Below are 57,671 nucleotides of genomic sequence, written 5' to 3'. Positions count from 1 at the left end.
GCACGGACGAGACGCCGTGTCCCGCTCACCCGGTCTGGAAGAGGGCGCGGGCGCTTCTCGATCGCCAGCTCGAACGGCGCACGCTGGCCGATCTCGCCGTCTCCGTCGCGGGCAAGCGCGCCCGCGCCCGCCGGCTGGCCCGCGCCCTCACGCCACCGAGCTGATCTCGCGAAGCGCCGCCGGCCGGAGAAGAAGGAAGCCGTTCTTCTCCGTCTCGACGAGCCCGTCCTTCTGCCACCGGCTCATCACGCGGATGGCCGTTTCGATCGTGGTCCCGATCAGGTCGGCGAGCTCCTGGCGCGAGAGCGCGACCGGAATGAAGACCGCGCCGTCGCGCTTCTGGCCCATCTTCGCGGCGAGCGTCAGGAAGAGCCGCGCGGCGCGATACTCGACCGAGCCCAGCATGTCGGCGAGATGGCGGTTGAGGTTCATGAGCCGCATCGTCAGCCCGGCGAAGAGCCGGCGGGTGATCTCCGGGCGCTTCTCCAGGAGCTCGAAGAACTGTCGCTCCGGGATCGAGAGGACCCCGCAGGCTTCGAGCGCGACGGCCGTCGCCGGAAAGGCCTTGCGCTCGAACGCCGCGACCGCGCCGACCGGCTCCCCCGGGCCGAGGATCTCCAGGATCAGGTCTCGCCCGGGGCCGGCCTTGACGATCTTGACGCGGCCGATGAACACGAAGTGGATGCGCTCGCCGGGATCCCCCTCCCGGAAGATCGTCTCCCCCTTCTCGTAGCCGCGCATCTCGCACAGCGGCGCGAGAGCGTCGCGGTCCTCGGGCCGGAGCGACGCGAGGATCGGGATCGCCTCGAAAGGAATCGGAGGCCGTGGGGGCACGACCCGCGATTATAGTTTCGGGCGCCCTCCTCCGGCCGCCGCCGGCACCGACGCTCCCGGGGATGCGGCGGCGCCGCGTCCCGGAGGTTCCGTGAGGAGGTAGATGTAGGCCGCGGTGACCTCCTCGGGCGTGAGATAGTCGAAGATCGGCATGCGTCCGTGCCGGGCGGAAACGCTCGGTTCCGCGAGCCCCTCCCGGACCTTCCGGACGAGCTGGGCGGGCGTTCGCTGCTCCGTGAAGAACGAGAGAGGGGGCGGCTCTCCGTAGCCGACGCGGTATTCGAACGCCGTGGTCGGCGTCGCCGAGGCGTCGTGGCACACGTGGCACGTTCCCTTGACGAGGAGCTCGCCGACGCGGTTGACGGGCTCCTCGAGGGGCGCGGGAGGGGGCCCCGGCTCCGGCACTCCGGAGAGTTGCTTGACGTACGCGATCACGCTCTCGGTCTCGGCGTGGTCGAGCTGCGGGAACGGCGGCATCTTCTCGCCGCCGCTCCGGATCCTCTTGCGGAGGGACGCTTCCGCCTCCGCCGCGTTCTTGGCGAGCTGGGCCTCGTCGACCGGCAGCCCCCGTTCCTTCATCTTGTCCCGGAAGTATTGCCGGGACGTCGCGCGCGCGAGGCTCGTCACGGGGAGGACCTCGGGAGGCGCTCCGCTTCCGTCTTCGCGATGGCATGCCTGGCAGTTCAGCCGGTAGAGGTCCTTCCCGCTCAGGACGAACGGGGAACCGAGCGACTCCCGGGGAGCCGAAACGGACCCGGTAGGCTGCGGGCTCGACGGTCCCCAGCGGCCGATCCCCCCGAGCGTCGTGTTCTCGAGAGAGATCCGGAGATGGCGCACCCAGCTCTCGCCGACCGTTGAGGTCGGCTTTTCCGGAACGTGGCTCGCGGGACGGTTTCCTCCTCGGTCGCCTCCCCGCTCGCCGGCCGCCCACCCGAGGGCGGCCAGCAGAGGGAGAAGGGCGGCGATGCGGAAGAGAAGGCGCGGCCGACCCACCCGGTTTCTCACGGCGTCAGCGGGCGATCTCGAAGTCCGCTTCCGTCGCTCCCGCGACCTTCACCGGCTTTTCCTTGCCCTTGAGCCGCGGATGCCAGACTTTCAGCGTGTAGCTCCCGTCGGGCACGTCGGCGATCTGGTAGCTGCCGTCGGCCTTGGCCTGCGCATAGTACGGCGTCGGAACGGCGACGACATACGCCTCCATCTCCGGGTGCACTTTGCAGAGCAGGGCCGCTGCGCATTCCTTCTTGAACGTGTAGGTCTTCGTCTCTCCCTTCGGCCAGGTGCCGAGGTTGAACTTGTCCGCGCAAGCGTCCGGGGTGAAGACGTTGTGCAGCACGGCGTCGGAGTTCAGGAAGTCGACGGTGGTGCCTTCGAGAACGGGGAGAATTCGCGGGACGAACTTCATGTTGAGCTGGTTCATCTTCGCGTGCGCCGCCGGCGCGGGGAAGGTCTTGCCGGGGATCGCGGCGACGTAGACGACCGTGTCGGCGCACGTCGAGGAGCCCTTGCAGGTCACTTTGCCGTGGATGTCTCCGGCGGCCGCGGGGAGCGCCGACGAAGCGGCGACGATCAGGGCGATCAGGATCTTCTTCATGGTTCCTTTCTCCTTCAATAAGCGAATCGGAGGACCGTCGCGAGCGTGTAATTCTCGGAATCGCGGAGGTCCCGGTTGTATTCGATCATGGCCTTGATGTTGGCCCGGATCAGGAAGCTCGCGTTCGCGTTCAGGGTCTTGATCGTCGGCGTGACGGGATCGGCGACCCGGAGGTTCTCGTAGCGGAGCGAGAGCTGGAACGGCGGCACGATGACGTAGTCCGCCTGGGCGAACCACGCGTCGTACGTCCGCGTGGTCGTGCTGATCTCGGTCAGCGTGTCGGGGTCGCTGAGCTGGAGCTTGTCGGTCCCGTGGAGCGCGACGCCGAAGAGGTTCAGGTCGCCGACGTAGAGGGACGCGTAGGCGCCGATCCTCCCGTAATGGGTGTCGCGCATCTTGAACGCGTTCCCCTCCTCGTCCGTGATGTCGAAGGGGTCGGCCTGAGAGCCGTCGCCGTAGTAGCCGAGGACGCCGATGCGGAGGGAATGCTCGCGCCAGTTCTCCGGGGGCAGCGTGACCCCCGTCGTGTCGCCGTCGAGCCCCATCCCGCCGAACTTGTAGTCCATCCGGGCGTAGACGTCCTTCCGGCTGCTGCTCCCGAACGTGTCGTTCGGGCCGCCCGGCCCGATCGGACTCCCGTAGCCGATCGTGTAGAAGAACCGATGCGCGGCCACGCCGTACATCTCGATCGCGCGCATCCGGTCCGGCAGGCTGACGCCGGGCCCTTCCTCGGAGAGTCCGGTCCCGCCGTGGATCCCGATCGGGCTGAAGGCGAAGAGCGAGTCGACGCCGTTGTCGGTCATCAGCCACATTTCCTGGAAGCCGTCGTAGAGGTCGGGCGCGAACTTGCCGATCTTGAAGTTGAAGAGATGCTCCGGCCCGAACGCCGAATCCAGGTCGAGCCGCGCGTGCTCGATCTCGACGTCCGTGCCGCCGTCGGGTCTCTCCGCGTACGTCACCTCGCCGAAGAAGCTGAAATGCGATCCGAGAGTGCCGGCCGAGAAGAGGTTTGCTTCCTGCGGGAACTGGAAGTCGTTGTGCGTGATCGTTTTGCCGCTGTCGTCGTGGCTCGAAGCGTAGATGTCGGCCATCTTGACGTTGATCGCGAGCGGCACGAACGACGGCAGGTCGCTCGGATAGACCATCGCCGGCCAGATCCGCTCATACGCCTCGGAGCCGAGCGACACCGGGGGCTGCTTGACCAGCTCCGGCGTTTCCATCGGCATCCGGTATCCGTTCAAGCGGAAGGCTTCGCCGAAGGGGTTCAGTTTCGGAAAGATCGCATGGCAGGTCTGGCACGAAGTCTGGTATTTCCGGGAGAAGACGGGGACCGCGCCCGCCTGCCGCGGGGCCCCCAGGGCGAGGAATATCGCCATTCCCAGGGGAAGAGCCACGAGGATTCGCCGGTGGTTTCTCTCCATTTCACCTCTCCTGTTCTTGGGCCCATCCTCCTGCCGGATCGGGGCGCAGGGAATAGCTCAAATGCATCATAAGAGTCATTGGTCCCGGGAGGACCACGACTACGCCAGCGGGCCGTCCGTTCTGCCAGACGGCTCCGCTCGTCGGGACCACAGGGGGTAGTCGATGCCGGCGAGGCGGTTGATCGCGATGGCCTGGATCGTCAGAAGGGCCACCGCGATCTCGATGACCAGAAGATAGGACGGCCTCGTCACGATTCCGAGCGAGATGATGAGCGTCGTGGCGCCTGCCGGCGGATGCGCCGCCTTGAAGAGGATCATGAGCGCGCCCGTCGCGGCGAGCGAGAGGGCCGCCGCCAGCACGCGCCGAAAGTCCACCCCGGCGACCATCGCCGGAGGCGCGTGCTGGAGCCCGGTCGCGAGCAGAGCCCCGTATCCGCAGGCGATCCCGATCGCGTGCCCGTAGATCGAATGCCGCGGGCTCGCCGTCGGAAGCGTCGGCGTGAAGAAGAAGAGGAACGCCGTCGGTCCGAGCGACGGGAAGACGAACGGCGTCCGCGAAACCATCGCGAGGGCGGCGAGCAGCGCGATCGTGATGAATCCGTTGACGAACATGAATGCCGCCCAGACGTTCCGCTCGGGAAAGCGCCGGAGGAGCCGGGCGATCCGCAGCCGTTCCGCGAGCCCCCGTACGACCTGCGGCTCGAGAAGCGAGAGCGGCGGCCGCCGCTCAGTCACGCGGAGGCGCCTCGAGGCGCCGGATCCGCTCGTCGAACCGGACGATGTAGAGGAGGAGCCCGGCGTTGACGAGTAGGAGGACGACGGAGGCGATCGCCGCGGGCAGCAGCGCGCCGCGATTCCCCGAGAGGAGCGCCTCGAGGGCCGCCGCGACCAGCCAGAGCTGGATCACGACGAGCATGCCGATGAGCACCGCGATCGCGGTGAAGAGGGTCGTTCCCTGTTTGCGCGTCTCCACGGCGATCTCCCTACAGCTCCACTCCGGTCGCGAAAACGTCGTCGCCGCGGACGTCGAGGACGATCCGCGGGAGCCGGCGCGTCGGCGGTCCTGCGATCGGCCGCCCTTCGCTGCACGTGAATACCCCCTTGTGACAGGGGCAGGCGAGCGTCCGATCCTCGGGCCGGTAGACGACGGCGCAGGAAAGATGCGTGCAGACCTGCGAGTAGGCCTCGAAGGAGCCGTCCGGCGCGCGGAGGAGGATGCAGGGGTCTTCGTCGGTCGGGAACCGGAAAAGGAGCGAGCCGCCGCGCGGAACCGCGGCCGCGCTCGCGATCCGCGTGCGCCGGCGGCGGGCCGGTTTCCACAGCCGTCCCGCCAGCGCGATCACGGCGCTGGCGCCCGCCAGCAGAGCCGAGCCGAGCGTCAGGAACTTCGCGAGCTCGCGGCGCGTGACGTAGTGGTCCCGCTCCCACGCGATCGGGAAGTCCTCGCGCCAGCGCGGGCCGGCTCCCTCGCGCTCCTCCACGTCAGATCTCTCCCAGCAGCACGGCCACGTCCTCGGTCGCGCCGGCGGGGCCTCCCGCACGGGAAAGTGCCGATTCGCCGATCCGGATCTCGGACACTCCCGAGGGAACGATCACCGAGATCTTCGTTCGGACGACCTCGCCGCCGAACTTCCAGAGGTTGATCGCGGTTCCCTGGCGCTTCCTCTCGATCTCCTCGCGCGTCGTGAACGCGAGCGCCTGGGAAGGACAGACGGTCGCGCACATCGGGCGCTTTCCCGCGCTCGTCCGGTCGTAGCAGTAGTCGCACTTCATCATCTGGTCGATCGCGCCGAAGTACTTCGGCACGCCGAAGGGGCACGCCAGGACGCAGTTGCTGCATCCGATGCAGCGGGGCTTCAGCGCCGACTGGGTCACGCCGTCGGGGGTCTGCTTGATCGCGTCGGCCGGGCAGACGCGCGCGCAGATCGGATCTTCGCAGTGCATGCAGACCTGCGGAGCGGTCTGAACGGTATCGGCGCGGCGGATCGTCTCGAGATGGATCATCGAGACTCCGCGATGGGTGTCGCATTCCTCGCACGCCTGCACGCACGCCCGGCATCCGATGCACCGCGAATAGTCGATGAAGAAGGCGAGCTCGCTCACGCGATTCCCCCGGCTTCCGGCGGGAGCCGGGCGATCGCATCGTCCGGGCGCGGCGCCGCCGAGATGCGGACGGCGCAGATCTTGAATTCCGGGATGTTCGACACGGGATCGATCGCCCGAATCGTGCAGTTGTTCGCGGCGCGCGCGAGGGGCCAGTGGTACGGCACGAAGACCGTGTCGGGCCGGATCGTCCGGACGATCCGCGCGCGGACGACCGTCGATCCGCGGCGGCTCTCGACGCTGACGAACCCGTCCGGTTCGATCCCGTACCGGGCGGCGAGGTTGGGGTGGATCTCGCAGAAGGGTTCCGGCTCCTGGGCCATGAGCCCGGCGATCCGCCGCGTCTGGGTCCCCGAGAGATACTGGGACACCACGCGGCCGGTCGTGAGGATCACGGGATATTCGGCGTCCGGCTCTTCGGCCGCCGGCCGCCACTCGACGGCCTGGAAATGCGCCCGGCCGTCGGGATGGCCGAATCGCGCCCCTTCGTAGAGTCGCGGGGTCCCGGGGTGATCGAGCGACGGGCAGGGCCAGAAGACCCCTTTCTGCGCGTCGATCTTCTCCCACGTGATGCCGAAATAGTCGGAGACGCCCCCCTTCGACGCGGTGCGGAGCTCCTCGAAGATCTCCCGCGGCGAGCCGTACGGGAACTTCACCCCGGCCCCGAGCCGCGCGGCGAGATCGCAGACGATCCGCCAGTCTTCCCGCGCGCCGGCCGGCGGCTCGACCGCCTTCCGGTGATGGATCACCCTTCCCTCGACGCTGGTCGTCGTCCCCTCGTCCTCCTCCATGAGCGAGCCGGGGAGGACGACGTCCGCGAACCGCGCCGTCTCGGAGAGGAAGAAGTCGATGACGGCGAAGTACTCGAGCTTCTCGAGCGCTTCCCGGATGAAATTCTGGTCGGGGAGCGAAACCATGGGATTGAAGCAGATGAGGAGCAGCCCCTTGATCTTGCCGGCGTGGACCGCCTCCAGGAGGGGAACCGCCGACAGACCCTTGTGCGGGATCGACTCCTCCGGGACCCCCCAGACTTCCGCGATGAAGCGGCGATGGTCGGGGTTCTCGATGTCGCGCCCGCCGGGGAGCTGGTCGCACTTCTGCCCCTGCTCCCGCGCCCCCTGGCCGTTCCCCTGCCCCGTGATCATGGCGTAGCCGCACCCTTCGCGGCCGATCCGCCCGGTCGCGACGACGAGGTTGATCGCCGCCATGCAGTTCTCGACGCCCTTCGAGTGGTGTTCGATGCCGCGCGCATGGAGGAGGAAACTCGTCTCCGCGGGTCCCCAGATCTCCGCGGCCTTCACGATCATCGCGGGAGGCACCCCCGCGATCCTGCCCGCGTATTCCGGCGTGTACTTGCGGACGGACTCCTCGACCTTCTCGAATCCGGTCGTGTGCTCCGAGATGAATTCGCGGTCGACCCACCCTCGCTCGATCATCACGTGGAGCATCCCGTTGAAGATCCCGATGTCGCCGCCCGGGCGAACCGGGATGAAGAGATCCACCGTGCGCGCGATCGGGGTCATCCGGGGATCGAGGACGATGATCTTCGCCCCGTTCTCGCGCGCCTGCCAGAGGTAGTCGGTCGTGATCGGCGCACAGTCGGCGACGTTGGCGCCGGCGACGAGGATCGCCTTCGCCTTCGGGATGTCGCTCCACGGATTCGCGCTCCGGTCGATCCCGAAGACCTTCTTCGACGCCGCGGCGGCCGACACCATGCAGAGCCGTCCGTTGTAGTCGATGTTCGCGGTGCGGACCGCGACGCGCGCGAACTTCCCCATCAGGTAGGCCTTCTCGTTGGTCAGCGACGCTCCCGTGAGCACCGCGAAGGCGTCGTCGCCGTACCGCTCCTGGATGCGGCGGATCTCCTTCGCGGTGCGATCGAGGGCGAGGTCCCAGGAGACCGGCCGAAAGCCCTCCCCTTCGACGCGCTCGAGCGGCGACCGGAGCCGGTCCGGGTGCTCGTCCTGCATGTATCGCTTGACGCCTTTCGGGCAGAGCTTGCCGGCGTTGAACGGAAAGTCCTCCCACGGCTCGAATCCGACGACCCTGTTGTCCTTGACCTTCAGCTGGATCCCGCACTGCTGGCCGCAGAAGCAGCAGTGGGTCTTGACGAATCGGTCCGGCTCTCCGATCGGCGCCCATCCACCCGCCGGAACTCCCTTGGTGTGCGGGCCGAAACGATCCACGATCTGCGAAAGGGGGGCCGGAAGCTTCGCCATCAGACCTCCCGCGTCCCGGCGCGCCACAGCCCGTCCTGAACGACGGCGAGCGTTTTCCGCCGGCAGGACGGGCAGACGTCCTGGTAATGGCCGCCCGACTCGAGCGCATACCGGATCCCCAGCGCGCTCTCGACCGTCTTGAGGTCCTCGCGGTGCATCACGGACGCGAACGCCTCGCCGCACACGGCGCACCGCGCCGCCGCCTCCTCCGCCCCGATCTTCTTGTAATACGCCACGCCGAGCTGCGCCGGACGCTGGAAGATGTGGAAGAACTTGCCGAACGGGAGATAGAGGAGCGTGAAGATCACCGTCACGGCGTGGATCTGCGACAGGAAGACGTAATGGAAGCCGTTCATGAAGTGCGTCGAGGCGGTGAGGAAGAGGCCGGTCGCCGAAACCGCGAAGAGCAGGAGAAGCGGGAGGAGGTCGTTGGCGAACTGCTGCACCGCGAAGGCGCCCCGATCCCGGCCGCGGCGCCAGAGAGCGAAGAAGATGCCCCCGAGAACGAGGAAGGCCGAGATGTCGAGCACGTTGAAAACGAGCGGCGCGACGATGCTCGCGAGCGGGAACGAAAAGACGTGGATGCCGAAGACGTATGCCTGGTACACGCTCTGGGAATCGCGCGGGGTCTCGAAGCGGATCCACCCGAAGGAGAGAGGGAACGTGACCGCCGCCGCGAGAATGCACCCCCAGAAGATCAGCCAGTGCGCCGCCCATCGGACGCGCGATCGCCGGCGGATGAAGGTCTGGGCGAGGATGTTGTTCCAGAAGAGCGAGACGAGACGGGCGGCGTTCCTCGGCAGCCGCCGGGGATCGAGGAAGAGCCGCCAGCCGCGGAACCAGAAGAGGCGGGTCGGCGGGCGGCGGAGCCACATCGAGTAACGGTAGCCGAGCCCGAACGCGCAAAAGACGGTCGCTCCCGCGTAGGACACGAGCGCCGGATCGAAGTCCTTGAGACGTCGGCTTCCGACATAGATCCCGGCGAGGACCAGGATCGCCGCGAGAAGACCCCAGGCCGCCGCGTGCCGGACGTCCGAGCCCTGGGTGGTCGCTTCGCCTGCCGTCGTCCCTCCTCCCGATCCCGCCGTCCCCCGGAACCGGACGTCGCCACTCTACCGAATCGGCCGGCGGCGTTCCAACGGCTCAGCCGCGCGTGAACGTCACCCGGAATCCGCCGCCGTCCAGCTCCTCGACGTCGCGGGAAAAGCCCATCTGTCGCATCAGACCGTAGAGCGGCATCGGCTCGAACGGCGCGATCACGACGAGGGCTTCCCCCGGCGCGACGGTTTCGGCCGCCGCGAGAATCGCATCGAGCGGTTCGCCGCCCGACTGGAGGATCGGACGCACGTCGATCACGCGCGGCTCGCCGCTCATCGGACCGGCAGCCGGGAAACGAACCGCGACGGCGCCGGGGAGGCGGCCGGGGTCGCCGGGGGCGCGACCGGAAGCGTCGAGCGCGCCGGAGGCCGGGCGCGCATCGTCCGGACGAGGTTGACCGCGAACAGGACGAGACCGCCCACGACGAAGACGCCCATCCAGGACCCGACTTCGTAGAGCTTCGCGTGGAACGCGGCCGGGTACTGGAGGAGCCGCAGCGCCACCCCCGCCAGGATCAGCGCGTACGTGGCGTACGCCATCTTCGGCGACCAGAGCGTCTTTCCGGAGAACACCGGGAGGATCCGGAGGCTCATCCCCACGATGATCAGCGTCAGAAACCCGATCGTGAAGACGTGGCGCGCCGCATCCGCCCACCAGAGGTTCTGGGCCGGGAACACGGTGGTCCGGGCGACGACGATCGCGCCGAGCTCCAGGACCGCCCAGAGCATCAGGCAGACGAACGCCGCCCGGATGGCGAACAGCGGATTGCCGGGAGGAGCGAGCGCGGGAAGCTTCGGGCGGCCGAGGAGTTTCGCTCCGGCGACGAAGACGATGGCGGCGAGGGCCACGCCCGCCATTCCCGCGTCCCGCAGGAGCGCGGCGGCCGGATTCGAAAGGCCGGGGATCCCGGCGGCGAGGAACGTCGCGACGCCGAGCGTCTGGAGAACGAGCGCGGCGCGGGCCGGGTTCGGTCCCGGCGCCTCGAGGCCCAGGAAGAGAGCGACGACGCGGTGCGCGAAGGCGAACACCCACCCCAGCAGGAATCCGTACAGCGCGACGAAGTAGAACGGGTCGACCAGCGCCGCCGGCAGCGCGGTCTCGAGGTGTCCGGCGAGCCAGACGCTCTGGGCGGCATTCACGACGAGGGCCGCCAGGAAGAACGTCGTCCCGAATCCGAGCAGGACGAGGAAAGGATCCTTCTTCCCGTATTTGCCGGCCGGAGCGCGACGAATCAGGTCCGCGACGAAGATCGCGAAGAGGCAGCCCGCCGCCAGCTCCGCCACGCCCGACAGCAGCGATGCGATTCGCCCGATCGGCGCGAGGTTGAACGGCTGCCCGAAGTTCCGAAGGATCACGCCGCCCGCCATCAGCCAGAACGTCGCCTTCGAGGAGCGGGGCGGACCGCCGCCGACTCCCGAGATGCGCGGGAGCGCGTGAAACGCGATCCCCATGAGGAAAAGTGCCGCGAATCCGAGGATCTGCGTGTGCGCGTGCATCTGGCGATGGGAGAACGGCACGTCTCCCCCCGCCGCGATCCGGAGGAGGTTGATCATCCCGGTGGTGGCGCCCAGAGTCAGCGTCAGGACGAGCGAACCGACGATGAACTCGGGTGAGAACGGACGGGGCGGAGCCTTCGGCGTGGAAGCCGCCGGAGCTTTGCGGCCGTCGCGCGCCGCGGCGGCGTTGACGTCGGCCATCAGCGGGCCGAGGGCGATGCGGTGGACCGTGGCGAACCACCCGAGCGGCTCGTCGGGCCCGTCCTCTCCCCCGCAGTCGCCGAGCCCGTGCTTCTCGAGCACGGCCGCGGTCGACGGGAACCGCCGGACGATCTCCCGGATCGACATCGCGGGGATGACGAGATCGCCCCCCGGCGCGGGGACGGCCCGGAGCGTTCTGCCGCCGGCGGGCTCCGGAAGGATGTGGCCGATCTCTCGGAGGACCTCCTCGAGCGGGACGCCCCGGGCGATGCACGCCTCTTTCAGCGGATGCTGTCCCCCGCAGCAGGTATCGATGTCGAAGGCCGCGAGCACCGGCCGGATTTCCGGCAATCGCTCGAGGAGGTCCTTGACGGGGAGATCCGGATCGATCGTGGCCATGAGTGCCTCCGAGAGGGAAGTTACCCGGCGACCTCCGGCCGGCATATGACCCGGATCATCCGGACCGGCGATAAATTCGGGTCTCGGAGTCTGCGAGTTCCGGGATCGACCGGGGGCCGAGAAAGCCGTCCTCGAGCACCGGCTCTGGAACCGGCTGCCGCCTCTTCGACCGGGCGCCCTCCCGCGGCCGCGGCGCGGGGCCTTTCCCCTATTGCCGGAACGGCTCCGGGCTGAGATCGGGCATCCGGGGCGGCGGGGGTCCCTGGCGAAGCTCCCAGATGAACGTCGAGATGACTTCCCAGCGACCCGCGTGCTTCCGGAAGAAGAGGATCTCCTGGATCCGACGCGGCGGGCCGCCGGGCTCGACGGACGACGAGGCGTCCGCCGCCTGTTCGGCGACGGCGAGATCTCCTCCGAGCATTCTCACGCGTTCCCCGACGGGACGGAAGGTCGGCCGCGCTCCCTCCTTCCAGAGATACTGCCCGAGGAACCGCTCGACTCCGTCGCGGCCGCGAATGCGCCAACCCGCGGCGTTCTCCCAGTCGGTGTCGGCGGAGAGCCCGCTCGCGTAGTTCCGGGCGTCGCCGCGTTCCCAGAACGAATTCATCGAGTCCACCATCTGCCGGATGTCGTGCTCGTCCCCCGACCCGGACCGCCCGTGACGCGGCTGGGCGGACGCGAGCCCCCCGAAGAGGAAAAACACAGCCGCCGGAATCGCCAGTCGTCGCATCGTGCTTCCTTCCCGCCCGCGATTTTTCCGGGCGGAGGGAAGCCGTGCAACGGATGTGCCCGGAAAGGAGCGGCCGAATCGCGGAACCTGAACCCGCGAGCGGGAATCGGGGGCGGCCGGGAATCCCCGGCCGCTCCCGCTCACGCCGCTTCGATCAGTCGATTCCCTGGAAGAGATCCGTCGAGACGTACCGCTCCGAGGTCGACGGGAAGATGCAGACGATCAGCTTTCCCCGGTTGTCGGGCTGCTTCGCGATCTCGACCGCCGCGTGCGCCGCCGCGCCCGACGAGATGCCGCCGAGGATCCCCTCCTCGCGGGCGAGGCGCCGCGCCATCACGAGCGCCTGGTCCGACGACACCGAGAACGTGCCGTCCACGAAGCGCATGTCGAGGTTCTTCGGAATCATCCCCGTTCCGATCCCCTGGATCTTGTGCTTCGAGTGCGTGCCGCCCGCGATGACGGGCGACTCGGCCGGCTCGACGGCGATCAGCTTCACCTGCGGCTTCCAGGCCTTCCAGACGCGGCCGACGCCCGTGAACGTCCCGCCGGTGCCGACTCCCGCCACGAAGATGTCCATGTCGCCGTCCGTGTCGTTCCAGATCTCCATCGCGGTCGTCCGCTCGTGGATCTCGGGGTTCGCCGGATTCTCGAACTGCTGGGGAATGACACCGCCCCGGTCCTTCGCGATCTCCTCGGCCTTCGCGAGCGCCGCCTTGATGCCCTCGGCCCCGGGCGTCAGGACGACCTCGGCGCCGAGGAACTTCAGGACCTTGACGCGCTCCTTCGACATCGTGTCCGGCATCACGAGCACGCAGGAGTAGCCGCGCTGCGCCGCGACCATGGCGAGCGCGATACCGGTGTTGCCGCTCGTCGGCTCGACGATCGTCGACTTCGACGCGTTCCGGGGATCGAGCTTCCCCGCGCGCTCGAGGGCGGCGATCATCGCGACCCCGATGCGGTCCTTGACCGAGTGCGCGGGATTGAAGAACTCGAGTTTGGCCGCCACGGTCGCGACCGCGCCCTCCGTGACGCGGTTCAGACGCACGAGCGGGGTATTTCCGATCAACCGGGTGACGTCGCTGGCGATTCTCACGGGCACCTCTCCCCAAATAAAAGAGCCCGGTCAATCCGGGCTCGTCGACACGTGGTCAGCCGCCCGGGCGCTACGGGGTGGAGCGACAGCGGGGACAGGCGCGGCGGGCAGGCACGCCGGAAGCATAGAAAAGATTGCGGTATTGTCAAGCGAGGCGCGCCCCGCGAGGCTGCTCGCGCGCCCCGGAGGTGGGTTGGGCAGGAGCACGGCGATGTGGAAGAGCCTCGGGCGGCAGGAGCCGATCCGGGCGGACATCTACGGACCCGAACGCCTCGAGCACGAAGCCGAACGCCTGGCCGCCAGCCACGAGACCGTATCGCGTCTGTCGCGGCGGCATCTCCTCCGCCGGCGCCTCGAGGAGAGTGATCGCGAGCTCCGGGCGATCCACGAGTCGATCGTCACCGGCGCGCGCCGCGGCGAGCCGATCTCCCCCGCCGCCGAGTGGTTCCTCGACAACTTCCACCTCGTGCTCGACCAGATCCGCGAGGTCCGGCAGGACTTTCCCGCGACCTACGAGAAGCAGCTCCCCCAGCTCGCGGAAGGGGAATGGCGGGGGTATCCGCGGGTGTACGCGATCGCGATCGACGTGATCGCCCACACCGACAGCAACCCGGACATGGAGACGCTGCGGCGGTTCCTGACGGCGTACCAGCGGGTGACGACGCTCTCGATCGGCGAGCTGTGGGCGGTCCCGATCGCGTTCCGCATGGCCCTGATCGAGAACCTTCGCCGGCTCGCGGGCCGGATGGAAGTCGCCCGCCGGGAACGCGCGAAGGCGGACGCGCTCTGCGACCGGATCCTCGCGGCGATCGACGGGGCCGCTCCCGGCGAAAGGGAGAAGACCGCGGAGACGGTCCTCCGCACCCCGGAGCGCCGGGAGATCGTCCTGAACCCGACGTTCGCGGTCCGCGTCATGCAGCGCCTCCGCGACATCGACCCCGCGCTCTCGGCGGCGCAGCGCTGGATCGAGGAGGGGCTCGCGCGGGAGGGGATGACGACCGACGCCGCGGTCCACGCGGAGCACCACCGGCAGACGACCGCGCAGGCGACGATCGCCAACATCATCGCGAGCATGCGGCTCTTCGCGCAGACGGACTGGTCCGACTTCTTCGAGTCGGTCAGCCTCGTCGAGAAGATCCTTTCCGAGGATCCCGCCGGCGCGTACCTTCAGCAGGACTTCGCGACCCGGGACCGCTACCGCCACGTCGTCGAAACGCTGGGACGCCGGGACGGCGAGCGCGAGAAGGGCATCGCCCGGCGGGCGATCGATCTGGCGTCCGCCGCGCGCAGCGAACCCGAGCGCCACGTCGGCTGGTACCTGATCGACCGGGGGCGGGAGGGACTCGAGCGCTCCGTCGGGTGGCGGCCGCCGCTCCCCGACGCGATTCGCCGCGTCGTCCTCGGTCGTCCGACGCTCTTCTACGTCGGATCGATCGCCGCGATCGCGGCCCTCGTCGAGGCTCTCGTCGTCCGCTATGCGGCCCGCTGGGGAGCCCCGCCGGGTCTCGTCGCGGCGACCGCGACCCTGGCGCTCGTCCCGGTCTCGGAGCTCGCGATGACCCTCGTGAACTTCGCGGCGACCCTCCTCTTTCCGCCGCGCCTCCTCCCGAAGCTCGAATGGCGCGAGGGGATCCCGGACGAGTTCGAGACGCTCGTCGCCATTCCCGCGCTCCTCGACGACGAAGAAGGCATCCGGGACCTCCTGACCGGCCTCCAGATCCGTTCGTACGCGAATCCCGATCCCCGCCTCCGCTTCGCCCTCCTGACCGACTTCGCCGACGCCCCGGAAGAAACGGTATCCGGAGAGGAAGCCCTTCTCCCGCTCCTCGTCGAAGGGATCCGGCTGCTCAACGAAGCCGCCGGGACGCGGTCCGCCGACGGAGGCGACCGCTTCTGGCTCTTCCATCGCCGCCGCGTATGGAACCCGGCCGAGCGGAAATGGATGGGGTGGGAGAGGAAGCGAGGGAAGCTCACGGAGCTCAATCGCGCGCTCCGCGGGAAGGAGCCGACGACCTTCGAGATCCTCCCGGACGATCCGGCCGCTCTCCGCCGGATCCGTTTCGTCCTCACGCTCGACGCCGACACGCGGCTGCCGCGCGACTCGGCGCGCGCCCTCGCGGGGACGCTCGCCCATCCGCTCAACCGTCCGCGACTCGATTCCGGAAGCGGCGTCGTCCGCGAGGGCCATGCGATCGTCCAGCCGCGCGTCTCCATTTCTCCGGAGAGCGCGAACCGCTCCGCCTTCGCGCAGATCTCCTCCGGGCACGCGGGGATCGACCCCTACACGACGGCGGTCTCCAACGTGTACCAGGACCTCTTCGACGAGGGGAGCTTCACCGGGAAGGCGATCTACGACGTGGACGCCTTCGAGGCGGCGCTCGCGGGCCGCATCCCGGAGAACGCGCTCCTCTCGCACGACCTCTTCGAGGGGAGCTTCGCCCGTTCCGCGCTCGCGACGGACATCGAGGTCTTCGAGGATCACCCCTCCTCCTACGACGTCTACACGCGCCGACAGCACCGGTGGATCCGCGGCGACTGGCAGCTCCTCCGGTGGCTCTGGCCGCGCGTCCCGGGGGAACGGGGACCCCGGCGGAACGATCTCTCGGCGCTCTCGCTCTGGAAGATCTTCGACAACCTCCGGAGGAGCCTCGTCCCGCCGGCTCTCCTCCTGTGGCTCGCCGCCGCGTGGCTCGTCCTCCCCGGATCGCCGTTCGTCTGGTCGGCCCTCGCCGTGCTGACGATCGCGTTCCCGATCGTCTTCCACCTCGCGGAAGGCCTCTCGATCCACCCCCGCGGCATTCCCTGGACGAGCCATTTCTGGAGCGTCTGGGGAGACGCGATGGACAACTGCGCGCAGTTCGCGCTCCGCGTCGCCTTCCTCCCGCATCTGGCGATCGTGTCGCTCGACGCGGCTCTCCGCGCCACCTGGCGGCAGTTCGTGTCGCACCGGGGCCTCCTCGACTGGACCACCGCCGCCGCCGCCGAGAAGAACCGGGCCGACTCGGTGCCCGCCTACTTCCGGCGCATGGGGGCGGGTTGGACGCTCACGATCGTCCTCGCCGCGGCGACCGCGGCGTTCGCTCCGGGAAGCCTCGTCGCCGCCTCTCCCTTCCTCCTGCTCTGGGTCGTCGCCCCGGCGCTCGCGGCCCAGCTCTCCCGCCCGATCCCCGAAGCGCGGCCGGAGATCTCCGACGCCGAGCGGCGGGAATTCCGCGAGATCGCCCGGCAGACGTGGCGATACTTCGACCGGTTCTGCGGCGCCGCCGAGAACGGCCTCCCGCCGGACAACTACCAGGAAGACCGCGATCCGCCCGTCGCGCACCGGACGTCCCCGACGAACGTCGGACTCTCGCTCCTGGCCGTGCTCGCCGCTCACGATTTCGGCTACGTCGGGACGGACGACGCGATCGGCCGCCTCGAGCGCACCCTCGGCTCGCTCGAGCGGCTCCCCCGCCACCGCGGCCACTTCTACAACTGGTACGACACGCTGACGCTGACGCCCCTCCACCCGCTCTACGTCTCGTCGGTGGACAGCGGGAATCTCGCGGCATGCCTCGTCGCTCTCGAAGAAGGGGCGAAGGCGCTCGCGGCATCCGGCGGCGAGAGCGACGCCTGGCGCGACGGCCTCGCGGACGTCGCGCGGATCGTCGCCCGCGAGTTCGAAAAGGTCCCGCCGTCGGGCGTCCGGACCGAGGCGGTCCCGGTGCACCAGCTCCGCGAGCAGATTCGGATGCTCTCGGAGACGGCCCTGGCCGAGCGGGACGAGGAAAAGTGTCTCCGCGAAATGGCGCGCCTCGCCGCCGAGATCGCCGACGGGCTCTCCGCCCTCGCGGCGGAGCACCGCGAGCTCGAGATCGCCGACCTGAGGGGCTGGCTCGCCGATCTCCTCGCGCAGGTCGATTCGCTCGGGCGCGGCCTCCCGGGCGATCCGCCCGCGGCGGCCGTCCCGGCATCGGCGGCGGGAGCCGTCGCGCCCGCGGCAGATCCGCCCCCGTCCCGGGCGGAACGGCTCCTGGCGATCGCGCAGCGCGCCGAATCGCTCGTCCGCGAAATGGATTTCGGGTTCCTCTTCGATCCGGACCGCAAGGTCTTCTCGATCGGCTTCAATCCGGCGCTCGGCCGCCTCGACCGTTCGTACTACGACCTCCTCGTGTCGGAGGCCCGCCTGACGAGCTTCCTCGCGATCGCGAAGGGAGACGCGCCGACGGAGCACTGGTTCCGCCTCCAGCGGCCTTTCACGGTCGCCGCCGGAAAGCCGCTCCTCCTCTCCTGGTCGGGGAGCATGTTCGAGTACCTCATGCCCCTCCTCCTGCTCCGTTCTTATCCGGGGACGCTCCTGGCGTCGACCTGCCGGAACGCCGTCGCCGCGCAGATGCAGTACGGGCGCGCGCGGGGCGTTCCGTGGGGGGTCTCCGAATCGGCGTACAACGCCCGCGATCTGCACCTGAACTACCAGTACGGACCGTTCGGCGTGCCGGAGCTCGGCCTGCGGCGCACCTCTCCCGACGAGCTCGTCGTCTCCCCCTACTCGACCTTCCTCGCCCTCCTCGCCGACCCTTCGGGCGCCGCGGAGAATCTGCGGCGGCTCGCGGCCGAGGGCGCGCGCGGTCCGTTCGGCTTCTGGGAGTCCGTGGACTACACCGAGAGGCGCCTGCCGCCGGACGCGGGCCGAGCGGTGATCAAGGCGTCGATGGCGCACCACCAGGGGATGATCCTTCTCGCGCTCGACAACTACCTCAACCGCGACGTGATGCGGGAGCGGTTCCACGCCGACCCCTCCGTCCAGGCGACCGAGCTCCTGCTGCAGGAACGGATCCCGCGCAACACCGCCGCGCTGGCCGGTGCGATCGTGGCCCAGGTCGCGGCGGGCCGCGTCGTCCGGGAAGAGGCGACCATCCCGTTCCGGCGGTTCGAGACGCCCGACACTCCGACGCCGCGCACCCAGATCCTCTCGAACGGCAGCTATTCCGTCCTGATGACCGCGGCCGGAGCCGGAGAGAGCCGGCGCGGAAACCTCGCCGTGACCCGCTGGCGGGACGACGCGACGACCGATTCGTGGGGATCGTGGATCTATCTGCGGGACGTCCGGAGCGGCGTCAACTGGTCGGCCGGCTACCAGCCGACCGTGCGGCCGCCGAAGCGTTTCGAGGCGCGATTCTCGGAACACAAGGTCGAGATCTCCCGATCCGACGAGGGAATCGACACGACGATGGAGGTCATCGTCTCGTCGCAGGACGACGCCGAGATCCGCCGCGTCACGCTCGCCAACACGTCCCCGCGCGCCCGCGATGCGCGCGACATCGAGGTGACGAGCTACGCCGAGATCGTCCTCGGCGCGAGGGCGGCGGACGTCTCGCATCCGGCCTTCTCGAAGCTCTTCGTCGAAACCGAATGGATCGGCAACGCCCTTCTCGCCCGCCGTCGTCCGCGCTCGGCGGAGGAGGCGCCGGTCTGGGCGGTCCACGTCCTCGCCGTCCGCGGCGCCACGCTCGGCGCGGTGCAGTACGAGACCGACCGGGCCCGGTTCCTGGGCCGAGGACGGTCGCCGCGCGCGCCGGCCGTGCTCGTGGAAGACCGGCCGCTCTCCAACACGACCGGCGCGGTGCTCGATCCGATCTTCTCGCTGCGGCAGCGCGTGCGGATCGCGCCCGGCGAGACCGCGCGCCTCCTCTTTTCGACGGGCGTCGCCGACAGCCGCGAAGCGGCCGTCGCGCTCGCGGAGCGCTTCCAGGACCCGCGGCTCTTCGACCGGGAGGCGTCCCTCGCCTGGATGCGGTCGCAGGTCCTTCTCCGCCACCTCGACGTCACGGCCGACGAGGCGCAGCTCTTCCAGCGGCTCGCGACCCGCATCGTCTACGACGACCCGAGCCTGCGCCCGCCGCCGGAGGTCCTGTCGCGAAACGCCGGATCGCAGCGGAACCTGTGGGGCCACGGGATCTCCGGAGACCTGCCGATCGTCCTCCTCCGGATCGGAAGCGCGGACGAGACGGAACTCGCGCGTCAGCTGATCCGCGCGCACGAGTACTGGCGCCTGAAGGGTCTCTCGGTCGACCTCGTGATCGTCAACGACGACCCGTCCGGGTACTTCCAGCCCGTCCAGGAACAGATCCAGCGGCTGATCGGCGCGTCGCCCTCGCAGGCCCTCGTCGACAAGCCGGGAGGGGTCTTCGTCCGGAGGGGGGACCAGATCTCCGAGGAGGACGCGACTCTCCTGCAGACGGCGGCGCGCGCGGTCCTCGTCGGTGAGCGCGGGACGCTCGCCGAACAGATCGAGCGTCCCCCCGCTCTCGAATCCTGGCCGGCGCCGCTCACGGCCTCGACCGCGGCCGCGGCGCGACCCGCGGGACCTCCTCCCGAGCCGCGCCGTCTCCTCTTCGGGAACGGAATCGGCGGGTTCACGCCGGACGGGCGGGAATACGTCGTCAGCCTCGCCGAGCGGCAGTACACGCCGGCGCCGTGGGTCAACGTCGTCGCCAACGACGAGTTCGGCTTCTTCGTGAGCGAATCGGGCTCCGCCTGCACGTGGTCGGAGAACAGCCAGGAGAACCGGCTCACGCCGTGGTCGAACGATCCGGTCTCCGACCCTTCGGGGGAGGCGATCTATCTCCGGGACGACGAAACGGCGGATCTCTGGTCGCCGACCGCCCTCCCGATCCGCGGACCCGAACCGTGCGTGTGCCGCCACGGGCAGGGATACACCGTCTTCGAACATCGCCGGGGCGCCATCGCCGCGGAGGTCACGACGTTCGTTCCCGAAGAGGGCGCCGTCAAGATCACGCGCCTGCGGCTGACGAACCACGGCACGGCGGCCCGGCGACTGTCGGCCGCGCACTACGCCGAATGGGTCCTCGGCGTCGACCGGTCCACCGCGCGGTTCGTGATCACGCAGAGCGACCCGGCCGGAGGAGCGATCTTCGCGCGCAATCCCTACAACGCCGAGTTCGGATCGCGCGTCGCGTTCTCGGCGGTCCACGCTCCCGGCGCGCGCCTCGCCGCGACGGCGGACCGGCGCGAGTTCCTCGGCCGGAACGGACACGTTTCCGACCCGGCGGCGCTTCGACGGACGACGCTCCTCGGACGCGCGGGAGCGGGGCTCGATCCGTGCGCCGCGCACCTGGCCTCGTTCCCGCTCCTTCCCGGCGAGACGCGCGAGATCGTGTTCCTCCTCGGCCAGGCCGGCGATCGCGAGCGGGCATCCGCCCTGATCGAACGTTTCCGGGACCCGGCGTCCGTCGAAGGCGCGCTGGAGCAGGCCCGCCGCTCCTGGGATCGCCTCCTCGGCGGAATCGTCGTCCGGACCCCGGATCCCGCTCTCGACCTCCTCGTCAATCGCTGGCTCCCCTACCAGGCGATTTCGTGCCGGATTCGCGGGCGGACGGCGTTCTATCAATCGAGCGGCGCCTTCGGATTCCGCGACCAGATCCAGGACGCGCTCGGCGTGGCCTCGCTCGCGCCGGAAATCGCGCGGCGGCTGATTCCCCGGTTCGCCTCTCATCAGTTCCTCGAAGGCGACGTCCAGCACTGGTGGCATCCGCCGAGCGGCCGCGGTGTCCGGACGCGATGTTCCGACGACTATCTCTGGCTCCCCTATGCGGTCGCGAGCTACGTCGACGCGACCGGAGACGAGGGGCTCCTGGACGAATCCGTTCCCTACATCGAGGGGCCGGTGCTGGCGGAGGGCGAGGTCGAGTCGTACCAGGAGCCGAAGGAATCGGACCTCCGGGAGAGCGTCTATGCGCACTGCGTGCGCGCTCTCGACCGCTCGGCGGCCGTCGGCTCCCACGGCCTTCCGCTGATCGGCTCGGGAGACTGGAACGACGGGTTCAATCGCGTCGGATTCGAGGGGAAGGGAGAGAGCGTCTGGCTCGGCTGGTTCCTCCACGCCACGCTCAGCCGGTTCGCGGCCGTCGCCGAGCGGCGCGGCGACGGAGAGCGCACGACGCGTTATCGCGGGCAGGCCGGCGCGCTGAAGTCCGCGATCGAAGAGCACGCGTGGGACGGGGACTGGTACGTCCGCGCCTTCTACGACGACGGGACGCCGCTCGGCTCCGCGCGCGACGCCGAATGCCGGATCGATTCGCTCGCCCAGACGTGGGCGGCGCTCTCCGGCGCGGGCGACCGCGTCCGCGTCGAGCGCGCGATGGTCGCCGTGGAGCAGTATCTCGTCCGCCGCGAGGACGGGCTGATCCTCCTCTTCACCCCTCCGTTCAATACGACGCCGAGGGACCCGGGCTACATCAAGGGGTATCTCCCCGGGATCCGCGAGAACGGCGGCCAGTACACGCACGCGGCGGCCTGGACGATCATGGCGTTCGCCGAGCTCGGTCAGGGTGACCTCGCCGGCGAGCTCCTCGCGCTCGTCAACCCGATCGCGCCGACCAGCACCCGCGCGGGCCTTCACCGCTACAAGGTCGAGCCGTACGTGACCGCCGGCGACGTCTATTCGGTCGAGCCGCTCACGGGGCGCGGCGGCTGGACCTGGTACACGGGTTCGGCCGGGTGGCTCTATCGCGCGGCGACCGAGTCGATCCTCGGCCTGCGGCTCGAAGGCTCCCGTTTCCGCGTGGATCCGTGCATTCCGCGGCGCTGGCCGCGCTTCGAGATCCAGCTCCGCGACGGCAACGAGACGCTCTACGCGATCACGGTCGAGAACCCGCGCGGTGCGTGCCGCGGCGTGCGGGAAGTCGTCGTGGACGGCGCGCCCTCGGCCGACCGGTCGATTCCGCGCCACGGCGACGGAAAGCGCCACGACGTGAGGGTCGTCCTGGGGGACTGACCGAGCGCCGCGAAAACGGATTCGATACGATCCGACCCGAGAAGAGGGAGGAACCATGTCCGACGACCGCGCCCCGAACCACCACGACGCGGAGCTCGTGCTCCGGCTGTTCGACCTGCGCCGCGAAGCGAAGCTCCGCGAGGCCCGCGGCTGGATGGGGAGCTTCTACCCCGACTCCGCGAAGGAGCTGTACGACGCCTACATGTCTTCCGACAACTACCTGCGGATGGTCGCGGGATACTGGGACATCGCGACGTCGATGGTCAACCTGGGCGTGATCCACCGCGGCCTGTTCGTCGAGGCGGGCGGCGAGGCGTTCTTCCTCTGGGCGAAGGTCGGGGAATGGGTGCCGGGCTTCCGCGACATGACCGGCAACCACGGCTTCCTCGCCAACGTCGAGCGCTTCGTCCGCGAAACGCCGGGCGGACAGGAGCGCGCCGCGGGAATGCGGGACTACCAGAGGAAGATCCGCGCCGAGCGCCAGGCGCGCAAGGCCTGATGGTATCCTCCGCGCGCCCATGAGGAATTTCCGGCTCGCGATCGTCCCCGGCGACGGGATCGGAGTCGACGTCACCCGCGAGGCGGTGAAGGTGCTCGACGCGCTTCCCCCCGGGACGGCGTCGTTCGAGAAGGTTTTCTTCCCGTGGAGCGCGGACCACTATCTCGAGACGGGAGAATCGCTGCCCAAGGGCGCGTTCGACGACCTCCGTGAGAACTACGACGCGATCTTCATGGGGGCCTTCGGCGACCCGCGCGTCCCCGACATGGCGCACGCCCGCGACATCCTCCTCGGCGCCCGTTTCGTGCTCGACCTCTACGTGAACTACCGCCCCGTGCGCTGCCTCGCCGAGCGCCTGAACCCGCTCAAGAACGTCCCCGCCACCGCGATCGACTTCGTGATCTTCCGCGAGAACACCGAAGGCTCGTACGCGGGAACCGGAGGCAATTTCAAGAAGGGCACGCCCGACGAGGTCGCACTCCAGGAAGACGTCTCGACGCGCAAGGGGGTCGAGCGCATCGTCCGCCACGCGTTCGAATACGCGAAGGCGCACGGCCGGACGAAGGTCTGCATGTCGGACAAATCGAACGCGATGCGCTTCGTCGGCGACCTCTGGCAGCGGACGTTCCGCGAGGTCGCCGCGGAATTTCCGGGAATCGCGCCGTCGCATCTCTACGTCGACGCTCTCGTGATGCAGATGGTCAAGGACCCGGGGCAGTTCGAGGTGATCGTCACGAACAACATGTTCGGGGACATCACGACCGACCTCGGCGCCGCGCTGCAGGGCGGCCTCGGAATGGCGGCGTCCGGGAACATCCACCCCGGACGGATTTCGATGTTCGAGCCGGTTCACGGCTCCGCACCGAAGTACGCGGGAACCGGCAAGGCGAATCCCTTCGGCGCGATCCTGACGGCCGCCCTGATGCTCGAGCACCTCGGGCTCGCGGAGGCGGCGCGGTCGGTCGAGAGCGCGGTCGTCGCCTGCCTCGAATCCCGCGAGTGCACGAGCGACGTCGGCGGGACGCTCACGACCTCGGCCGCCGGCGACGCCGTCGCGCGCAACGTCGCGCGCGCCTAGAGCCCGGTCCCGACCCGCGACTCGAGACTCTCCGGCTCGCGACTCGCCTACAGGAAGACGATCGTCACGACCGCGAAGAGCGGCAGGAGGATCACGGCGGCGACGGCCGTGAATCCGAAGAACCCCGGCATCTTCACCCCTCGCGCCGAAGCGATCGAGCGGACGAGGAGATTCGGGCCGTTGCCGATGTAGGTGAGCGCGCCAAACGCCACCGCGCCGAGCGAGATCGCGCGCAGGAAATCCTCCCGAAGGCCGGCGACCATCGCGATTCCCGGCACGGGCGCGAGCCGCCGTGCCGACTCGACCGCCGAGAGGTACGTCGGAGCGTTGTCGAGGATCGCCGAGAATCCGCCCGTCGCCCAGAAGAATGCGCGCGGCGTCGACAGCGGCAGGGGATGGCGGGCGAGGAACGCGAGCGCCGGAGCGATCGTCCCGAAGATCGCGAAGAAGATCACCGCGATCTCCTCGACCGGCTCGAACGTGAACCGGTTCCGCTGCCGCACCTCCTTCGGCGTCGCCCACCAGGAGAGCGCGGCGCACGCCGCGAGCGCGACGGGGCGAAGGGCGCCGCGGAGGAGCGCGGCCGACGCGAGCGCGGCGACGAGGATCGGCACGTTCACGAGCCCGTGGATCCTGATCCTCGCCAGCGTGCGCGTCTCGTCTTCGCCGACGAAACCTTCCCGCCGAAAGAGCCGGAGATCCCAGAAGAAGAACACGAGCAGGAGGGCCGACGTCAGGAAGAGCCATTCCCGCCAGAGCGTGAGCGTCCAGAAGAACGGCACGCCGGAGAGATAGCCGAGATAGAGGGGAGGATCCCCGATCGGCAGGAGCAGGCCGCCGATGTTCCCGGCGAGCACGATCAGGAAGATGACGCCGTGCGCGACACCGACCCGCCGGCGGTTCGCGTGGAGATAGGGCCGAATCATCAGCGTCGCGGCGCCGGGCGTTCCGAGGAATGACGCGAGGACCGCTCCGATCGCCAGCAGCCCCGTGTTGACGAGGGGCGTGCCCTCGAGGCGGCCCGCGAGCGCGATCCCGCCGGAAATCATGAAAAGAGCGCCGAGCAGCGCCACGAGGTCGACGTATTCCCCGCCGGCGTGGACGATCGAGCTCCACGCCCCCCGCGCCGCGGCCATCGCGACCGCCGGCACGGCGAGAGCGAGCGCCCAGGCGAGACGGAAGATCCGCGTTTCCCAGAGATGCGGGAGAGCGGCGGGCAGAACTGCCAGCGAAACGAGGGCCGCGCCGAAGGGCACGAGATCGATCGCCGAAGCGGGATGCATCGCGGAAATCTATTCCGTTTTCATTAAACCGCCTTGAGAAACCGCCCGCGAGGCATTCCCGTTGCACGCCCCGGCCGCCGGAAATCGTCAACCGGGAATCTCCCCGGAAGGAGGAAAAATGACGAAAACCCGAGTCGTCTCTTTCATGACCCGCGGCGCCGCCGCCGCGCTGCTCGCGCTCGCGGCGATCCCCGCGTCGGCGCAGCGCTACATTCCCCACAACCTCGTCTCCGACGAGCCGGGCCTGGCGGCCTTCACGGATCCGAATCTCGTGAACGCCTGGGGCATCGCCTCGAGCGGAAGCGGACCGATCTGGATCGCCAACAACGGTTCGGGAACGTCGACCATCTATCACGGAAACGGGACTCCCCTTCCGCTCGTCGTGACGATCCCCGCCGGGGCGGCCAACACCGAAGGCGCCGTTCCGACGGGACTCGTCTTCAACGCGACCGGCCAGTTCATGGTGACGGAGAACTCCGTGAGCGGTTCCGCGGTGTTCATCTTCGCCGGAGAGGACGGGACGATTTCCGGCTGGAACCCGAGCGTCGATGCGACCCACGCGATCCTTCCGGCCTCCGCCGATCTCTCGGCGAGCGGAGCCGTGTTCAAAGGCCTCGCGCTCGGCAGCACCGGCTCGGGGAACTTCCTCTACGCGACCGACTTCCACGACGGCTTCGTCCAGGTGTTCGATTCGACGTTCACGCCCACGACGACGTTCACCGATTCGAGTCTCACCGCCCTCGGCTTCGCCCCGTTCGGAATCGCGAACATCGGCGGGAATCTCTACGTCTCCTTCGCCAAACAGGACGCCGACGCGCACGACGACGTCGCGGGGGCGGGCAACGGCTACGTCGACGAATTCGACACGAGCGGCACCCTGATCCGGCAGTTCGCCGCCCAGGGCGCGCTCAACTCTCCCTGGGGAATGGTGCTCGCGCCCGGAAACTTCGGGGCGTTCGCGGGAGCCATCCTCGTCGGCAACTTCGGCGACGGCCGGATCAACGCCTTCGACCCGTCGACGGGCGACTTCCTCGGACAGATGCTCCTCCCGAGCGGCCAGCCTCTCGTGATCGACGGGCTGTGGGGACTGCGGTTCGGCAACGGGGGCTCCGGCGGAAGCACCAACCTCCTTTTCTTCACGTCGGGCCCGGATGGCGAGAGCCACGGGCTCTTCGGCTCGATCCGGGCGATCCCCGCCGTCGCCGGGGTGCCGGCGCCCGCCCGCGCCGCCATCGTCCACGGCCGGCGCTGAATCTCCGACCCGGCGGGGAGGGGATGCGGAGCTCCTCCTCGCCGGGCTCTCGTTCATCCTGCATTCATCTTCCGTCCCGCGAATCTACCTGCCCGAACCGATCGAAACGATCGAATCGACCGTGCTCCAAGGGGTCCACGCGGCCCCGCTGCGTCGTTTGATTCGCGGAACGTTTTTCGCTTTTCCGGAAATTCTCTCCCGGGTAACTTCCGAGTCAGGCGGGTTTTCTCCATCGATGCCGCCTCGGCAGCGACGAAGTAAGTCCGCTTTCGATTTCCGGGAGGAAAACGGATGCCGATGGCGGGCGGTGACATCGGGGTGTACCGGGAGATCCTCGTCTCTCCCGCCTCCTCGTCCGCTCTCGCGTTCGTCACGACCCTCCACCTCGCTCTCGCGCTCCTGCGCCGCGAAAGAAGCAGATCGAAGCCGCTTCTCTTCGCGTCATTTCTCTTCGTCGCCGCTCCCTGGCTCCTGCCGAGCCCCGCCGGGCTCGCTCTCGGACTCCTTCTCCACGTCGCGTGGTTCGCTGCGTGCGAGAAGCTCGGCACGCCGAAGACCACGGGCGAACCCGGGGCCCCGGCGAACGCCGTGATTCCCGGGAGGCCCGCGCCGGGCTTCCTGCCGACGCCGGTCCTCTCGGCTTTCGACGAGACGCCCGATATCCGCACGTTCCGCATCGCCCGCCCGCCCGGGTTCGAGTTCGCGGCCGGCCAGTTCCTCTCCATCCGGGTCCGGGTGGGGGGGAAGCCTCTCGTCCGCTGCTACACGATCAGCTCGGCGCCGGAATCTCGCGGCCATCTCGAGATCACGGTGAAACGGCAGGGGGTGGTTTCGACCGCTCTCCACGAGACGCTGCGAACCGGATCGACCCTCGAGATCCGCGGCCCGGGCGGGCATTTCCGGTATCCCTCGAAGGACCGCCGCCCGATTCTCCTGATCGGAGGGGGCGTCGGCGCGACGCCGCTCATGAGCATGATTCGGCATGCCGTGGCAGCCGATCCGGAGCGGCCCGTCACCCTCCTCCTCTCCGCGCGAACCGAAGCCGACGTCCCGTTCCGCCGCGAGCTCGACCGGATCGAGAGTCTCCATCCGCGAACGCGGATCGTCGTCGCGCTCACCCGGGGGGAGGGCGATCCGCGGAGATTTCCCGGCCGCATCGACGAGAACTTCGTGCGCAGCGTCGCGCCGGAAGCGGCGGAGTCCGTCGCGTGCCTTTGCGGGCCCCTTCCGATGATCGCCTCGATGACGGAGCTCCTCGGAGCGATCGGCGTCCCCGCCGAACGCATCCACGCGGAAGCGTTCGAAGCGGCCGTCGCGTGGGCGTCGCGCGAGCCGGTGATGCCCGGAGGCTCCCGGGGCTTCGCGCCCTCCTCGAGAGAAGCATCCGAGGTGGTGTTCGCGCGGTCGGGCCGCCGCGCGTCGGCCTCCGCCTCGGAGACCCTCCTCGATGCCGCCGAGCGGGCCGGCGTCGCGATCGAGTTCTCGTGCCGCTCGGGAATCTGCGGAACGTGCCGGACCCGCCTGGTCGAAGGAGACGTCGAGGCGGAGGCGGACCTGGACGATGCCGACCGGCGGGAGGGGTGGATCCTTCCGTGCGTTTCCTTCGCGCGGGGAAAGTGCGTGATCGATGCCTGAGCGGCCCGAGGCCGGAGGAGCGCGTCCGGAGGCGCCCGCCGGAGCGCCGGCTCGTCCGGGCTGGGCCCCCATGCCCGGCCTCACGAACGTTCTCCTCCTCGCGGGGATCGTCAGCGGCGTCTTCATCATCGCGACCCTCGCGGGCTTCGGCGGCTGGAGCTATTACCGTACGCCGCTCCGCGCTCGAGGGTTCGATCCGGCGCACCGTCTCCTCCGCCCGGCGGGGACGGGGGGGCAGCTCTTCGCCGTCGGCGGCTCGATCCTTCTCCTGGCGACGCTGCTCTACGTCGTCCGGAAGAAATCCCGCCGCCTCTCGAAAGTGGGATCGGCGAAGAACTGGCTCGAAGCCCACATCTTCTGCGGCATCGTCGGCCCCGTTCTCATCACGCTCCACACCTCCTTCAAATTCAACGGCGTGATCTCGGTCGCGTACTGGTGCATGGCGCTCGTCGTCCTCTCCGGGTTCGTCGGGCGGTATCTCTACGTCCGGGTCCCGAAGAGCATTCGCGGAAACGAACTGACGTACGGGGAGCTCGCCGCCCGGACCGCGGAGCTCACGGCGGAGCTCGCCGGCGAAGGTCTTCCCCCGGCGGTGGTCTCGAAGATCGACGCTTTCGAGCGGCATGTCGCTCGGGGCGCGGAGAGCAGCGGCCGGGCGTTCCTCGTCGGCGACCTGCTCCTTCGGCGGGCGCTCCGGGAGCTCAAGCGCGAGATCCGTCGCACCGGCCTCGAGGAGGAGCGGCTCGCCGAGGTTTTCGCCCTGATCCGCGATCGCGCGGTGCTCCGCCGGCGGATCGCGTATCTGGGCCGGACGAAGAAGCTCTTCTCCCTCTGGCACGTGTTCCACAAGCCGCTCGTCTACGTGATGCTCGTGATCGCGGCGCTGCACGTCGCGGTCGCGATCTACCTCGGCTACGGAATGGTGCGGTGGTGAGGGCCGGGACGGCGCGCACCGCCTCGTCGCCCGCGCCCGCCGGGAGAGACGACCGCGGTCGGACCCGCTCGCGGCGCCGGGCGCTCCCCGTCGGCCACGCCCTTCTCCCATGCTTCCTCCTGGCGGCATTCACCGCGGGGCTCGCGCCCATCGCCCGCGCCCAGCAGCTCGGTGGCCTGGTCTCGCCCGGGCCGCTTTCGCGGTTTCACGCGAAGCTCGAAGGGATCGACAACTGTCAGAAGTGCCACGAACCGGGTCGACAGGTCACGCCCGCGAAGTGCCTCGCCTGCCATCGGCCGATCGCCGAACGGATCGCGGCCGGAAAGGGAGTTCACCGAACCGCCGGCGAAAGCTGCGTTTCCTGCCACGTCGAGCACGCCGGCGCCGACGCCGCGATCACGCGCTTCGACCCGAAGACCTTCGACCACGCGAAGGACGCCGGCTTTCCGCTCGAGGGAAAGCACGCCGGGCTTTCGTGCGCGAGCTGCCACAAGGCGCGGTCGTACCTCGCCGCCTCGCCCGGTTGCGCGTCGTGCCACGCCGACCCGCACCGCGGCGCGCTGGGCGCCGATTGCGCGCGCTGCCATTCCGCGTCGGTCGCGTTCAAGGAGACGCGCCGCGGATTCGACCACGCGAAGACCGCTTTTCCGCTCACGGGCGCTCACGCCGCCCTCAAGTGCGAGAGCTGTCACCGGGCCGGCGCCTGGAAGATCGAGAAGTTCGCCGCGTGCGCCGACTGCCACCGCGACCCGCACCGCAAGCCGCTCGGCGCCTGCGAGTCGTGCCACACGACCGCGACCTTCCGGACGGAAAAGATCGATCACGGGAAGACGGGGTATCCGCTGCTCGGGGCGCACGCGACCGTGCCCTGCGCGAAATGCCATGTCCAGAGCGCGGTGAAAGTCCGGATCCCGGCCGCCCGCTGCGCGGATTGCCACCGGGATCCCCATCGCGGCGTGTTCAAGGAGGACTGCGCTTCCTGCCACCGGGAGGACGGCTTCCGGAAGGCCGCGTTCGACCACGCCGCGCGCACGAAGTTCCCGCTCGACGGAAGGCACGCGGAGATCCCCTGCGCGTCGTGCCACAAGAACGCCCCGGCGCAGGGCGCCGGAAGCCCGGCCGCGGTCGATTTCCGCGGAGCCCGGTCCGATTGCGCGTCGTGCCACACGGACGTCCACCGGGGCGAGCTCGGGACCGCCTGCCAGAAGTGCCACACGACGCGGACTTTCCGCGTGACCGACTACACGCATCCCCGTCGGCCCGAATTCTTCGCGGCGGGGCACGCGGCGGTCGCCTGCGAGAAATGCCACGGCGCCCCGAAAGCCGGCGCCGAGCGGCGATTCACACAGGTCCCGTTCGCGTGCGCCTCCTGCCACAAAGACCCCCATCTCGGCCAGCTCGGGACGTCATGCGAGAGCTGTCACTCGGTCGCGGGCTCGAAGTTCGCGCCCGATCTCTTTTCCCACGCGCGCTCGAAATTCGCGCTGACCGGAAAGCACGCTGCGCTCGCCTGCGAGAAGTGCCACAGGCGCGAAACCGCCTCCTTCCCCTCCGGAACGGGGTCCGCGGTGCGGCTCCGCGGCCTGCCGCTCGACTGCGCGGGATGCCACAAGGACCCGCATCTCGGACAGATGAAGGCGGCGACCTGCGCGTCCTGCCACTCGACCGACACGTTCGCGATTCCGCGATACGTCCACGCCGACAGGGCGGCCGGGTCCTTCTTCTCCGCGCGCCATGCCGCGGTCGCGTGCGCCGGCTGTCACCGGAAGGTCGAGGCCGACTTCCCGGCGGGACGCGGCACGGCCGTCCGGTACGCGGGAACGCCGACGACCTGCGGCTCCTGCCACGGAGACCCCCATCGCGGCGTTCTCGGCGCCCGCTGCGAGAGCTGCCATTCGGTCGCGTCGTCGTGGAAGAACGCGTCGCGGGCGTTCCACAAGGTCGGGGTCTTCCCGCTCGAGGGGAGGCATCTCCTCGTCCCGTGCGAGTCGTGTCACCTGAAAGGCGTGATCAAAGGAACGCCGACGCGCTGCTTCGACTGCCACTGGATCCGCCGCCAGGACGACCCGTACCGCACGCGTCTCGGCAACCAGTGCGAGGACTGCCATCGCGCGACCTCGTGGGCCGCCGTCGTCTGGAACCACGCCGCCCAGACGGGCTTCGCGCTCAACGGGGCGCACGGGACGCTCGCGTGCGAGTCCTGCCACGGGAATCAGGTGTTCACGGCGGCGACGTCCGCGTGCGCCTCCTGCCACCAGCGCGACTACGACCGCTCGGTGAACCCGAACCACGCGGCGGCGGGCTTCCCGACGACGTGCGAAAGCTGCCACAAGGCGTCCGACACGACCTGGCACCAGGCGACGTTCAACCATACCGCCGTCTACCCGCTCGTCGGCGTCCACGCGGCCCAGCCGTGCTCCGCCTGCCACGTCAACAACGTCTACAAAGGAACGCCGACCGACTGTTACTCCTGCCACCAGAACGCCTACCACCAGGCGACGAATCCCAGCCACCTGGCCGCCGGATTCGGAACGACGTGCCAGAGCTGCCACAAGGCGAGCGATCCCACCTGGCAGCTCGGAACGTTCAACCACGGTGCGGTCTATCCGCTCGTCGGCGTCCACGCGGCCCAACCCTGCTCGGCGTGCCACGTCAACAACGTCTTCAAGGGAACGTCGACGGACTGCTACTCGTGCCACCAGAACGCGTACCATCAGACGACGAATCCGAGCCATGTCGCGGCCGGATTCGCGACGACGTGTCAGAGCTGCCACAAGGCGAGCGATCCCACCTGGCAGCTCGGAACCTTCGATCACACGCCGGTCTACCCGCTGCTCGGCGTCCACTCCGCCCAACCGTGCTCGGCCTGCCACGTCAACAACGTCTTCGCCGGCACTCCGACCGACTGCTATTCCTGCCACAAGACCCAATACGCCGCGGCCGCCAATCCGAACCACGTCTCCGCCGGATTCCCCACGACCTGCCAGAACTGCCACAAGGCCTCCGATGCGACCTGGCAGCAGGGCGCCTTCGACCATTCGACGGTCTTTCCGCTCGTGGGCGTCCATGCCACCCAGCCGTGCGCCGCGTGCCACGTCAACAACGTCTTCGCCGGCACTCCGACCGACTGCTATTCGTGCCATCAGGCCCAATACGCCGCGGCCGCCAATCCGAACCACGTCTCGGCCGGGTTCCCGACGACCTGCCAGAACTGCCACAAGGCGTCCGACGCGAACTGGCAACAGGGAGTCTTCAACCATTCGACCTTCTATGCGCTCGTCGGCGTCCACGCCACGCAGCCGTGCTCGGCCTGCCACGTCAACAACGTCTACAAGGGGACGCCGACCGACTGCTATTCCTGCCACAAGACCGCCTACCAGAACGCGACCGACCCGAACCACGTGGCGGCGGGCTTCCCGACGACGTGCCAGAACTGCCACAAGGCCTCCGACACGAGCTGGTCGCAGGGCACGTTCAACCATTCGACGTTCTACACGCTCCTCGGCGTCCACGCGACGCAGCCGTGCACCGCCTGCCACGTCAACAACGTCTACAAGGGGACGCCGACCGACTGCTATTCCTGCCACAAGACCGCCTACCAGAACACGACGAACCCGAACCACGTGGCGGCGGGCTTCCCGACGACGTGCCAGAACTGCCACAGGGCCTCCGACACGAGCTGGCTCCAGGGAACGTTCAACCACACGTGGTTCGTGATCACGTCGGGCGCGCACGCCGGCCGCCTCTGCTCCGACTGTCACACGAACCCGCTGAACTTCGCCGTATTCACGTGCCTCACCTGTCACGACAAGGCCACGACGGACTCGCATCACACGGGCGTGGCGGGCTACCTGTACAGCTCCCCCGCCTGCTATTCGTGTCATCCCACGGGACTCGGAGACTAGGCCATGGCGCCGCGTTCCCGCCTGCCTCACGCGCTCGCCTTCGTCGCCGCCGTTCTCCTCGCCGCGGCGCTCGACGCTCAAACGCCCGAATCCCCCGAGACGCCGGGCTGGGGACGGATCTCGCTGTTCGGGATGGAAAGCCGAACGACGGGAGACGGTTATTCGACCGATTTCAGCGACGTGTCGCTTTCGGCGACCGTGCGGAGCCCGTCGAACCTCAACGGGGGCTTCGAGTACGGATTCGATCTCCGGGGCGAAACTTTTCCCTCGACCTCCGAACGCCGCAACCGCTACTCGATCTACGACGCGTACGTCGGAGCGCGGACCGCGGGAGGGCGGTTCGGGTTCCGCGCCGGGCAGATGTGGCTGAACGAGCTCGGTGCACTCGGTTCCGTGGGCGGCCTCCTCCTCGACTACCGCCAGCACGACCCCTGGCGGGCGGGACGCCTGCGCCTGGGCATCTTCGGCGGGCTCGAGCCGAAGATCCTCGAAGCCGGGTACGCGAAGGACGTCCGGAAATTCGGCGGATACGTCGCGCTCGACGGCGACGGCGCGCGGAGCCACGTCCTCGGCTTCGTCCAGATCCGGGACGCGGGAATGACCGAGCGATCGGTCCTGACGCTGACGAACTTCATCCCGGGAGGAAACACGTTCTTCCTCTACCAGGGAGCCGAGTACGACGTCGAAAAGCCCGGCGGCCTGGCGAAAGCGGGACTGAACTATCTCTTCGCGAACGTGCGCTGGGCCCCCGCCCCGTGGATCGAGCTGCAGGGGCTCTACCACCACGGCCGTTCCGTCGATGCGCGCACGATCACGCAGGACCAGCTCGACGGGATCCCGGTCGACGCGAGGACGATCGAGGGATTCCTCTTCGACTCGGCGGGTGGGCGGGTCACGTTCCGGATCACGCCCAGCCTCAACGTTTATGCCGGATATTCGCGGGAGCGGGACAATCGCGACGACCGCTCCTACGGCCGGACGAACCTCGGCCTCTTCGCCGGAAACGTCTTCGGATCGGGCTTCGACGTCGTCGTCTCCGACTATCGGTCCGACCGGACGGGCGGCGCATTCGACTCGTGGTACGCGTCGCTGGGACGGAACCTCGGCACGAAGTTCTACCTCTCGGCGGACTATTCGACCTCGCTCTCCCGGCTCACGTTCGTCTCCGGCGACGTCACCATCCAGTCGCGGCCCAAGACGAAACGCTACAGCCTCTACGGCCTCTGGAACGTGGATCGCCATTTCTCGCTGATGCTCACGGGCGAGCAGCTGCGCGACGACACGTCGCGAAGCAACCGCATTCTTCTCGGATTGATGTACCGGTTCGGAATCGGCCGATCCCGGGTCGCGAGTACCGAGTCGAAGGTCGGGACTCCTTCCCCCTGATCCGACTCGGGACTCGCGACTCGTTTTCGCCGCGAGGCACCCGACTTTCGACCCGAAGACTCGGAACTCCCGACTGCCGCGCTCCGCGCGGAACCTAGTTCACGTCTTCCGGGACTTCCTGGTTCTCGTCCTCCGGCTCGAACGAGGACGGCCGCTCGGGGCGCTCCTCCGGCTCGAGCTCGACGATCCACTTTTCGTAGACCTCGCCCGGGAGCTCCGAGACGAAGCGGGACGCTTCGAGGATCACGTCGGTCGAATACCGGTCGCGCGCGAGCATCGGATAGGTCAGGAGGAGCTCGTCTTTCGCGCGCGTGCACGCGACGTAGAAGAGCCGGCGCTCCTCTTCCAGCCCTTCGGCCGTCGCCGAAGCGCGGTAGTTCGGGAACCTCCCCTCGGAGAGACCGATCACCGCGACGCGCCGCCACTCGAGGCCTTTCGCCTGGTGGATCGAGGAAAGAACGACGCGCTCGTCCTCGGGAAGTCCCGCCACCGTGTCTTCTCCCGACAGCTCGTTGTAGAGCGAGACCTCGTCCAGGAAGTCCGGGAGGCTCGCGTAACCGGCCGCGAACTGCGCGAACTGCTCCAGATCGTCCAGGCGCGCGTCGCCGTTGGCGAACTTCGCGCGCGCGAAGTCGCGATACACGGAGTCGACGATCTCCCGGATCGCCTCGGCCGGGGCGTTGCGCATCGAGGGCGCGTCGAGCCGGCCGAGGAGCTTCCGGAAGGGGGCGAGGGCCGTCTCCGCGCCCCGGCCCGCGCCGGAGAAATCGCCGCGGCGGAACGTTTCGAGCGGCTCGCGCGCCTGCCCGATCGCGTCCCAGATCGACGCGGCCGTGCGCTCACCGATCCGGGGAAAGATCTTGAGCGCCCGTTTCCAGGAGATCTCGTCGTGCGGATTGACGAGGATCCGGAGGAACGCGAGGACGTCCTTGACGTGTCTCTGCTCGAAGAACCGGATCCCGGAGCGGATCTCGTACGGGATGGAACGCCGGGTGAGCTCCATCTGGAGCTCCATCGCCTGGTAGTGCGAACGGTAGAGCACGGCGCAGTCGGAGAGCTTCTCTCCTTCGTCCCGCCATTCGAGGATCCGCTGCGCCACGAACCGCGCCTGGTCGAACGCGTCGGGAAGGGGAACGACCCCGGGAATCTGGCCGGCGGGCCGGACGGCGGTCAGCTCCTTCCGGAACTGACGCTCGTTCTTATCGATGGACGCGTTCGCGAGCGCGAGGATCTCGGGAACGGAACGGTAATTCGTGGTCAGCCGGAAGACCTGCGCCTTCGGCCACCGCTCGGGAAAACCGATGATGTTGTCGAACGAGGCGCCGCGGAAGGCGTAGATCGACTGGGCGTCGTCGCCCACCACCGTGACGTTTCCGTGGCCCCGCGCCATTCCGTCGACGATCTCCCCCTGGAGACGGTTCGTGTCCTGGTATTCGTCGACGAGGACGTGGGAGAACCGGCGCGACAGCTCCCCCCCGGTCTCGGTGTCGAGGAGGGTCTTCCAGTGGAGCAGCAGGTCGTCGTAATCGCACGCGCGCGCCGCCTTCTTCCGTTCGAGATAGCGCCCGAACACCCGGACGATCTCCTCGTGGAGCGTCAGGAAATGCGGCGCGCGCTCGGCGAGGACCTCGGAGAGCTTCCGCTCGGTGTTGATCGTGAAGGAGTAGAGATCGAGGAGGACGTCCCCCTTCGGGAAGCGGCGGTCGAGCGTCTTGATCTGGAGGTCGGACGTCGACGCCTCGAGGATCTCGCGCGCGTCCTCGGGGTCGAGGATCGTGAAGTGCGGAGAGAGACCGATCCGCTCGCCGTACTGGCGGAGCAGCCGGTTTCCGAGCGAATGAAAGGTCCCGCCCGCCATCTTCCGGGCGTCGATCGTCAGGAGCGCCTCGACGCGCCGCATCATCTCGCGCGCCGCCTTGTTGGTGAACGTCAGGAGCAGGATCTTCGAGGGATCGACGCCCGATTCGATGAGCCGCGAGACGCGATACACGAGCGTCCGCGTCTTCCCGGAGCCGGCCCCGGCGATCACGAGGACCGGCCCGCTGCCGGCGAAGACGACGTCCTTCTGCTCGGCGTTCAGCTCCCCGTCGTAGTCGACGCGGTACGTCTTCGGAGCCGACGGGGTCTTGAGGACGTATCTGCGCTCCGCCACGAAACGATTATGGCAGGTCCACCCGGCTCAGCGATCGGATCGCTCCGCCGCGAACCGGGCGACCCATTTCCCGATCTCCCCCAACGGCCCGGCATGCAGGGAGTAGAAGCATCGGCGCCCGGCCCTCCGGCGCCGGACCAGCCCGGCCTCGGCCAGGATTCGCAGGTGCCTCGAGATCGCGGGCCGGCTGACGGGAAAGGAGCGCGCGATCCTCCCGGTCTCGAGCGGCGCTCCCCGGAGCCGGGCGAGGATCCTCCGGCGGGTCGGATCGGCGATGGCGCGAAATACCATATCGGTAACCATAAGGTTACCCATTATAGCGAAGGCAGCACCGGCCGCGGGCCCCCGCTCTACCGGCGGAGCAGCAAGAGGCCGGCGAAGGCCACGGCGGCAGCCAGGCCGGCGAGCGCGGCCCCCGTGAGCGTCGGCACGGCCGGCACGACCGGCGCATTCACCTCGGTGGAAACGGTCGAGCTGTTGTTCGTCGTGTCGGGATCCGGCGTGTCGGAGGAAACGGCCGCCGTGTTGTCGACCTCGACGACCTTCGATCCGACGTCGACGTCCGCCTCGAGATAGAAATCTGCGGAGGCGCCCGAGGCGAACGAGGCGATCGTGCACGTCATCGTTCCGGTCCCTCCGACGGGGGGAAGCGTGCAGTTCCAGCCTGGGGCCGTCACGATTCCTCCCTCGTCGAACGTCGTGTTGGCCGGCACGACGTCGGTGACCACGACGTTCGTCGCCGCGTCGATGCCGTTGTTCGTCACCGCGATGTCGTAGCCGATCACGTCGCCGGGATGCGCCGGCGCGGGAGTCGTTCGGGTCTTGACGACCGAGAGATCGGCGCTGATCGCGGCCGCGCGGAGGAGCGCGGACGAGAAGACCGCCGCGACGGCGGCGACGACGAGAACGGGACGGGCCAGGCGGGCGAGGCGTTCCTTCATGATGCTCCTCTCGATGCGGGTCTGGCGTCGATTCTGAACCGGATTTTTCGAGGGCGGATTCTACGCGAGGAGCGGGAACCCGCGCAAGAGAACGGGTTTGGTAGACTGACCGGATGCCGGCAAGCCGCCGCCGAACGGTCGGAGTGAAGGTCGGGAACGTCCTCGTGGGCGGAGGCGCGCCCGTCGTCGTCCAGTCGATGACGAACACCGACACGGCCGACGCCGCCGGCACGGCAAGGCAGTGCATCGAGCTCGCGCAGGCGGGCTCGGAGATGGTCCGGGTGACCGTCAACGTCCCGGAGGCCGCCGCCGCGGTCCCCGAGATCAAGCGACGGATGCTCGATGCCGGGTGCGAAGCTCCCCTGATCGGCGACTTCCACTACAACGGCCACGTTCTTCTGACGAAATACCCGGAGATGGCGCGGGCCCTCGACAAGTACCGGATCAACCCGGGGAACGTCGGCAAGGGCGAGCGACGCGACGAGCAGTTCGCGACGATCTGCCGCATCGCCGCCGACAACGGCAAGCCCGTGCGGATCGGCGTCAACGGCGGCTCCCTGAACCAGGAGCTCGTCATGGCGAAGATGCAGGAGAACACCGACCGCGATCTCGGCAGGACCTCGGAGGAGATCGTCAACGAGTGCATGGTGCTGTCGGCGCTCCAGTCGACCGAGCTCGCTCAGGCTTCGGGCCTCGGCGCCGACCGCATCATCGTCTCCTGCAAGGTTTCGCGCCCTCTCGATCTGATCGCGGTCTACCGGGAGCTCTCGCGCCGTACCGACCAGCCGCTGCATCTCGGGTTGACGGAAGCCGGGATGGGGACGAAGGGGCTGGTCTGGTCCGCCTCCGCGATGGGCGTTCTCCTGGCGGAGGGGATCGGCGACACGATCCGCGTCTCGCTCACGCCGCGCCCGGGAGGCGACCGCCGCGAAGAGGTCTACGCCGCCTGCGAGCTGCTGCAGGCGCTCGGAATCCGATCCTTCTCCCCGTCGGTGACGGCGTGCCCCGGCTGCGGGCGCACCACGTCGACCACGTTCCAGGAGCTCGCCGAGCGGATCCAGGGCTACGTCCGCGATCGGATGCCGGAATGGAAGCGCGAGTTCGAGGGAGTGGAGGCGATGACGCTCGCGGTGATGGGGTGCATCGTCAACGGTCCCGGCGAGTCGAAGGCCGCCAACATCGGCATCTCCCTTCCGGGAACGGGCGAAGAGCCCCACTGCCCCGTCTACATCGACGGGAAGCACTTCACGACGCTGAAGGGAAACTACGACGAGCTCTCCGAGGGCTTCCGGCGCCTCGTCGAGGAATACGTCGAGACGAAGTACCCGCGGAAGGCCGCGCCTGCGCCGGCCGCGCGGTGACCCGGAGCGGCCGCTCCCTATTCCGGCAGTGAGCCGGTACCGCTGACCACCACGGAGATCGGCTCCGTGGCATAGCTCACGGTCGGCACCGCGGCGAGGAACCGGCCGTCCGGCGACACGTCGAAGGCGCGCCAGCCTTTCGCCGGAAGCGCGAAGAGCGTCGCGGGGTCCCCCACGCGGAGGGCCGGCGACGTCTCGACCGGAACCGCGACGAGATGGCCGTCGGGCGTCGTGTAGAAGATCTCCTTCCCGTCGCGGCTCCAGCGGAGGAGCATCGCCGCCCCCGGCGAGACACGGACCTTCTCGCCGGGCGCGCCGAGCGGCTGAACGTAAGCGGCGTCCCCCGCGCCCGATTCGTTCGAGAGGAAGGCGAGGAACCGGCCGTCCGGCGAGAAACGGCCGATCTCCGCCTGGTAACGCGAAACGACGATCGGAGAGGGCGTCGCTGCGAGCCCGGGCGGGAGCATCCAGATGCCGAACACGCCCTTCGCATCGCTCTGCGAGAAGAGGAGACGGCCGTCGCGCGACACGTCCAGGGCCTCCTGGAAAGTCCCGGGAGGGAGCAGCGGCTCCTCGGGTCCGCCGGCGAGGTCGCGCCGGACGAGCTGCGGCAGGTAGTCGCGGACGACCGAATAGACCAGATGCGACTGGTCCGGCAGCCACACGGGATCGAACTCCGTGTTCGGGTCCGACGTCACGCGCGTCTCCGCGCTGCGCTCGAGGTCGATCTGCCAGACGTCGTACGTCCCGAGACTGAGCCCGCTCCGGTCGAATGCGGCACGCCGTCCGTCCGGCGAGATCGCGACGTCGATTATCTCCCCGGCCGCGGACGAGCCGATCTCTCCCACGTTCCGGCCGGCGCGGTCGAACCACGTGAGGCGATTCACGTTTCCCCGGGGCTGGTACGCGAAACTTCCGTTCTTCGAGGCCGTGAATCCGGCCCACTTGCTCGTGAAAAAGGAATAAACCGACGGCGCGAGCGGCCGGGGCGGTCCGGTGAACCGAGCCGCCTTCGCGTCGAACGGCCGGGCGAACAACGCCCCGTCCGCGGCGAAGACGAGATCTCCGGGCGCGGTCCATTCGACGCGGGACGCCATCTCGCCGACGGCGCGAGGCGGTTTGCCGTCGATCGAGCCGAGCATCAGGGTCCCCGCGCTGTTGCGGTGCACGGCGAGATAGAGAAACGACCGGCCGTCGGGAAGGAAATGCGGCCACATCATGCGGGTCTCGCCGCGCGCCGGGTCGGGGCGGACGATGACCGCCGGCGCGCCGCCGTCGGAGGGCACGCGGTAGATGATCCCCTCGAAAGTCGAGCCGAAGAGGATCGTGCCGGCTCCCCACGTCCCCGTGATCAGCCTGCCGGGCGGGAGCGCGCAGACGGTCACCGGCGATTCCCCGCCGAGCTCTTCTCGTTTCAGTTGTCCCTCGGCGAAGAATCCGATTGCGCGCCCGTCCGGCGACCAGAAAATGGAGGTCGCGCGGTCCGTCCCGGGCACCGGCTTCGGGTCGAGATCCGAGAGCGACCGCAGGTAGATCTGCGTCGACAGCTCGGCCGCCGGAGCGACCTCCCGCGCGGAGGCGGTCCGGTCGCCGATGAACGCGAGTCGCGTGCCGTCGGGCGACATCGCGAGCGCGATCGCGTCGAACCTCGAGTAGAAGAGCGAAGGCAAGGGGGGTGGGAGCGAGAACCGCACCGCCGGGAGGGCCGGCGAAGCCGGACGCCGGCCGAAGCGTACTCCGAGCACCGCGGCCGCCCCGAGGAGCGCCGCGCCCGCCGCGATTGCCCCGGCGCGAAGTTTCCGGCGGCTCCCCGGCCCCTCCCGGATCGCGGCGGCCCCGGAGCCCGCGGAGAGGTCCGAGAGGTGGTCTCTCACGGTCACGATCTCGCTGGCGAGATCCCGGGTCGACGCGTAGCGCCCCGTCGGCTCCTTCGCGAGGCATCGGTCGATGATCCACGCGAGGGGCGGCGGAACGGCGGAGTTCACGCCGCGCACCGGCTCCGGCTCGTCGCGCATGATCGCCGACAGCGTCTCGGCCGCCGAAGCGCGCCGGAAGCAGGGCCGCCCCGTGAGCATTTCCCAGACGATCGCGCCGAAGGCGAACTGGTCGGAACGGAAGTCGACCTTCCTTCCGCTGGCCTGCTCCGGAGACATGTACGCCACCGTTCCCATCACGAGCCCGGCCGACGTGCTCAAGCCGTCCGACGTCGGCAGGTGCGAGTCGGAGTCGCCCGCCGTTTCGGTCAGCTTCGCGAGCCCGAAGTCGGCGATCTTCGCCTCGCCGGTCCGCGCGATGAGCACGTTCTCGGGCTTGAGGTCCCGGTGGACGACCCCGCTCTCGTGCGCCGCGGCGAGCCCGGACGCGATCTGCGCGGCCAGGTCGATCGCCCGGCGGAGCGGAACGGGACCCCGGTCGATCGCGTCCCGAAGACTGCCCCCCTCGACGATCTCGGTGACGAGATAGAGGCGGTCGCCGATCCTTCCGACGTCGAAGACCGACACCGCGTGCGCGTGCGAAAGGGCGGAGGCCGAGCGCGCCTCCCTTTCGAAACGCGCGACGCGCTCCGGGTCGTCGGCGAGCGCTTCGGGGAGGACCTTGATCGCGACGTCGCGGCCAAGGCGGGTATCGCGGGCCCGGTACACCTCTCCCATGCCGCCGGCGCCCAGGGCGGAAACGATTTCGTAAGGACCGAGGCGGGTTCCGGCGGCGAGACTCATCGCCCACCCGAAGTCCGCCGTCGCCCTCCGAAGCCTTGGCGAAGGCGGGGCGAAGGCGGGCGCGTCGCGCCGTACCCGCCCTCGCCGGCGCTTCGGCGCGCCTGACGGCTCGCCGTCGCGAGCGAGGGCGGATCGCCGGGGCGGAGACGGGTTCCCGTGGCCAGATTCATCGGGTCGACCCGATGATAGCCGACGCCGGCCGGACGACTCCTAGCGCCGGCTCGTTCGATCCATGAACGCCGCGACGTCGGTCTTCATCGCCTTGAGCGCGTCCTCGTTGACGTACATCATGTGGCCCGCGGCGTAGTACTTCATTTCCACGTGCGGCCGCAGGTCCTTGGCGAGCAGGAGGTGGGACATCATCTCCTCGGTCGCGAGGAACGGCGTCGCGAGATCGAAGTACCCGTTCAGCACGAGCACGCGCAGGTTCGGATTGACGGTCAGCGCATGCGCGAGGTCGAGGCCGGTATTCGTGAAGGGGGACGGGAAACGCGCACCGGGCGCCTTGTGCTTGAAATCCCACTGCGGGAAGAGCCCGTAGTTGGTGATGATGTAGGTCTTTCCCTTTCCGAAGGCGAGATCCCGGTGGTAGTAGTCGAGGAAGGCCGCGGTATAGGCCGCGGTGATCGCCGCGCTCTGCGGATCGTACTCGGCGTCTCGGCCGATCGCGTCGAGGGTGGGGCCGGTGAAGCGCGCGTCCAGACGGCCGACGGTCTCCCCCCGATCCCGGAGCAGCTCCTGCGTGAAGGCCGCCTCGTCGATCCGGAGGTTCGACCGCTTGACGTAATCCTCCGGGAGTCCCGTGTATTCGTGGAGCTTGCGGGCGACGGCGTCGCGCTCGGCGTCTCCGATCGTGTCGCCTTTCATCAGCGCGGCGGCATACGGGCCGGTGGCCCAGGCGCGCACCTCGTCGAGGAACGGCTCGAGCTTCGCCGGCCGGTTGGGGAGCGCCTTGTGGTACCAGGAGACCGCGGCGTACGTCGGAAGGAAGAGCGGATAGGGCCGGTCGTTCCCCGGCGCGTTGAAGATCGCTTCCAGATCGAGCGCCACCGAGACGAGAATCACGCCGTTGAACGCCATTCCCTGGCTCTGGAGCCGGTCGACGATTCCCGCCGAGCGGGTCGTGCCGTAGCTCTCGCCGAGGAGGTACTTCGGGGAGTTCCATCGGCCGTTCTCGGTCACCCACTCCTTGATGAAGTTCGAGACCGATTCGATGTCGGGGTCGGTTCCCCAGAAATCCTTGTCCTTCGCCTCTCCCGCCGCCCGCGAGAGACCGGTCCCGACGGGATCGATCATCACGAGATCGCTCCGGTCGATGATGCTCTCCGCGTTGTCGACGACGCGATACGGGGGGGGCGGGGTGAAGCCCGCGTCCGTCACGACGACGCGGCGCGGACCGAGCGCTCCCATGTGCAGCCACACCGAGGAGGAGCCCGGACCGCCGTTGTAGGCGAACGTGATGGGGCGCGACGAGGGATCGCCGCCGCGCCGGACATAGGCGGTGTATCCGACGTTCGCCACGGGCTCCTCTTTCTCGTTTCGAACGACGAAGGTTCCCGCGGTGGCGGTGTAAGCGACGGTCGCCCCGCCGATCACGATCGAATGCGAGGTGACGGACTGCTCGGCCTTCGGCGGTTCCGTGGGGGTCCGCTTCGGCGTCTCGTCCCGAGGCGTCTCGCTGCGCCCCGGCTCGCTCCGAGCCGGCTCCCGTTTCGGCGATTCCGCCGGCTTCTCCTGCGCGCTCGCGCCGAATCCCAGGAAGCCCGCCACCAGACATGCCGCCGCGACTCGTTTCACTTCCAACCTCCTTCGAAGCTTCGCGGGATCTTATCGCGGCGAGGATATCCGGCGTTCGCCGTTCTCCTCGCCAGCGATGATCATGAGGCACGCCGAGGCGCGATCGAGACGGGATGCGGTCCGAGGATCTCGTATGGGCCGAGTCGAGAACCTGTGGCAAGTGTCATTCGGCCACACCCGGTTTCCAGTTGACGACGACGTTCAGCGGGAGCTCGTCGGCGACGACTTCGGGAACGATGGCGAGAAAACGTTTTCCATCTTTGGAAACGTCGAAGTCGAGCCAGGGCCATTTCCCTTTCAAGGCGAAGAGCTCCGTCGGCGTCCCGATCTGCAGGGAAGGAGCGGTTCGAATCGGTATCGACATCAAGCGATCGTCGCCCGAGACGAAGAGAAGCTCTCCGTCGCGACTCCAGCGCAGAGCTCGCGCGCCTCCGGTCGAGACACGGATTCTCTCTCCGGGCCCGGGATAAGGGGTCACGTAAACGTCCGGTCGGCCTGACTCGGCGGTGATCATCGCGACGTACCGGCCGTCGGGCGAGAAGCGCGCTTCGCTCTTGGGGAATGGCGCCCTGAGGAGAGGGACCGGCCTTCCGCCGCCGTCGAGCGGGTACGTCCAGAGATCGAACCAACCATGCTGGGTCGCCTCCATGTAGACCAGAGACCGGCCATCGGGCGAGACGTCCTGCGCGATCTGGAATTCTTCGCTCGGAGCGTTCGCTACAAGCTTCTCTTCTCTCCCCGTCGCGAGGTCCTTTCGAAAGAGCGTCGCCGCCTCGCCGCGGTCGGCCGAAAAGGCGATGCTCTTTCCGTCGGGCAACCAGATGGGAAAGACATCGGTTTCCGGGGCGGCAACGACGGGAGTCTCGGTACCACGCTCGAGGTCCAGTGACCAGACGTCCCACGTTCCCACCCCCGGCCTCGCCCGATCGAAGAGAGCCCGCCGGCCGTCGGAAGAGATCGAGACCGTCACGTACCTCCCGTGCGGACCCACAGAGCCCAACTCCCGGCCGGTTCGGTCGAACCAGGCCAGTTGGCTCACGTCCCCCTGAGACTGATACGCGAGGGTGCCGGTCCGCGAAACGGCGAAGGCGGCGCCCCCCGTCGTGAGGAAGTAACGAACCTGCTCGGCGATCGAGAAGGGCTCGCCGGTGACCCGGCCGCTCTCCGAATCGAAGCGCTGTCCGAGAAGGGCTCCGTCCTTCACGAAGATCAGATAACCGGGGTCGACGTACTGCACGGCCGATAGCATCGGCATGACGGGACGCGGCTTTTTTCCCGGCTCCGCCAGCATGAGGCTCCCATGACCATCGGCATAGCGGAGCAGGTAGAGAAACCGCCTTCCATCCGGCAGGAACCAGGGCCAGCCGATGCGTGCCTCGCCGCGCGAGAGATCGACCGGAATCAAATTGGCTGGCGCGCCGCCCGACGCCGAAACGTGGAAGATCCCTCGCCCCCTCGTAACTCCGGCAAACAGGATGTCGCCGTCGCTGCCCCAGGTCCCCGACCAGTACCGGCCGATGAGCGGAAGGTCGCAGATCGGGACGGCCGCGCCCCCGGAGAGCTCGACGCGCTTCAGCTTGGCTTCGGCGAAGAAAGCGATGGAACGGCCATCGGGAGAAAAGAACAGCGAGTCGGCGGCTTCGGTCCCCGGAATCGGCCGGGCGTTGGCGTCTGACAGCCGCCGCAGAAAGATCCGCTGGCCGCCTTCCGGATCGGACGCGACGTACGCGAGCCGCGACCCGTCGGGGGAGACGGCGAGAAAAGAGTCCTCCACGAAGAACGAGAAGGCGCCGTTTGCCGGGGGCGGAACGGAGAAGCGGATCGGGCCGGCGTCGGGCGGGGAGTGAGATCCCCGGCGAGCGACGAGCACAACGACGCCGAGGAGCAGCACGCCGGCAATCGCCCAGGGAATGACGTCGCGTCGTCGACCGATAATCGGGCTTGGTGCCGGGGCGGCGGCCGGGCCGCTCATGACCTCGGAAAGATGCTGCCGCAGCAACGCGAGCTCGCGCGCGAGGTCCCGCGTCGACCCGTAACGGTCGGCGGGCTCCTTGGAAAGGCACCGTTCGACGACCCAGAAGAGCTGCGGCGGAACTCCGGCCCCCGGCGGATCGGGCTCGTCGCGGATGACCGCGGCCATCGTCTCGCCGGGCGACGCTCGCCGGAAAGGCGGCTTCCCGGCGAGCATCTCGTAGAGAATCGAGCCGAACGCGAATTGATCCGACCGAAAATCCACCGCACGCCCGCTCGCCTGCTCCGGCGACATGTACGCGACCGTCCCCATCACCAGGCCGTCGGAGGTCTTCAGGCCGTCCGAGGTCGGAAGCTGAGAGAGGTCCGCCCCTTCCGTCTCCACGAGCTTCGCCAGGCCGAAATCCGCGATCTTCGCATCGCCCGACTTCGTGAGCAGGATGTTCTCGGGCTTCAGGTCCCGATGCACGATCCCGCTCTCGTGGGCCTCCGCGAGCCCCGAAGCGATCTGAACGGCGAGATCGAGCGCTCGCCGGAACGGCAGCGGACCGCGATCGAGGAGATCCCGGAGGCTCCCTCCCGCAACGACTTCCGTGACGATGTAGAAGCGGTCTTTCTCCCGGCCGACGTCGAATACCGAAACGACGTGCGCGTGAGACAGTGCCGAAGCCGACCGCGCTTCGCGCTCGAAACGCGAAATCCTCTCCGCGTCGTTCGCGAGATCCTCCGGAAGTATCTTGACCGCCACCTCCCGCCCGAGACGCGTGTCGCGGGCGCGGTACACCTCCCCCATCCCCCCGGCGCCCAGCGGAGACAGGATTTCGTAGGGCCCGAGGCGGGTCCCCGAGGCCAGCGTCACGGCGTTTTCCCCGAGGCCGGCAGGCCGACGCGCGCGACGATCTTCCCGAATCGCGGATCCGTCCGAATCGGGTCGAACATCGGATCGGCATTGAGGTAGATCAGCCAGCCGTTGCGCTCGGTGACGGCCTTGTCGAGATACGCGAAGGCCTCGTCCCGGTTTCCGAGGCCGATGTGCGTGAGGGCGAAATCGATCGGCTCGACGTAACGGCTTCGGGAGAGTTCCTCCAGCCGGCGGAGGATGCGTTCCGCATCTGTCTTTCGACCCGCGCGCCCGTATCCCCAGCCGAGGAGCCCGAGAGACTGCGGGGATCCGCCCGAAGGCTCGACGCATGACTCCAGGGCTCGGACGGCGCCGGCATGGTCTCCCTGCGCCGTCAGGATCTGACCGAGCGCCCAGTTCACAAGCAGCGAGCGGGGATCGAGCTCGATCCCCCGGCGGGCTTCCGCGGCCGCAAGGTCGTATCTCCTCGCAAAGTAGTAAGCCTGTGCCAGATCGGACGCAAGATTCGCGGAGAGCGGGTCAAATTTCTCGGCCTTCTTCATCACCGCGATGGCTTCATCGAAGCGGCCCATGACCTCGAGGTAGAACGAATACTGGTCCTCGGGCACCGTCCAGGATATGTCGGCGGGCTCGAGAGCGATCGCCTGCGTGAGCTCGCTTTCGGCCCTCGTCCAGTCCCAGTCCCGGTTCAGGAGGACTGCCGCCAGCGCAACGTGCCCGTCCGGCAGCTGGCCGTCGAGCTCGATCGCCCGTTGCGCGCTCTCCCGGGACTTCCTCCAGGACTCGGCCGGATCGCGGAAACCGTTGAAGCCCTGCACCGCGTAGGTCACGGAGATGCCGACGAAGGCGAGAGCGAACTTCGGATCGCGGCGGGTCGCGTCTTCGAACGCTTCTCTCGCTCTGTCGAATTCTTCCGGGCCGACGCGATTCAGGAGATATTTGCCTTTCAGGTACGCCTGATAGGCTTCGGGGTCCCCCGTCGGTCTCCTCTGAAGACGTCCCTTTTCCTCCCCCGTCAACCTCCCGCGAAGCGCCGTGGCGATCTCGGAAGCGATCTCGCTCTGCATCGAAAAGATGTCGGACATCTTCCGGCGGTACTGGTCTCCCCAGAGGTGCCGCCCGTCCTGCGCGTCGACGAGCTCCGCGCCGACGGAAAGCGAATCGCCCACCGCGAGGACATGGCCCGTGAGGACCGCGCGGACGTTCAGCTCCTTTCCGACCTTCTCGAGGTCGATCTCCCGCCCCTTGTAGTGGAACGACGAGGCCCGCGAGATCACCCGGAGGCCGGAGACCTGCGAAACCTTGTTGATCAGGCTCTCCGTGATCCCGTCGCTCAGGAACTCCGTGTCCGGCTTCCCGCTGGAGTTCTCGAAGGGAAGGATCGCGAGGGAGTCGATCCCGGCCGGGGCGGAAGCGCGTCTCCGCAGGAGGAAGAACGCTCCGGCCGCGAGCGCCGCCGCGACGACCGCGGCCGCGATCATCCGATTCCGCCGCGCGGCGGGCGTCGCTCCGGGCGCCGCCACCGGGACGGACGGCGTGCGTGCGTCGTGTCCCGCCGCCTTCAGGTCGTGGACGAGGTCGCGCGTCGAGCCGTACCGCCGCTCCGGATCCTTTTCGAGGCATCGGTGAACGATCCTCGCGAAGGGCTCCGACATCCCCGGTGAGGCGCACGCGAGCGGGCGCGGATCGTCCCTGAGGATCGCGGAGAGCGTGTCGGCGGGATTGCCGCGGGCGAACGCGCGCCTTCCCGCCGCCATCTCGTAGAGGATCAGTCCCAGCGAGAACTGGTCGGACCGGAAGTCGACTTTCGCGCCGCGCGCCTGCTCCGGCGACATGTAGGCGACCGTACCCATGACGATGCCGGTCGCGGTCGAATCCGCCGCCGCGGTCACCATTCTCGAGAGATCGCCCGAGGATTCCGTCTGTTTCGCGAGACCGAAGTCCGCGATCTTGACCACCCCCGACCGGTTGATCAGGACGTTTTCGGGCTTCAGGTCCCGATGCACGACCCCCCCCTCGTGCGCGGCGGCGAGTCCTTCGGCGATCTGCGCGGCGATGTCGGTCACTCTCGCGGGAGGGATCGGGCCGTCCTCGAGGAGATGTCGAAGGTCCGAACCCTCGACGAGCTCGGTCGCGATGAAAGGGATGCCGCGCTCGGTGCCGACATCGAAAACGGTGACGATGTGCGGGTCCGCCATGGCCGACGCCGACCGCGCCTCCATTTCGAATCGGCGCACGCGTTCCGGGTCGCCTGCGACTGCTTCCGGGAGGATCTTGAGCGCGACCGTCCGGCCCAGCCGCGTGTCGCGCGCCCGATAGACCTCTCCCATGCCGCCGGCGCCCAGGGAAGAAAGGATCTCGTAGGGACCGAGCCTGACGCCCGTCGACAGCGTCACGAGGTCCTCGCCTTCGGGGGAGGCAGGCCGACGCGCGCGACGACCTTCGCGAAGCGCGGATCGGCGCGGATCGGGTCGAACATCGGCTCCACGTTGAGGAAGATCAGCCAGGCATTGCGCTCCTCGACCGCACGGTCGAGCCCGGCGAACGCGGCGTCCGCGTTCCCCATGCCGATCTCGACCATTGCGCGGTCGAACGGCGCGACGTAGCGCTCCCGAGACGACACCTCCATTCGGCGCAGGACTTCCTTCGCGTCGGCGATCCGTCCGGCGCGCCCGTATGCCCACCCGAGGTTACCGAGATTGAACGACTCTCCCCCCGACCGCTCGACCGCGGATTGGAGCGACGCGATCCCCGCCTCGGACTTCCCCTCCATGACGAACGACAGGCCCAATGCCGTCAACCCGAAGACGGAATCGGGCTGGAGCTCGAGGGCACGGCGCGCCTCCCGGATCGCGGCGTCGAATTTCCTCGCGTAGTAGTACTCCTGAGCGAGGTCCGCCGCGAGGAAGGGAGAAAGAGGATCCGTCTTCTGGGCCGTCTTCTCCGCGGCGACGGCCTCATCGAGACGGCCCATGGCCGCCAGGTAGAAGGAAAAAAGGTCGTTCGGCTCGGCGAGCGACAGGTCGACCGGCCCGAGCGTCATCGCGCGCTTCAACTCTCTCTCGGCGGCCGCCCAGTCCCAGTCGTGGTTCAGATAGACGGCGGCGAGTGCCGTGTGCGCGTCGGGCAGGGACGCGTCGAGGGCAATGGCCCGCTCGGCGTGCTCACGGGACTTCGGCCATGCCTCCGTGGGGTTGAGGTAGCTCGCGGACCCTTCGATCCCGTAACAGCCCGAGATGCCGACGTGGGCGAGGGCGAAATCCGGGTCGAGCGACACGGCCTCCTCGAAAGCGGCCCGGGCCTTTTCGAGATCGCCCGGGTTGCTGCGGCCGAAGAAATATTTCCCCTTCAGATATTCCTGGTAGGCGGCGAGGTTGCGCGTCGGGCGCTTTTCGATCCGACCCTGCTCCTGTCCCGTCAGTGGGCCGCGAAGCGAGGTTGCGATCACCGACGCGATCTCGCTCTGCATCGCGAAGACGTCCGAGATCTTCCGGTTGTACTGCTCTCCCCAGAGGTGCCGCCCGTCGCGCGCGTCCACGAGCTCGGCGCCGACGGAGAGGGAGTCTCCCACCGCCGCCACGTGCCCGGTCAGGATCGCCCGAACGTCCAGCTCCCTCGCGACTTTCGCGGGGTCGATTTCCCTCCCCTTGTAGTGGAACGCCGACGTGCGAGAGATCACCCGCAGGCCGGAGACCTGCGACACCTTGTTGATCAGGCTCTCCGTGATCCCGTCGGTCAGGAATTCCATGTCCGCCTTACCGCTCGAGCTGACGAAGGGCAGGATCGCGAGGGAATTGATCGGTTCCGACACCGGCTTCGGATGCCGCAGGAAAAGGAACGCCGCGAGCGCGGCGGCGGCGAGGGCGAGGGCGAGCGGGATGACGAATTTCCGAAGGGGCGGCGACGTCTTCGCCGCCACGGTCGACGGAGAGGAAGCGACGAGCCCTTTCAGGTCGTGGGCGAGGTCGCTCGTCGAGCCGTACCGCCGCTCCGGGTCCTTTTCGAGGCATCGGTGGACGATCCTCGCGAAAGGCTCCGACATCCCCGGAGAGGCGGACGCGAGCGGGGGCGGATCGTCCCTGAGGATCGCGGAGAGCGTGTCGGCGGGATTGCCACGGGCGAACGCCCGCCTTCCCGCCGCCATCTCGTAGAGGATCAGTCCGAGCGAGAACTGGTCGGACCGGAAGTCGACTCTCGCGCCGCGAGCCTGCTCCGGCGACATGTAGGCGACCGTTCCCATCACGATGCCGGTGGCCGTCGAATCCGCTGCCGCCGTCGCCATCTGCGAGAGATCGCCCGAGGACCGATCCGTCTGCTTCGCGAGGCCGAAATCGGCGATCTTGACGGCGCCCGACCGGTTGATCAGGACGTTCTCGGGCTTCAGGTCTCGATGCACGATTCCCTGCTCGTGTGCGGCGGCGAGTCCCTCGGCGATCTGCGCGGCGATTTCGATCACTCTCGCGGGAGGGACGGGACCGCCCTCGAGGAGATGTCGGAGGTCCGAACCCTCGACGAGCTCGGTCGCGATGAAGTGGATGCCCCGCTCGGCGCCCACGTCGAAAACGGTGACGATGCGGGGATCGGCCAGGGCCGAGGCCGACCGCGCCTCCATTTCGAATCGCCGCACGCGTTCCGGGTCGGCGGCGACCGCTTCGGGGAGGATCTTGAGCGCGACCGTCCGGCCCAGCCGGGTGTCGCGCGCCCGGTAGACTTCTCCCATGCCCCCTGAACCCAGGAGCGAGATGATCTCGTACGGTCCGAGTCTGTCGCCGGCCGGGAGCGTCATGGCAAACCCGTCGTCGCGCCGAACCCGCCTTCGCCAAGGCTTCGGCGAGGCTTCCGGCTCCGAAGGAGCGAAGGCGGATCGCCAGGTGCGAGGCGGGTTCCCACAGTCAGCATGCGCTCGTCGGTCTCGCGGAATCTTAGCCGCGTTCCGGCCCTGCCGGGATCACCCCGCGAAGAAGAGCGCGAGCGCGAATTGAGCCACGGGGTCGATCCACTGCCGGCGGCAGGCGAATCCCGCGCCCTCGACGAGCCGTGTCAGGTCCGCGGGCGTGTACTTGTACGAGCTCTCCGTCCAGATGAAATCGCCCTCGGCGAACCGCACCTGGATTCCGGCCGCGGGAATCGAGACGTCCTGGTCGCGAAGCGAGACGAGCCGCATTTCGACCCGGGATTCGGCCGGATCGAAGACCGCGCGGTGGGTGAAGGACGCGAGGTCGAAGTCCCCGCCGAGCTCCCGGTTGATCCGGAGGAGGACGTTCTTGTCGAACGCGGCGGTGATGCCGAGGGGATCGTCGTAGGCGAGGAGCAGATCCGCTTCCGGCTTGACGAGATCCGCGCCGAGGAGGAGCGCGTCGCCCGGGCGGAGCGTCGCCCGGATCGCGCGCAGGAAATCGGCCGCCGCGCCGCGGTCGAAGTTGCCGAGGTTCGATCCCAGGAAGAGGACGAGGAGCCCGCCGCCGTTGCGCTCGCGGGCGACGCGCCGCAGCCCTTCCTCGTAGGACGCGCGGTGCCCGACCACGGAGACGCCTTCGTACCGGCCGAGCCGCCGCTCCGTCTGGTCGAGCGCGGACTGCGAGATGTCGATCAGATGCGTCGCGAGAGCCGCCCGCTCCCGGACGAGCGCGGCCGCGAGCAGGGCGATCTTCTCCCCGTCTCCGGGGCCGAGCTCGGTCAGCGTCAGCGGATCGGGGAGCTCCGCGGCGATCTCGTCGGCGTGCCGCGAGAGAAGACCGAGCTCCGCGCGGGTGATCGTGTACCAGGGCAGCCGGCAGATCGCCTCGAAGAGCCGGCTTCCGAGCCGATCGTAGAGGTACTTGGACTGGAGCTGGCGCGGCGTCAGGGCGAGATCGCGTGCGACGTCCAGCGCGAACGCGGAAAGCGTCGCCGCCGAGCTCACACCGCGTCCCGGGCGCAGCGGAACGTGGCGTACGGATACGGGTAGCGCGGTTGAAACCAGTTCCGGAAACTCCGGCGAAGCATCGAAGGCGCCGTCGCGGGCGATCCCCCCTTCATCACGTAGTGCGCGCCGTCGAAGAAATCGGCCGAATAGCCGGGATAGAGCGGGCTCGCCCGGAAGCCCGGAAAGCCGGAAAACGGCGTCGACGTCCACTCCCAGCCGTTCCCCACGAGGTCGCGCACGCCCCAGAAGCTCTCGCCGGCGGGAAAGCTTCCGACGGGAACGGGATCGTACCGGAACATCCCGAAGTTCGCGCGAGAGGAATCGGGCGGGTCCTCTCCCCACGGGAACGATCGCTCCTCGCCCGAAGACGTCCCGTACGCGGCCCGATGGATCTCAGCCTCCGTCGGCAGCCGTCTCCCGCGCCAGCGGGCGAACGCCGACGCTTCGGCGTGGCTGACGTAGACCGGCCACGCGAGCGGAAGCTCGACGGCCTCGAACATCGTTCGCCACTTCCAGCGCCCTCCGTCCCGCTCCCAGAAGAGAGGATGCGCGATCTTCCCGCCCGAGATCCACGCGCGGGCGGCATGGTCCCACCAGCGCGCGTTCCCGTAGCCGCTGGCATCGACGAATTCGAGGTACTCGCCGTTGGTCACGTCGTTCCGGTCGATCTCGAAGGCCGGCACGTCGACGGCGAGCTTCGGGAACTCGTTGTCCCATCCGAACGGGATCCCGCCGCGTTCGGCACCGAGCGTCGCGATTCCCGCCGGAACGCGGACCGTTTCCGGAGCCGGTCCGGCCCCGAGCGGCGCGTGTGGCGAACGCTCCGGCGGGCACTTCATCGAGAAATCGAGCCGGTGAAAGATGTAGAGGAGGGTCTCCTGGTGCATCTCCTCGTGCTCGATGCACATCGCCGCGGCCTCGCGCGCGAAATCGACGTCCGCGACTTCCCCCGCGTCGATGGCCTCGAACGCCGCCGAAAGCCGCTCGCCGGCCTCCCGGAGGTACGCCTCGATCTCGGACCGCTCCGGCCATCGGGCGATCGACACCTTCTCGGCGGTGGCGGCGTCGGCGGGGTCGATGCCGCGTTCGAAGAGCGTCTCGAAGTCGGCGCGGATCCCCGGCCGGCCGAGCGCTCTCTTCAGGAGGGTGTTGACCGCGAAGGCGGGCAGGTGTCCGCGGTAGAACACGATCGGGTGCCGGAGAGGAATGGGGCGCGCGAGGAACGCCTCGTCGCGGATGAACGAGAAGAGGTCCTCGGTGCGCTTCCGCGCCGCGGTGAACCGGGAGAGGAGCGCGCCTCCGGCCGCCGTCGAAAGCATGATCGTCAAACGGAAATCCTATTCCTGTTTCTTTGTCTTTTGAAAAAGGATCGGTCAGACTCTCCGCGCGATGACGTTGCGCCTGACGACCGCCGGCGAGTCCCACGGACCCGCGCTGAGCGCGATTCTCGAGGGGATACCGGCCGGCCTGACGATCGACCGCGAACTCCTCCGGTCCGACATGTCGCGCCGGCAGCATGGATACGGCCGCGGCGGGCGAATGAAGATCGAGACCGACGCGGTCGAGATCACCGGCGGTGTCCGCGGAGGGGTGACGCTCGGCTCTCCGGTCGCTTTCCGGATCGAGAACCGGGATTTCGCCAACTGGAAAGCGGTGATGGACCCGTGGGAGGTCGATCCCGAAGCCGCCGCCTCCCGCCGCGTCCGCCGGCCGCGCCCAGGACACGCCGACCTCGCCGGCGCGCAGAAGTTCGGCGCCGACGACCTGCGGAACGTCCTCGAGCGCGCGTCGGCGCGCGAGACCGCCGCCCGGGTGGCGGCCGGCGCGGTCTGCCGGATGCTCCTCTCCGAATGCGGCATCCGGATCGCGAGCGGCGTCCTGTCGCTCGGTGCCGTCGAAGGCGACGTACCCCGGACGTTTGCTTCCCTCGAACGGGTCGACGATTCCTCCCCGCTCCGCGCCCTGGATCGGGCCGCCGAGAAGAAGATGGTCGCGGCGATCGACGAAGCGAAAGCGAAGGGCGAAACGCTCGGCGGATCGATCCTGATCGGCGCCGCGAACGTTCCTCCGGGACTCGGCTCGTACGTCGCGTGGGACCGGAAGCTCGACGGGCGGATCGGACGCGCGATCCTCTCGATTCCCGCCGTCAAGGCCGTGGAGTTCGGCTCCGCGATCGAAGCCTCCCGCGGTTTCGGTTCCGCGGCCCACGACGAGATCCTTCTCGAAGGCCGGCGCCGTACGAATCGGGCGGGAGGGCTCGAAGGCGGGGTGACGAACGGGGAGGACGTCCTCGTCGTCGCCTACATGAAGCCGATCTCGACGCTGGCCCGCGGCCTCTCCTCGATCGATCTGGACACGGGAGAACCCGCGACCTCCGCCTATGAACGGAGCGACGTCACCGCCCTCCCCGCCTGCGGCGTCATCGCGGAAGCGATGCTCGCTTTCGTGCTCGCCGAGGCGCTCCTCGAGGTGACGGGCGGCGACCGCATGGAGGACGTGAGGGGGCGCCTCGCGGCGCATCGGAAGCGCGTCGACGGGTGGTTTCCCCGCCGCTGATCCGGCCTGTCCGGACGATATACTCCCGGACAAGTTGAATCGGGCATGACTCTTTCCGCCGGGACGCGGCTCGGCCTCTACGAAATCCTCTCCCCCCTCGGCGCCGGCGGGATGGGCGAGGTCTACCGCGCGCGGGACGCGAAGCTGAACCGCGACGTCGCCGTCAAGGTCCTGCCGGCGCACCTCGCGAACGACCCGGAAGCGCGCGCGAGATTCGAACGGGAAGCCCAGGCGGTCGCCGCCCTCTCGCACCCGAACATCCTCGCGATCCACGATTTCGGCTTCGAGAACGGCGTCGCGTATTCGGTCACGGAGCTTCTCGAAGGGGAAACGCTTCGCGCGCGGCTCGTGGGCTCGCCCCTCCACTCGCGCAAAGCGATCGACTTCGCGCTCCAGATCGCCCGCGGCCTCGCCGCCGCGCACGAGCGCGGCGTCGTCCATCGCGACTTGAAGCCGGAGAACATCTTCCTCACCAAAGACGGCCACGTGAAGATTCTCGACTTCGGTCTCGCGCGGATGACCGGCACGGCCGAAGCCGGCGCCGCGACGAACGCCCCCACCGTGGAAGCCGCGGGGACGGCGCCCGGAACCGTGATGGGCACGATGGGCTACATGTCCCCCGAGCAGGTCCGGGGGCGGAGCGCCGATCACCGCACCGACATCTTCTCCTTCGGGGCCGTCCTCTACGAGATGCTCTCCGGGCGCCGGGCGTTCCGCGGCGACACCGCCGCCGACACGATGACCGCGATCCTGAAAGAAGAACCTCCGGACCTGTCCGACACGAACCGCGCCGTTCCCGCCGCGCTCGAGCGCCTGGTGCGGCACTGTCTGGAGAAGAACCCGGAAGACCGGTTCCAGTCGGCGCGCGACCTCGCCTACGACCTCGAGGCGGTTTCGGGGCTGTCGACGTCGGAAGCGCGATCCGGAGCGGCACCGGCGAAACGAGGGTGGATCGCTCCGAAGATCGGCCCGCGGGCCGCCGCCGCCGCCGTGGCCGCCGCGCTTGCGCTCGGATGGATTGCGGCGAGGCTCGGCCGCCCGGCCGCCGCTCCCGCTCCCGTGTTCCGCCAGCTGACGTTCCGGCGCGGCTTCATCGGCTCCGGCCGCTTCACGCCGGACGGACAGTCGGTCCTCTTCTCGGCGCAATGGGACGGGCTCCCGCCCGAGATCTTTCTCAAGCGGCCGGAGACCCCCGACGCGCTTTCGCTCCAGCTCCCTCCGGCCGAAGTCCTCGCCGTTTCCTCGACCGGGCAGGCCGCGATCTCGCTCAACTGCCGGCAGGCGCACAACGGCGCGTGCGCGGGAACGCTCGCCGTCGTTCCGCTGACCGGCGGAGCTCCGCGCCCGCTCGAGGACGGGATCCAGTGGGCCGACTGGACGGCCGACGGCACGTCCATGCTCGTCGAACACGACGTCGACGCGAAGGCCAGACTCGAGTTCCCCGCCGGTAAGGTCCTCTACGAGACGACGGGACACGTGAGCTGGCCGCGCTTCGCGCCGGACGGAAGGACGATCGCCTTCCTCGACCATCCGTTCCCGACCGACGACCAGGGCGCGGTCGCGATGATCGATCTCGCGGGAAAGAAGAGGAAGCTCTCCCGCGACTACGAGAGCGTGCAGGGCCTGTCGTGGTCGCCGGAGGGGAAGGAAATCTGGTTCACGGCGGCGGAAGCGGGCGCCGGACGCTCGCTTCGCGCGGTGACGCTCTCCGGCAAGGAGCGCGTCCTTTCGAACGTTCCGGGCGGCCTCACCCTGCGGGACATCTCGAAGACGGGCCGGGTGCTGCTGACGCACGACAACGTGCGCAAGGGAATCATGGGGCTCGGCCCCGGGCAGACGCGCGAACGCGAGCTCTCCTGGCTCGACTGGTCCCTGCCCTACGACCTGTCCGACGACGGCACGACGCTCCTTCTCGACGAGCAGGGACAGGCGGTCGGCGAGAATTACGCGGTCTGCATCCGGAAGACCGACGGATCGCCCATCATCCGGCTCGGCGACGGCGTTCCGCGGTCGCTCTCCCCCGACGGGAAATGGGCGGCCACCGCGCTCATGAAGAAGCATGCCCCGCTCACCCTCCTGCCGACCGGGACGGGCCAGCCCCGGACATTGCCCTCCGACGGGAAGCTCCAGGTCAATACGGTCCAATGGCTCCCCGACAGCCGCCGCGTCGTGTTAAACGCCACGGCCGACGACGGCACGCGGCGGATCTACGTCCAGGACATCGAGCACGGGCTCCCGCGCGCCGTCACTCCTCCGAGCGTTCAAGTCGCCGGTTTCATGATTTCGGTGGACGGAAAGTATGCGATCTACGGCGGGGGAAACGTCCCCCCGTCCACGGTTTCCATCGACGGAGGAACGCCTCCGCCGCCTCCGAAGCTCGACCTCTCGGGTCTCACGGCGATCCGGTTCAGCGGCGACGGGCGGTATCTCTTCGCGCGCGACCACAAGATTCCCGCGAGCATCTACCGGTTCGATCTCTCGACGGGCCGCAAAGAGCTCCTCCGCGAGCTGTCGCCGGGCGACCCGGCGGGCCTCCAGTTCATCGGACAGATCTTCCTCTCGGCCGACGGCCGCTCGTACGTTTACGGCTACACGCGCGCGCTTTCGGATCTGTTCGCCGTCGACGGGTTCAAGTGACGCTCGCCGCGGGAACGAAGCTGGGTCCCTACGAAATCCTGTCGCCGCTGGGCGCCGGGGGCATGGGAGAGGTCTACCGCGCCCGCGACACGCGCCTCGGCCGCGATGTCGCGGTGAAAGTCCTTCCCGAGCATCTCTCCGGCAACGCCGAGTTCCAGCAGCGCTTCGAGCGCGAAGCGAGAGCCGTCTCGCAGCTCTCGCACCCGCACATCTGCTCGCTCTACGACGTCGGCCACCAGCAAGGCGTCGAGTACCTCGTCATGGAGCTCCTCGAGGGGCAGATGCTCTCGGACCGTCTGACTCGCGGTCCGCTGCCGCGAGAGCAGGTCCTCGAGCTCGGGAAACAGATCGCCGACGCTCTCGACGCCGCCCACCGGCGCTCGCTCGTCCACCGGGACTTGAAGCCCGGAAACGTCATGATCACGCGCTCCGGCGTGAAGCTCCTCGATTTCGGACTGGCGAAGACGATCGGGACGCGAACCGACGAGGCGGACGTCACGTCGCTGCCGACGGAGGCGGATCGCCCGCTGACCGAACGGGGCACGATCCTCGGCACCTTCCAGTACATGGCGCCCGAGCAGCTCGAGGGGAAGCCCGCCGACGCCCGGACCGACATCTTCGCGCTCGGCTGCGTGCTCTACGAGATGGCGACCGGGAAGAAGGCCTTTTCCGGAGCGAGTCGCGCCTCGCTGATCTCGTCGATCATGACGAGCGAGCCCCCGCCGATCTCGTCGATCCAGGCGAGCTCGCTCTTGACGTCATGGGCCGACTGCCAGCGGTCGTCGGGGTCCTTGGCGAGACAGGTCCGCACGATCCGGTCGAGCGCGGGAGGCGTCATC

38 protein-coding genes (1 of these 38 running past the window's edge) are annotated in these 57,671 nt (G+C 68.8%); 13 read left to right on the top strand and 25 right to left on the bottom strand.

Features of this window, described 5'->3' with window-relative positions:
- On the top strand, nt 1–164 hold the 3' end of the coding sequence (locus VFS34_02450) for an Rrf2 family transcriptional regulator (GenBank protein HET9793296.1). Its footprint begins 349 nt before the window's first position; only the last 164 of its 513 coding nucleotides appear in the window; the start codon falls outside the window, past its left edge; the stop codon is at nt 162–164.
- Here VFS34_02450 and VFS34_02445 read toward each other — a convergent pair.
- The 14 genes from VFS34_02445 to cysK form a co-directional block, all read right to left on the bottom strand.
- The gene (locus tag VFS34_02445; GenBank protein ID HET9793295.1) at nt 148–834 is read right to left on the bottom strand and encodes a Crp/Fnr family transcriptional regulator; all 687 of its coding nucleotides are present in this window, start codon (nt 832–834) and stop codon (nt 148–150) included. The genes VFS34_02450 and VFS34_02445 overlap by 17 nt on opposite strands.
- 9 nt (nt 835–843) lie before the next feature.
- Nucleotides 844–1,839 carry a cytochrome c gene (locus VFS34_02440; GenBank protein HET9793294.1) on the bottom strand — a complete coding sequence of 332 codons (996 nt, stop codon included), beginning with the start codon at nt 1,837–1,839 and terminating at the stop codon, nt 844–846.
- 4 nt (nt 1,840–1,843) lie between these two features.
- Nucleotides 1,844–2,425, bottom strand: a complete 582-nt coding sequence (locus VFS34_02435; protein HET9793293.1) for a plastocyanin/azurin family copper-binding protein — start codon at nt 2,423–2,425, stop codon at nt 1,844–1,846.
- Between the two features lie 14 nt (nt 2,426–2,439).
- Nucleotides 2,440–3,846: a hypothetical protein gene (locus VFS34_02430; protein ID HET9793292.1), complete on the bottom strand. Its 1,407-nt coding sequence runs from the start codon at nt 3,844–3,846 to the stop codon at nt 2,440–2,442.
- Nucleotides 3,847–3,945: 99 nt separating this feature from the next.
- Nucleotides 3,946–4,581: an HPP family protein gene (locus tag VFS34_02425; GenBank protein ID HET9793291.1), complete on the bottom strand. Its 636-nt coding sequence runs from the start codon at nt 4,579–4,581 to the stop codon at nt 3,946–3,948.
- A complete protein-coding gene (locus tag VFS34_02420; GenBank protein ID HET9793290.1) occupies nt 4,574–4,819 on the bottom strand; it encodes a DUF6755 family protein in 246 nt (81 codons plus the stop codon). The genes VFS34_02425 and VFS34_02420 overlap by 8 nt, the downstream gene beginning before the upstream one ends.
- A gap of 10 nt (nt 4,820–4,829) precedes the next feature.
- Nucleotides 4,830–5,327, bottom strand: coding sequence for a Rieske 2Fe-2S domain-containing protein (locus VFS34_02415; protein ID HET9793289.1), 498 nt, complete (start codon nt 5,325–5,327; stop codon nt 4,830–4,832).
- Between the two features lies 1 nt (nt 5,328).
- Nucleotides 5,329–5,949: a 4Fe-4S dicluster domain-containing protein gene (locus VFS34_02410; GenBank protein ID HET9793288.1), complete on the bottom strand. Its 621-nt coding sequence runs from the start codon at nt 5,947–5,949 to the stop codon at nt 5,329–5,331.
- Nucleotides 5,946–8,168: a molybdopterin-dependent oxidoreductase gene (locus VFS34_02405; protein HET9793287.1), complete on the bottom strand. Its 2,223-nt coding sequence runs from the start codon at nt 8,166–8,168 to the stop codon at nt 5,946–5,948. The genes VFS34_02410 and VFS34_02405 overlap by 4 nt, the downstream gene beginning before the upstream one ends.
- Nucleotides 8,168–9,100 (bottom strand): MFS transporter, encoded by a 933-nt coding sequence (locus tag VFS34_02400; GenBank protein ID HET9793286.1) that lies wholly within the window; start codon nt 9,098–9,100, stop codon nt 8,168–8,170. Before VFS34_02400 ends, VFS34_02405 begins: the two co-directional genes overlap by 1 nt.
- 211 nt (nt 9,101–9,311) lie before the next feature.
- Nucleotides 9,312–9,542 carry a DUF2249 domain-containing protein gene (locus tag VFS34_02395; GenBank protein HET9793285.1) on the bottom strand — a complete coding sequence of 77 codons (231 nt, stop codon included), beginning with the start codon at nt 9,540–9,542 and terminating at the stop codon, nt 9,312–9,314.
- Entirely contained in the window at nt 9,539–11,362 is a 1,824-nt protein-coding gene (locus VFS34_02390) for a DUF542 domain-containing protein (protein ID HET9793284.1), read from the bottom strand. The genes VFS34_02395 and VFS34_02390 overlap by 4 nt, the downstream gene beginning before the upstream one ends.
- Nucleotides 11,363–11,570: 208 nt before the next feature.
- Nucleotides 11,571–12,092 carry an SgcJ/EcaC family oxidoreductase gene (locus VFS34_02385; protein ID HET9793283.1) on the bottom strand — a complete coding sequence of 174 codons (522 nt, stop codon included), beginning with the start codon at nt 12,090–12,092 and terminating at the stop codon, nt 11,571–11,573.
- Between the two features lie 154 nt (nt 12,093–12,246).
- Entirely contained in the window at nt 12,247–13,185 is a 939-nt protein-coding gene (gene cysK, locus VFS34_02380) for a cysteine synthase A (GenBank protein ID HET9793282.1), read from the bottom strand.
- 211 nt (nt 13,186–13,396) lie between these two features.
- Here cysK and VFS34_02375 point away from each other — a divergent pair, with 211 nt between their 5' ends.
- Genes VFS34_02375 through VFS34_02365 form a run of 3 tightly spaced genes read left to right on the top strand, consistent with a single transcriptional unit; the run spans nt 13,397 to nt 23,538 of the window.
- Nucleotides 13,397–21,961, top strand: coding sequence for a glucoamylase family protein (locus VFS34_02375; protein ID HET9793281.1), 8,565 nt, complete (start codon nt 13,397–13,399; stop codon nt 21,959–21,961).
- A gap of 55 nt (nt 21,962–22,016) precedes the next feature.
- Nucleotides 22,017–22,460, top strand: coding sequence for a hypothetical protein (locus VFS34_02370; protein HET9793280.1), 444 nt, complete (start codon nt 22,017–22,019; stop codon nt 22,458–22,460).
- 19 nt (nt 22,461–22,479) lie between these two features.
- A complete protein-coding gene (locus VFS34_02365; protein ID HET9793279.1) occupies nt 22,480–23,538 on the top strand; it encodes a 3-isopropylmalate dehydrogenase in 1,059 nt (352 codons plus the stop codon).
- Between the two features lie 47 nt (nt 23,539–23,585).
- Here VFS34_02365 and VFS34_02360 read toward each other — a convergent pair whose 3' ends face one another.
- Nucleotides 23,586–24,821: a sodium:proton antiporter gene (locus VFS34_02360; protein ID HET9793278.1), complete on the bottom strand. Its 1,236-nt coding sequence runs from the start codon at nt 24,819–24,821 to the stop codon at nt 23,586–23,588.
- A gap of 118 nt (nt 24,822–24,939) precedes the next feature.
- Here VFS34_02360 and VFS34_02355 point away from each other — a divergent pair, with 118 nt between their 5' ends.
- The 5 genes from VFS34_02355 to VFS34_02335 all read left to right on the top strand — a co-directional run bounded on the left by VFS34_02355 (nt 24,940) and on the right by VFS34_02335 (nt 33,933).
- On the top strand, nt 24,940–26,073 hold the full coding sequence (locus VFS34_02355; GenBank protein ID HET9793277.1) for a TIGR03118 family protein: 1,134 nt from the start codon (nt 24,940–24,942) through the stop codon (nt 26,071–26,073).
- 297 nt (nt 26,074–26,370) lie between these two features.
- A complete protein-coding gene (locus VFS34_02350) occupies nt 26,371–27,708 on the top strand; it encodes an iron-sulfur cluster-binding domain-containing protein (protein ID HET9793276.1) in 1,338 nt (445 codons plus the stop codon).
- Between the two features lie 70 nt (nt 27,709–27,778).
- A complete protein-coding gene (locus VFS34_02345; GenBank protein HET9793275.1) occupies nt 27,779–28,642 on the top strand; it encodes a hypothetical protein in 864 nt (287 codons plus the stop codon).
- Nucleotides 28,639–32,547 (top strand): hypothetical protein, encoded by a 3,909-nt coding sequence (locus VFS34_02340; protein ID HET9793274.1) that lies wholly within the window; start codon nt 28,639–28,641, stop codon nt 32,545–32,547. Before VFS34_02345 ends, VFS34_02340 begins: the two co-directional genes overlap by 4 nt.
- A 3-nt stretch (nt 32,548–32,550) precedes the next feature.
- A complete protein-coding gene (locus tag VFS34_02335) occupies nt 32,551–33,933 on the top strand; it encodes a hypothetical protein (protein HET9793273.1) in 1,383 nt (460 codons plus the stop codon).
- Nucleotides 33,934–34,027: 94 nt separating this feature from the next.
- Here VFS34_02335 and VFS34_02330 read toward each other — a convergent pair whose 3' ends face one another.
- Genes VFS34_02330 through VFS34_02320 form a run of 3 tightly spaced genes read right to left on the bottom strand, consistent with a single transcriptional unit; the run spans nt 34,028 to nt 37,026 of the window.
- Nucleotides 34,028–36,085, bottom strand: a complete 2,058-nt coding sequence (locus VFS34_02330) for an ATP-dependent helicase (GenBank protein ID HET9793272.1) — start codon at nt 36,083–36,085, stop codon at nt 34,028–34,030.
- Between the two features lie 27 nt (nt 36,086–36,112).
- Nucleotides 36,113–36,376: a metalloregulator ArsR/SmtB family transcription factor gene (locus tag VFS34_02325; protein HET9793271.1), complete on the bottom strand. Its 264-nt coding sequence runs from the start codon at nt 36,374–36,376 to the stop codon at nt 36,113–36,115.
- A gap of 59 nt (nt 36,377–36,435) precedes the next feature.
- Complete coding sequence (locus tag VFS34_02320; protein ID HET9793270.1) at nt 36,436–37,026, bottom strand: DUF11 domain-containing protein; 591 nt, start codon at nt 37,024–37,026, stop codon at nt 36,436–36,438.
- A 113-nt stretch (nt 37,027–37,139) separates the two neighbouring features.
- On the opposite strand from VFS34_02320, the gene ispG reads away from it, so the two are divergent.
- Nucleotides 37,140–38,387 (top strand): flavodoxin-dependent (E)-4-hydroxy-3-methylbut-2-enyl-diphosphate synthase, encoded by a 1,248-nt coding sequence (ispG, locus tag VFS34_02315; protein HET9793269.1) that lies wholly within the window; start codon nt 37,140–37,142, stop codon nt 38,385–38,387.
- Between the two features lie 17 nt (nt 38,388–38,404).
- On the opposite strand, the gene VFS34_02310 is transcribed toward ispG, so the two are convergent.
- The 7 genes from VFS34_02310 to VFS34_02280 form a co-directional block, all read right to left on the bottom strand.
- Nucleotides 38,405–41,104 (bottom strand): protein kinase, encoded by a 2,700-nt coding sequence (locus tag VFS34_02310; protein HET9793268.1) that lies wholly within the window; start codon nt 41,102–41,104, stop codon nt 38,405–38,407.
- A gap of 210 nt (nt 41,105–41,314) precedes the next feature.
- The gene (locus tag VFS34_02305) at nt 41,315–42,901 is read right to left on the bottom strand and encodes a hypothetical protein (GenBank protein HET9793267.1); all 1,587 of its coding nucleotides are present in this window, start codon (nt 42,899–42,901) and stop codon (nt 41,315–41,317) included.
- Nucleotides 42,902–43,064: 163 nt separating this feature from the next.
- Nucleotides 43,065–45,731, bottom strand: coding sequence for a protein kinase (locus VFS34_02300; GenBank protein ID HET9793266.1), 2,667 nt, complete (start codon nt 45,729–45,731; stop codon nt 43,065–43,067).
- On the bottom strand, nt 45,728–48,130 hold the full coding sequence (locus VFS34_02295; protein HET9793265.1) for a protein kinase: 2,403 nt from the start codon (nt 48,128–48,130) through the stop codon (nt 45,728–45,730). The genes VFS34_02300 and VFS34_02295 overlap by 4 nt, the downstream gene beginning before the upstream one ends.
- Nucleotides 48,127–50,520 carry a protein kinase gene (locus VFS34_02290; GenBank protein ID HET9793264.1) on the bottom strand — a complete coding sequence of 798 codons (2,394 nt, stop codon included), beginning with the start codon at nt 50,518–50,520 and terminating at the stop codon, nt 48,127–48,129. The genes VFS34_02295 and VFS34_02290 overlap by 4 nt, the downstream gene beginning before the upstream one ends.
- 162 nt (nt 50,521–50,682) lie before the next feature.
- Entirely contained in the window at nt 50,683–51,636 is a 954-nt protein-coding gene (gene egtD, locus VFS34_02285; protein ID HET9793263.1) for an L-histidine N(alpha)-methyltransferase, read from the bottom strand.
- Nucleotides 51,633–52,958 (bottom strand): SUMF1/EgtB/PvdO family nonheme iron enzyme, encoded by a 1,326-nt coding sequence (locus tag VFS34_02280; GenBank protein ID HET9793262.1) that lies wholly within the window; start codon nt 52,956–52,958, stop codon nt 51,633–51,635. Before VFS34_02280 ends, egtD begins: the two co-directional genes overlap by 4 nt.
- 70 nt (nt 52,959–53,028) lie before the next feature.
- Here VFS34_02280 and aroC point away from each other — a divergent pair, with 70 nt between their 5' ends.
- From aroC to VFS34_02265, 3 genes are all read left to right on the top strand, one after another.
- Nucleotides 53,029–54,195 (top strand): chorismate synthase, encoded by a 1,167-nt coding sequence (gene aroC, locus VFS34_02275; protein HET9793261.1) that lies wholly within the window; start codon nt 53,029–53,031, stop codon nt 54,193–54,195.
- 45 nt (nt 54,196–54,240) lie between these two features.
- Nucleotides 54,241–56,832, top strand: coding sequence for a WD40 repeat domain-containing serine/threonine protein kinase (locus VFS34_02270; GenBank protein HET9793260.1), 2,592 nt, complete (start codon nt 54,241–54,243; stop codon nt 56,830–56,832).
- Nucleotides 56,829–57,671 (top strand): serine/threonine-protein kinase (locus VFS34_02265; protein HET9793259.1); only part of this gene is annotated, 843 nt, incomplete at its 3' end. The genes VFS34_02270 and VFS34_02265, both read left to right, overlap by 4 nt.

The sequence above is a fragment of the Thermoanaerobaculia bacterium genome (genome assembly GCA_035717485.1).
Taxonomy (GTDB): Bacteria; Acidobacteriota; Thermoanaerobaculia; order UBA5066; family DATFVB01; genus DATFVB01.
Note: the sequence above shows the minus strand (reverse complement) of the source record. Positions and strands in the feature narration are given on the sequence as shown.

What these genes read in the sequence shown, in the direction of transcription:
- VFS34_02350 (HET9793276.1), top strand. Translation starts at nt 26,371, where the DNA reads ATGGCGGGCGGTGACATCGGGGTGTACCGGGAGATCCTCGTCTCTCCC.
- ispG (HET9793269.1), top strand. Translation starts at nt 37,140, where the DNA reads ATGCCGGCAAGCCGCCGCCGAACGGTCGGAGTGAAGGTCGGGAACGTC.
- VFS34_02335 (HET9793273.1), top strand. Translation starts at nt 32,551, where the DNA reads ATGGCGCCGCGTTCCCGCCTGCCTCACGCGCTCGCCTTCGTCGCCGCC.
- VFS34_02280 (HET9793262.1), bottom strand. Translation starts at nt 52,958, where the DNA reads ATGCTTTCGACGGCGGCCGGAGGCGCGCTCCTCTCCCGGTTCACCGCG.
- VFS34_02405 (HET9793287.1), bottom strand. Translation starts at nt 8,168, where the DNA reads ATGGCGAAGCTTCCGGCCCCCCTTTCGCAGATCGTGGATCGTTTCGGC.
- aroC (HET9793261.1), top strand. Translation starts at nt 53,029, where the DNA reads ATGACGTTGCGCCTGACGACCGCCGGCGAGTCCCACGGACCCGCGCTG.
- VFS34_02320 (HET9793270.1), bottom strand. Translation starts at nt 37,026, where the DNA reads ATGAAGGAACGCCTCGCCCGCCTGGCCCGTCCCGTTCTCGTCGTCGCC.
- VFS34_02290 (HET9793264.1), bottom strand. Translation starts at nt 50,520, where the DNA reads ATGACGCTCCCGGCCGGCGACAGACTCGGACCGTACGAGATCATCTCG.
- VFS34_02370 (HET9793280.1), top strand. Translation starts at nt 22,017, where the DNA reads ATGTCCGACGACCGCGCCCCGAACCACCACGACGCGGAGCTCGTGCTC.
- VFS34_02325 (HET9793271.1), bottom strand. Translation starts at nt 36,376, where the DNA reads ATGGTATTTCGCGCCATCGCCGATCCGACCCGCCGGAGGATCCTCGCC.
- VFS34_02375 (HET9793281.1), top strand. Translation starts at nt 13,397, where the DNA reads ATGTGGAAGAGCCTCGGGCGGCAGGAGCCGATCCGGGCGGACATCTAC.
- VFS34_02310 (HET9793268.1), bottom strand. Translation starts at nt 41,104, where the DNA reads ATGAGTCTCGCCGCCGGAACCCGCCTCGGTCCTTACGAAATCGTTTCC.
- VFS34_02385 (HET9793283.1), bottom strand. Translation starts at nt 12,092, where the DNA reads ATGCGACGACTGGCGATTCCGGCGGCTGTGTTTTTCCTCTTCGGGGGG.
- VFS34_02395 (HET9793285.1), bottom strand. Translation starts at nt 9,542, where the DNA reads ATGAGCGGCGAGCCGCGCGTGATCGACGTGCGTCCGATCCTCCAGTCG.
- VFS34_02390 (HET9793284.1), bottom strand. Translation starts at nt 11,362, where the DNA reads ATGGCCACGATCGATCCGGATCTCCCCGTCAAGGACCTCCTCGAGCGA.
- VFS34_02360 (HET9793278.1), bottom strand. Translation starts at nt 24,821, where the DNA reads ATGCATCCCGCTTCGGCGATCGATCTCGTGCCCTTCGGCGCGGCCCTC.
- VFS34_02345 (HET9793275.1), top strand. Translation starts at nt 27,779, where the DNA reads ATGCCCGGCCTCACGAACGTTCTCCTCCTCGCGGGGATCGTCAGCGGC.
- VFS34_02435 (HET9793293.1), bottom strand. Translation starts at nt 2,425, where the DNA reads ATGAAGAAGATCCTGATCGCCCTGATCGTCGCCGCTTCGTCGGCGCTC.
- VFS34_02355 (HET9793277.1), top strand. Translation starts at nt 24,940, where the DNA reads ATGACGAAAACCCGAGTCGTCTCTTTCATGACCCGCGGCGCCGCCGCC.
- VFS34_02270 (HET9793260.1), top strand. Translation starts at nt 54,241, where the DNA reads ATGACTCTTTCCGCCGGGACGCGGCTCGGCCTCTACGAAATCCTCTCC.
- VFS34_02430 (HET9793292.1), bottom strand. Translation starts at nt 3,846, where the DNA reads ATGGAGAGAAACCACCGGCGAATCCTCGTGGCTCTTCCCCTGGGAATG.
- VFS34_02365 (HET9793279.1), top strand. Translation starts at nt 22,480, where the DNA reads ATGAGGAATTTCCGGCTCGCGATCGTCCCCGGCGACGGGATCGGAGTC.